Consider the following 57671-nt stretch of genomic DNA (forward strand, 5'->3'; position numbering starts at 1 on the left):
TCGTATTTTGTATGTCGAAACACAAATTTACGATTCATTTAAAGAAGCCATCTTTTTGGCTTCTTTTTTTATTTAATTATATCGGACAACAATGATTATAAAATATAAGTGTTAAAAATAGAAAGTTTTTTAGCGTTACAAAAAAACTAAAATAAAAAATTCTTTCTTATTGAAAATGTGTACTTTAGATTCATGAAAGTACTAAAATTCCCATTATCTAAAATAACAATTGCATTTGTTTTAGGATTGCTTTTTGCTACTTACATTCACGTTCCTAATCCTTATGTTTTACTAGCACTTATTTTATCGAATGCTATTTTTTTACTACTCTATTTCTTTTCTTCGAATAAAACCTCATTGTACTTTGGTTTAGCGACGTACTTTTTTTCCTTTATAGTTGGCGTTTCAAATCAAATAGTTCATACTGATCACTTTCAAAAAAAGAATTACACCCATAATAGCAAAGCATTTGACGAATCTCATTCGATAGATCTAACAATAAGAGAAAAGTTAAAAAAATCTGCCTTTAGCGACCGATATATAGCGGTAATTAACTGCATTGGAGAAAAAGAACAAACAGGAAAAATAATTTTAAATATTCAAAAAGATGATAAAACACCTGCACTGCAAGTTGGAGCATCTTTAAGAGTTGAGGGAACACTAACTAAAAACAAAACTCCTCAAAACCCAAATCAATTTAATTACAGTAGATATCTCGAGAATAAACAAATCTACGCACAGCTATACGCTGATGTTAACCAAATTAAAATAGGATCATACACAGATAAAAACATCTGGTATTATTCGTCAAAATTACGTTCCCGAATCATCAGTAATCTTGAAAAAAATAATTTTAATAAAACAGAGCTAAATGTAGCAGTTGCACTAATAATGGGTCAGCAACAAGAAATTGCGCCAGAGATAATTCGGGATTATCAGTACGCAGGAGCGGTTCATATTCTATCCGTTTCGGGTTTGCATATTGGATTTATTCTACTTTTTATAACCTTCTTACTAAAGCCCATTCCTAATACACGAAAAGGGTCTTTTATTAAACTAATCATTATTCTTGTCTCTTTATCTACTTTTGGAATAATTGCAGGTTTAGCACCTTCAGTTCTTCGTTCTGTGACAATGTTTTCATTTGTTGCGATAGGAACTCACTTAAGGCGAAGTGTAAATATTTATCATACTTTACTCGTTTCTATATTACTGATTTTACTTTTTGAACCTTCTTTTCTATTTGATGTTGGATTCCAACTCAGTTACACTGCTTTGTTTTTCATAATTTGGTTACAACCTTTACTAAAAACGCTTTGCAATCCTAAAACAAAGATATTTAAATACGTTTGGGATATACTAACCGTTTCCTTTGCGGCACAAATAGGAACTTTACCATTAAGCATTTACTATTTCCATCAGTTTCCAGGTCTTTTCTTTGTCACTAATCTAATCATAATTCCATTTTTAAGTATAATTATGGTCTTAGGCGTATTAGTTATGATTTTGGCCGCCGTGAACATGATTCCCTTGTTTCTATCACAGTTATTAGAATGGAGTATTTATTATTTAAATAAAATAATAAATACGATAGCTTCTTTGGAACAATTTATCATTCAAGATATTCCACTTCACTTTTATTTATTAATCACCGGATACTTAGTTGTTTTTACTATTATTATCTGGTTTAAAAAACCAACATTTACAAAACTAGCTTTGGCGACAGCTTCATTATTAATGATGCAAATCTCGTACTTTACCATTTATTACAATGCCATACACGAAGAGGAGCTGATAGTTTTCAATAGTAAGAAAAGCACTCTCATCGCAGAGAGAAGAAGCAATGCTATTACAATTTATGCCACTGACAGTATTTTAAAAATGTCGGATAAAAACACTATTCTAAAATCTTATGCAATTGAAAACTTAAGTTGCGTAACTCGTAAAATCAAACTTGAAAACTACATTTATTTCAATGGAAAAAGAGTTTATATTATAGATAGTTCTGCTATTTATCCTAGAAATGTAAACTCAGATATTCTTATACTTACACAGTCTAGTAAGGTAAATTTAGATCGTGTATTACAAAATATGAAACCAAGTTTAGTAATTGCTGACGCTTCAAACTTTAAAACAATACAGAAAAACTGGAAAGCTAGTTGTATAAAATATAAAATCCCTTTTCACGCCACTGCTGAAAAGGGATTTTATAAACTAAACTAAAATTATTTACTTCTTAAAAAAACCGTTGGCAACTTCTAACCAAGCGGCTGGACCACCTGCAACATAGCCGGTGCTTCCTAAACCTTCGAAATTTACCTTGCCATCTTTTGTGGTTGCATTCGCCACAACTATTGTTGGAAAGCCTTGAATTCCAAAAGCTTGCTGCAATTCGTTATTTTGTTTTTTAATATCAGCGGTTTGTGGAGCTCTTCTTGGATAATCTAGCTCAACAAGAACTACATTTTCTTTTGCCCAATTTGCAAATTCTCGCGTTTTTAAAACCTCTTTCTGCAAACGTATACACCAGCCGCACCAGTCACTTCCTGTAAAAAACAGCAATAATGGTTTCTTTGTTTTGCTAGAAATCTCCATTGCTTTAGTGACATTGGTTTCCCAAACTAATTCTTGTGCTTCTGCAGCAAATGAGCCGGCGAACAATAATAATGCAATTATGATTTTTTTCATTTTATAATTTTATTTTTAAACTTTTCAAATATAGTGCCGAAATGAATATTTACTTCACTTCTTGCATTAATTTTTTAATAAGTGGAGAAATAGCGATCAATACTACTCCAGCTACTAACGAATAAATAGCTAATTGATAATAGCCATCAGTATACGATTGTAATTTTGACATTAGAGTCGTTCCGTTATTGGATTGTGAAATTGCGGCTCCCAACTTTCCAGCAGCTAATTGTCCAAAAGCACTAGCTAAAAACCAAAGCCCCATCATCATACCAAATAATTTTTTCGGTGATAATTTGGTTATGATTGACATTCCGATAGGACCCAAACACAGCTCTCCTATAGTAGTTACAAAATAAGCGAAAGCGAAAAGATTTAAAGATGTAATTCCTTCTGCATTTGCAAAAAACTTAGTATAGTAAAATAAATAAAAAGACGCAGAAAGAAATAAAAATCCGATACCAAATTTTATTAATGTATTCGGTTCTATTTTCTTTTTGGCTAACCAAAGCCAAAGTAAACCAATAAGCGGGCTTAATAAAACAACAAATAAAGTGTTCGAACTATTGTTCACAACATTTGGATCTATAGTGAATCCTAATAAATTACTGTTTAAATTATCCTTGGCAAAAAGCGATAATGAACCTCCGCTTTGCTCGTAAATAGCATTAAACAGAAAGTAAAAAAAGATGAAAAGAAACGCTGCAAATAATTTTTTCTGTAATTTAACTTCACCAAGTCTAAACAGCTCGTAAGTAAAATAAGAAATTGCGATAACTCCAATAGTATACATGAAATAATCCGTGTAATCTGTATTTTTTACCATTATAAAAATGAATGGTATACTTAACAATGAACCTATATAAACTGCTATTTCACGTGTTTTTCTTTTCGACGCTGTTAGATTTAATAAAGGAGAATTGCCTATAGGTCCTAAATGTTTTTTGGTAAAAAGGAAAGTAACTAGTCCAAAAATCATCACGATGGCTGCAGCAAGAAAACAAAGTGTCCAAGAATGATATTTACCTAAATAAATACATAAAGCACCACCAAACAATCCGCCAATATTAATTCCTGCATAAAACATTCCATAACCCGCATCACGTCTACCATCTTTTTCATGATACAACTCACCTACCATAGACGAAATATTAGGCTTGAAAAATCCAGTTCCTATAATTGAAAATGCAATACCATAATAAAATAAGGTTTGCGGTGAAAACGCAATTAATAAATTACCTACTATCATTACGATTCCTCCAAAAAATAATGATTTTTTAAATCCTAAAATCTTGTCGGCAAAAATTCCTCCAATAAATGTAAAAGCATAAACAAAAGCTTGAATTGCACCATATTGTAAGTTGGCAGCTGCATCTTTCAATAGCAATTGGTCCACCATAAAAAAGGTTAAAACGCCACGCATTCCGTAAAAGCAAAAGCGCTCCCACATTTCAACTATAAACAGATACCAAAGTTGTTTAGGATACTTTCCCTCAAAGTTTTGTATCTGTTCTATTGTTATGTTATTTTCCATTTAATTGCACCTGTGACTGCTATCACTTTATTTTTGAGATCAAAGAATTTGATAAAAATTTTAAACCTTATCGAACACCGTGCATTAATCTTTTCAATAACGGATTAAGAGCGATAACTAAAACGCCGGCAATTACTGGAACTATAGCAAAAATTAAGAAAAATGTTGACAAACTGTACTGTTGAGTAATATTGTCAATTTGTCCTCCCAATACTGCCGCTAGTTTATTTCCAATTGCTATTGCCAAATACCACATCCCAAACATGAAAGCAATCATACGCGCTGGAACTAATTTGCTAACGTAAGACAATCCAACCGGTGATAAGAATAATTCTCCCAGAGTGTGAAATAAGTAGGCTAATACTAACCAAATCATCGATACTTTAATTCCTTCTTTGATTCCGTATGCTCCGTAAGCTAACAGTCCAAAACCAATCGCCATAATTATTAAACCCAAACCGTATTTATAAGCTGCAGATGGATTGTATTTACTATCCCATAGTTTAGAAACTGTAGATGCAAATGCAATTATAAAAAATGAATTTAAAATACTAAACCAAGAAACTGTAATCTCTGAAGATGTAGCGGTAAACTCCTTATACAACATCCATATTGCCACTGACCAGACCCCTAAGAAACAAATTGCCAAAACTACATTAGATCCTGGAATTTTTTTCCAAGTTTGTTTCCCTAATAATATTAGAACCCACGATACGATTAGTAATGGGACAATAGTTAATAGCGTATTAACTACGTTAAAAATCGTTAAAGCAGTTCCTTCTAAAGTTCGATCAACGCTATCTCTAGCAAAAATAACTAATGAAGATGCACCTTGTTCAAAAGACATCCAAAAGAAAACAGTGAAAAAAGCAAAGATAATTACTGCAATCATTCTGTGTCTAATTACAGTAGTATATCGCATTAATCTAGAAATAACTAAAATTAAAAAGAATACAAGTGCAGCAATAATCATTACATTCTGACCATCTAAAGCACCTAACTTAAAAGGAAATAAATTAATATCTGCAATTTTAGATAAAGGATCATTAAAGGCATATAGCAAACCAATAACTGTCGTAATAACGATTAAAACCTTATCTACTAAAGTAAATGGATTTCTTCTATCTTCATCAAGATTACTTTGTTTTGCTAGTTCTTCTGCTTTTTTAACTTCTGCTCGGTTTGGAACTTCTCCAATTGCACCAAATAATGGTTTTGCCAACCAAAATTGTAACGTTCCCAAAAGCATGAAAACACCAGCTAAACCAAAGCCCCAATGCCAACCTACTTTTTCAGCTAAATAACCGCAAAGCATCATACCAAAAAAGGCACCAGCGTTTACACCCATATAGAAGATAGTATAAGCACCATCCTTCTTTTCTGGATTGTTTTTGTACATCTCAGAAAGTATAGAAGTAATATTTGGCTTAAAGAATCCTGTTCCAATAACTAATAATCCAAGACCAACATAAAGCATAGTAGGAGAATCGACAGCCATTGAGGCATGTCCTAATGTCATTATTAAAGCACCAACGACCACTGCCCATCGGTAACCAATGTATTTATCAGCTATAATTCCACCAAAAATAGGTGTAATATAAAGTAGCATTGCATAAGTTCCATAAAGTGCACCAGCATTTTCAGAGGACCAACCCCATCCTGCGTTGTCACCAATGATTGCCATGGTTAGGAAGTTGATCAATAAAACGCGCATTCCATAGAATGAAAATCGCTCCCACATTTCTGTGAAAAATAAAACGAATAATCCTGATGGATGACCTAAAACTGTACTCTTAAAAAATTGATCTGTGGTATTTTGATTCATGTTGTATTTAATTGTGCTTATTTAATGCCGTGCATCATTTTAACTAACTTTCTATTGAAAAGCAATAGCATCAAGGCTGCAAATAACGGAACGCCCGCAATGATGATAAAAAACGTAGATATAGAATACATTTCTGAAATCTTGTCAATGTAAGCTCCAGTCCAGCTTCCAATAAAGTTTGCAATTGCAGAAGCAGTGAACCAAAGTCCGAAAAGAAGACCGACAAATTTTTTGGGAGATAATTTACTTACGTATGATAATCCAACAGGTGATAAACATAACTCACCAACGGTATGGAAGAAATAAGCTAAAATCAACCAAATCATACTTACTGATGCCGTTTTTGCTCCATCAGGAATACTTAAACTACCGTAAGACAATGCAAAGAAACCTACAGCTACAAAGATTAATCCCATAGCAAATTTCACAGGTCCAGATGGATTCCATACTTTATCCCATAACTTACTAAATGATGAAGCAAGTGTAATAATAAAAAATGAGTTTAAAATTTGAAACCAAGAAACAGTAACTTCTGTTGTTTCTAATGAAAATTCACGGTTTACTTTCCAAATTCCTAATCCCCAAATAATTACAAACGATATTGTGGTAAAAATAATAGTTAAAGGATACTTCGCGTAAATTTTCTTGGCTAACCCAGCTAAAACGTAAGTTACAATAGCGATAGGGAAAATTGTTAAAATAGCATCAACCCATTTAAAGAATGTTGCTGAATCTCCGGTTAAAGCTCTTTGTGTATAATCTTTTGCAAATAAAGTCATAGAACCTCCAGCTTGTTCGAAAGCAAAAAAGAAAAAGATACTAGCAACCATGAAAACACCTACAACAACTAATCTATCTCTAACGATGTGAGGAGCTATCTCTACTTCAGAATTCTCTTCAGCTGATAGTTCCGATTTTTTTGCAATATTAACATCTTGTCCAATTACACCAAATATTTTTTGTGCAAAAAAGAATTGTAGCATTCCAAAAAACATAAAAACACCCGCTAAACCAAATCCGTAATGCCACCCAATTTTTTCACCTATATAACCACACAATAACATTCCTAAGAACGCTCCTGCATTAATACCCATGTAAAAAATTGTGTAACCAGCATCTTTTTTACTACTTGTATCAGGATATAACTGACCCACCATTGAAGAAATATTTGGCTTAAACATTCCATTACCTAAAATCATCAATAGTAAACCTATGTAAAAGAAATTTTGACTAACACCTTCAAGCGCCATAGACGCATGTCCAAGTGTCATCACCAATGCACCTATTAAAATAGCTTTTCTATAACCAGTAAATCTATCAGCAATCATTCCTCCTAAAAGCGGAGTCAAATAAACCAAACCGGTATAAATTCCATACAATTTAAGAGCTTCCTCATTCGTCCATGCCCATCCTCCATTTACTAATTCACTTACTAAAAACACAGTTAGTAAAGCGCGCATTCCATAATAAGAAAAACGCTCCCACATTTCTGTAAAAAATAAAACAAATAGTGAAGCTGGATGATCCATAACCATTGCTTGGTCAATCCCTCTGTTACTTAAGTGCTTTAATAATAAATCATCCTGCTTTGATACCATTGTGATATTGTTTTTAGTTATAAGTTCTCTTTAATAAAATTAGTCATCTTCGTGTACAACTGAATTCTGGTATTGCCACCATAAATTCCGTGGTTATTGTCTGGATAAATTTGGGAGTCAAATTGTTTATTAGCTTGAATCAGCGCCTCCATCATTTGCATTGAGTTTTGAACATGTACATTATCATCCCCTGAACCATGTATTAAAAGGAATTTACCTTTCAATTTTGCAACATGATTTATAGGTGAGTTGTCATCATATCCACTTGGATTCTCTTGCGGAGTTTTCATGTAACGCTCTGTGTAAACGCTATCATAGAAACGCCAGTTTGTAACTGGAGCTACTGCAATCGCCATTTTAAAAACATCATTTCCTTTTAAAAGACTATTAGAAGACATAAATCCACCATAAGACCAGCCAAATATACCTATTCTAGCTTTATCTACAAATGAATAGTTACCTATTACTTTAGCAGCGTCAATTTGATCCTCTACCTCGTATTTACCTAATTGAAGCTGAGTTACTTTTTTAAATTCCGCTCCTTTATAACCCGTTCCTCTTCCATCGACACATGCTACGATGTAACCTTGCTGAGATAACATCATAAACCAATAATCGTTAGAGTTGATCCAGCTATTAGCTACTTGCTGAGATCCTGGACCTGAATATTGGAACATGAAAACTGGATATTTTTTTGAAGCATCAAAATCTTTTGGTTTGATCATCCATGCATTCAACTCGTTACCTTTTTTTGTTTTAAGAACAAAAAACTCTTTGGATGGTAAATTATATCCTTTTAATTTTTCAGATAAAGCTTCATTGCTTTGAATAACCTTGATTTCTTTCCCCGCCTTAGCATCGTTCAAAGTATATTTTGTTGGCATTGATGCGCTTGAAAAAGTATTGATGTAATATTGAAAATTCGGACTGAAAGTTGCACTGTTCGTTCCTGTTTGAGTTGACAATCTCATTTTATTTTTCCCATCAAGCGCTACTCTATAGATATCTCTATTAATTGATCCATTTTCAACAGATTGATAAAATACAGTATTCGACTTTTCATCTAAACCGTAATAAGAGGTTACATCCCACTTTCCTTTAGTTACTTGATTTTTTAATTTCCCATTTTTATCATATAAATAAATATGATTGTAACCATCTTTTTCTGAAGTCCAAATGAAACTATTGTCTTTCAAAAAAGTTAAATCATCAGTAACGTCAACGTAAGCCTTATCTTTTTCGTTCAAAACTACTTTCGCAGTTCCTGAATCTCCATTAATGAAAAGTAAATCTAAATTATTTTGATGACGGTTTAAAACCTGTGCAGATAATGTGTTAGCATCATTTGTCCATTTCATTCTCGCGATATAAAAATCATTGTAGTTACCTAAATTAATATTTTTAACGGCATTTGAATCTACATTGTAAATATGCAATGAAACGACAGCGTTGTTTTCGCCCGCCTTTGGATATTTAAAAGTCTGCATAGTAGGATATAAATCTTTACCAAAAATAGACATTGAAAACTCAGGAACTTTGGTTTCGTCAAAACGAATATAAGCTACTTTTTTACTATCTGCACTCCAGTCAAATGCTTTTACAAAAGCAAATTCTTCTTCATAAACCCAGTCAGTAATACCATTAATGATGCTGTTTTTCGCTCCGTCTGTCGTAATTGCAGTTGACTTCTTAGAGGATACATCGTATACGTACAGATTATTTTCTTTTGCGTAAGCGATTTTCTTACCGTCTGGTGAAAAGGTTGGTTCCTGAACTTGGAAGTCAAATGGTTTAGAGAGTTCTTTTGTCGCGATATTGTATAAAAAATAATCAGCTGTGAAGGAATGACGAAAAATTTGTTTCGTATTACAGGCTAGCAAAATCATTTTTTCGGAAGCATCGAATGTATAGCTGTTTATTCCACTACTTAACTCTGGGAAAGACTTTGTATCGATTAAAGTAGTTACTTTCTTTAAAGTAGCAAAGTCATATAAATCAATGCTCATGCTTCTTGACTGCCTATCAAAGTTAAGAACTGTATATTGATTTGTGTTCTTTAACGACTGAAGTTCATCCATTCCTTTTGTTCGAAATGTGCCGTTATAAATCTCATCTATTGTTATTTTTTGCTGACCTACAACTGAAAAACAGATGAATAAAAATAATGTTATAATTTGTTTTGAGTTCATGCTATTTATTTAAAGATAAAAACCGTCAATTTTAGTGAAAAAATTACAATTAACGTCTCTTTTTTATGTTAAATGTAAAAATTAATATTAAAAGTAAATCATTAGTGAATATCATTTGGTTACAAACAAAACCTCTAAAAACGTATATTTGCAGTTAATTATACCATAATCAATTGAGAATGAATAAGGCTATTAGCGGATTTTCAAAATTATCCAAAGAAGAAAAAATAGAATGGATTGCCAATCAATATTTTTCAACACCTACAGAAGCTGTTTTATTACTGAAAAACTACTGGAATTCTGACGAAAAAATACAGAAATTACACGATGAATTCATTGAAAATACGATTACAAACTTTTATATCCCGTTAGGAGTTGCTCCTAATTTCCTAATTAATGGAAAATACAGCACGATTCCCATGGCAATCGAGGAAAGTTCAGTAGTAGCTGCTGCCTCAAAAGCTGCAAAATTCTGGTCTACACGTGGTGGTTTTAAAGCAACCGTTATCAATACCGAAAAAATAGGTCAAGTCCATTTTATATATAAGGGAGATATTTCAAAACTGAATTTGTTTTTTGCTCAAATAAAAAATAAACTTTTTTTAGAAACAGAATCTATCACTGTAAATATGCAAAAAAGAGGTGGAGGAATTTTAGATATCGTTCTTAATGATAAAACTGATTTACTACCTAATTACTTTCAATTACATGCTACTTTTGAAACTATAGATAGCATGGGCGCTAATTTCATCAACTCTTGTCTCGAACAATTTGCAAAAACATTAAAAGATGAGGCTCACGACTACGAATTATTCACAGAAACAGAAAAGGATATAGAAGTTATTATGAGCATTCTCTCTAATTATGTTCCTAATTGTGTCGTAAGAGCTGAAGTTTCTTGTACAGTTGCAGAACTAGAAGAAAAACACATTCCTAATGGTGAAGAATTTGCCAATAAATTTATACAAGCAGTCCAAATTGCTGAAGTAGAACCATTCCGAGCTGTCACGCATAATAAAGGAATAATGAACGGTGTAGATGCCGTTGTTCTTGCAACTGGAAATGATTTTCGTGCTGTAGAAGCTGGAATTCACGCTTACGCTGCTAGAAACGGTAAATATTCTAGTTTATCTCATGCCCAAATTGAAAATGGAATTTTTACTTTTTGGCTCGAAATCCCTTTAGCCTTGGGAACTGTAGGAGGTTTAACGTCCTTGCACCCTTTAGTCAAATTATCTCTCGAGATGTTAGAAAACCCTTCTGCAAAGGAGTTAATGCAGTTTGTTGCAGTCGCAGGTCTTGCTCAGAACTTTGGCGCATTGCGCTCTTTGACTACCACCGGAATTCAAGAAGGTCATATGAAAATGCACTTAAACAATATCATCAATCAGTACGAAGCGACAGAAAGCGAACGCCTTTTAATTCAGAAACATTTCAAAAAAAATACCGTTTCTCACAGCGCTGTAGTAACTTTTATTGAAGAAATTAGAAAATAATCGATAACATTAAAGGAATTTGAAAAGGAAATCAATTAGAATTACTGCTATAAATTCAGTTTAAATGACACAAACATATTACAGCAACGGGAAGCTATTAATAACCGGAGAATACCTCGTTTTAGATGGTGCTAAAGCATTTGCTTTACCTACAAAATTCGGTCAGAATTTAATTGTAGAACAAACCACTTCTAAACATATTCAATGGATAAGCTATGATGCTGACGGAAGCACTTGGTTCGAAGACATAATTTTATTTTCAGATATTGTAAATGAAAGTGATTCAGAGAACGAATCTGTAAAAGACACTTTAACTACAATCATAAAAGAAGCACTTCTATTAAATCCAAATGCATTAAATCAAAATCAAGGTTTAAAAATTACCACTGAACTTAGCTTTCCTAAAAGTTGGGGACTAGGAACATCGTCTACACTCATAAACAATATAGCTCAGTGGCTAGAAGTTGATGCTTTTACGCTACTTAAAAACAGCTTTGGAGGAAGCGGCTATGATATTGCTTGCGCGCAAAACGACAGCCCAATTTTATATCATTTGAATGATGGCAATCCAATTGTAGAGCAAGTCTGCTTTTCTCCAAAATTTACAGAAAATATATTTTTCGTTTATCTTAATAAGAAGCAGAGCAGTAAAACCGCTATCGCTTCATACAATATGAATAAAAAATACAATTTAGAAAAAACAATTGCTTCAAATGATCAAACCACGACCGAAGTTTTAGAAGCCCGCACTCTTCAATCCTTTGCGGAAGCATTACAAAAACACGAGATTGAAATGAGTTCTATTCTCGAAATGCAAACAATCAAAGAAGCTACATTTCCTGACTTCGAAGGAACGATAAAAAGTCTTGGAGCTTGGGGAGGCGATTTTGTCATGGCAATAAGTACTGAAAATCCATCGGAATATTTTATTTCAAAAGGATATTCGACAATTATTACATACGATGAAATGATATTGACTTAGGGTTTAATTTATGTTATCCATTTGACTGTAATGATAGCCTTATCTTATTGCTACGCTAGGAACGTAGCAACGCAAACTTGCAACTTTATTGAGACGCTTCCAGCGTGACAAAGTGATGGTGAAATAGATGTTGCATTTAATTTTCAACGCAAAATAATTGAGACACTTCAGCGTTACAAAGTAACAGCGAAATACATGTTACATTTAGTCGTCAGAGCAACTTTATTGAGACGCTTTTAGGGTGACAAAGTAATAGTGAAATATTGTTACCGCAAGGCCAAGAAAAAATCATAAAAAAATCCTTTTCCTTAAATATTATATTGTTCTAATTTTATTAGATTGACTTTGAGTTTTCTACAACCATTACTATAATGTTCCTTTCCAGTTGTCACCCTGGAAGCGTCTCACCGCAAACGAGCAACTTTATTGAGACGCTTCCAGCGTGACAAAGTGATGGTGAAATAGATGTTGCATTTAATTGTCAGCGCAACTTTATTGAGGCACCTTCAGCTTCACAAATTGTAAGCGAAATATTATTACCGCAAGTCCACGACAACATCATTAAAAAATCCTCTACCTTAAATATTATATTGTTCTAATTTTATTAGATTGACTTTGAGTTATCTACAATCATTACTAAAATGTTCCTTTCCAATTGTCACGCTGGAAGCGTCTCACCTTAATCTAGCAACTTAATTGAGACGATTCCAGCGTGACAAAGTGATAGTGAAATAAATGTTGCATTAAGCCGTCAACGCAACTTTATTGAGGAACCTTTAGCTTCACAAATTGTAAGCGAAGTATTATTACCGCAAGTCCACGACAACATCATTAAAAAATCCTCTACCTTAAATATTATATTGTTCTAAATTTATTAGATTGACTTTGAGTTTTCTACAACCATTACTAAAATGTTCCTTTCCAATTGTCACGCTGGAAGCGTCTCACCGCAAACGAGCAACCTTATTGAGACGCTTACAAAGTTTCAAATTATTAGTGAAATATTTGTTACATTTAATTGTCAGCGCAACTTTACTGAGACGCTTCCAGCATGACAAAGTGATAGTGAAATGGATGTTGCACTTAATTATTAACGCAACTTTATTCAAACGCTTCCAGCGTGACAAAGTATTAGTGAACTATCTCTTGCATTTATTGGTCAACGCAACTTTGTTAAGACGCTTCCAGCGTGAAAAAGTATTAGTGAACTATCTCTTGCATTTATTGGTCAACACCACTTTATTAAGACGCTTCCAGCGTGACAAATTGACGGTGAAATAGGTGTTGCATTTATTGTCAGCGCAACTTTATTGAGACGCTTCCAGCGTGACAAAGTGATGATGAAATAGATGTTGAATTTAATTGTCAGCGCAACTTTTTGAATAAGCTTGCAGCATATCAAAACACCACTAATTTCGCAAAAATCAGTGCAAAAAAAATCCCGATACATTTTAAAATGTATCGGGATTTTATATTTTGAGTTATTACTTTGATTAGTAATTGAACTGCTGTCTGTTATCTTTAATTTTAGCGTTCCCTTTTAATGCTGGAATTACTCTATTCACTTCTGAAGCATTTTGAGACTCTATTTTTGCAACGTAAGTAGCATAATCTTTCATTGCTGGAGCTTTTACAGTGCTTATGTTTTTAACAACATAAACTCCAGTATTCCCCTCGATAGGTGCAGATAATTTATTTGCTGCTAAAGCAAATGCATTTCCTACAACTCTTGGCTCAGGACCAACATTTGGTAACATTGCGTTTTCCATAGTAAGATCAGTAGCTTGTTGTACTGTTCCTCCTACTGCTTTAGCAATAGCTTCAAGAGAAGAACCACTCATTTTAGCTTTTATCAATTCTGCTTTTTTCTTATTTTTAAGTATATTCTCAACATAAGGTCTTGCAACAGAAACTGCAACTAAACCAGTTTTATCAATACTTTTTACTTTTGCAATTACGTGACCAACATTAGCTACTTCAAATCTTTTTACAGATCCTTTTTTAACGCCGTCTTCAAATGCCCATCTTACAATATTTCTTTGATTACCTAATGATCCAAAACTCTCATCCATTCCTTTAACAGAAACTGCAGGCGCTACGGTAAGTCCCATATCTTTTGCCGCTTTGTTAAAATCTTTGTCTGCAACATCCATTTCAAATTTAGTTGCTTGTGTAAACATCTTATCAGATGTAGCTTCAGAAGCTTCAATTTTTTGAGCAACAGTTGCTAAACGGATGCCGTCTTGCTTATCTGTAACTTTAATAATATGAAAACCGAAATCACTTTCAACTAAACCAACTTTTCCAATTCCGTTATTGAATACAAAATCATTAAAAGGTTTTACCATTTGGTTTGGACCAAAATAACCTAAATCTCCTCCTTGTTGTGCAGAAGAATCATCAGATGATGTAAAAGCTAACATTAAAAAGCTATCTGGATTAGCATTAACTTGAGCAAGAATGCTTTCTGCTTTAGCTTTAGCTTCTTCCTTAGTTCTTACTTCCTTTTTATTTGGAACTTGTGTTCCTTCATAACTGATTAAGATATGACTTGCTTTTGCATTAACTCCAGCTTTCATTCCCATTGATTTAGAAATACAGTAGTAATTTCCAAACATATAAGGTCCGTAAATAGCACCAGGAGCAAGATTGAATAATTTGTCAGCATCAACTGCTGGTAAATCTTTCTTAGCGATATAAGTTGAATCATAAGGAACATCAGAATTTGAGTTCACAAAATCAGCTATGTTTTTTGTTGTTCTAAAACCAGCAACTGTATCATTTTTACCAGTAGCTTGATTATAAACAACGCTTCCATTCAACAATGCATTTACTTTAGTCTTAATTTCAGCTTCATCAGCAGGCGATGCTTTGTCTTCGATTAAAACATATTCTATTTCGCGAGATTCATCTGCTTTAAATTTCTTCTCATTTTTCTTCATGTAATCAACAATCTCCGAATCAGTAACTTTCACATCACTGTCTTTAATTGTAGAATATAAACCTGCAACGTAAGCAAAGTTAACTTTGTTTGCTTCCATTTCATATTTCATTTTACCTTCACTTGCAGTTGTAAAAACCGCCGCTTTAATCATAGTGTTATACATTTGATATTTAGCGTTTAACTCAGCGTCTTTCTCTCTGTCTTTTAAAAACTGAGCTTGCTCTGGATTAGCCTTGAAGTACTCTTTAAATTTAGCAACATCAAATCCACCTGCTGCATTCATAAACAATGGATTCCCACCAATATTTTGATCAGCTTTTAAAACTTCCAATAAGTGTTTTTCACCTACTCTTAATCCTAACTTATCAAATTCAGTAGTTAACAATGCAACAGAAACTTCTTGCTCCCAAACTCTGTTTGCTGCTTCAGTTGAAGTAATCCCTTGTCCACTTTTTTCAACATTACTAACTTTAACTCTAAAGTCTTCAAATGAAATATCTTTTCCATCGATGCTTCCTACATCTTTCGACGTACTGTTGAAACCACCACTATTGAATATATCACCTATGATAAATGCTAATAAACAAAATCCAATAACTAGTATCAGAAGAAGTGAACGTTGTCTAATTTTTTGTAAAACTGCCATTTTATTGTTGTTAATTTTTATATTCAGTTTGCGAAAATACAATTATCTAGTTAATAATAATACTAGTAGCGTTTTATTTTGCAAGAATTTTTACTTTCACAATAGAAATCACTCTTGCACCGTCATTTTAACCAATTCTATTTTCTTGTTTGTCGCCTCTTCGATTACAAAATGATAGATTCCTATAGAAATTTTGTCTCCTTTTTGCGGAATTTCCTTAGTGTGATCTACTATAAAACCTCCTAAAGTTCCATAAGAATCTTCTTCAGGAATATCGAGTTTGTAGGTTTCATTTAAATATTCAACATCAAGTCGTGCTGAAAACAAGAACTCACCTTGTCCCAGTTCTTTCTCTACTAATTCTTCATCTGAATCATGCTCATCTTGAATTTCGCCAAAAAGCTCTTCAATAATATCTTCGATAGTGATTATCCCTGAAGTTCCACCATATTCATCTAAAACAACCGCAACACTTTTTCTCTTTTTAGTCAAGAAATTCATGGCATCCTTAATAAATATAGTTTCAGGCAGAAATTCTACTTTAATTACAATTTCTTCGATGCTGTTTGGCTTTTTGAACAAATCAAAAGAATGAACATAACCGATAATATCATCAAAGGAATTTTGATAAACTACGATTTTCGAATAACCGGTTTCAATAAATAATTGTCTTAAATTATCAATCGAATCTAATAGATCAACAGCACTAATTTCAATCCTTGGAGTCATTACATCTCGAGCTTTAACTCCTGAAAACTCCAATGCATTTTGAAACATCAAAATTTCTGAATCTACCAACTCATTATCTTCAACGGTACTCATTTGCTCAGTGATATAATCTCCAAGTTCGATCTTACTAAAAAACAAAGGAGTAATGTCGCCTTCAGTTTTGAAGAATCGCTTTAAGATAAAATCAGAAATACCAATAAAAAACAAAGCTACGTAATAGAAAATCTTGTAGAAAAAATACGCTGGTACTGCAAAAATCTTAATTAATGAGTTAGCATATATTTGAAAAAACACTTTAGGAAGAAACTCGGCAGTAATTAAAATAACGACCGTAGAAATAAGAATTCGGATTAATAGACTCCATCCTTCCGATAGAGAGTTTCCAGAGTTGAAAAACCATTCAGTCAACAAATCGCCCATAAAAAAACCATAAATAACCATAGCTGCGGTATTACCTATCAGCATGGAAACAATGAAATTTGTTGGTTTCTCAGTAAGTTTAGTCAGTATTTTTGAAAGAAAGTTGTCTTGCTTTTTCTCGATTTCGAGATAAATTTTATTAGATGAGACAAACGCTATCTCCATTCCTGAAAAAAAAGCACTTAGTATTAGACATAATATAATAATACTAATTTCCATGGACTAGGAGTTTTTGTTTCTGTCATCAAATTTTTTAGAAAATTTTCTTCTAAAAAAGAACATAAATATAGCCACAGCAGTGATAATAAAACTCAACCATGGACTTCCTAAAGCAGGATTCATAAGTTTTGTAACACCATCATAAAGAAAGAAAGCTGCAAAAAGAAGATAAACGTATTGTGTAAATTTTAAGTAATTCATAGTGTAAATAATTATTCGTTTGTTTCAACTTCGCCTGTTATTTTTTGCGAATTAATGACTTTGAAATCTCTGCTAAAATCAATTCCTTGTCCATTTGAGACTCCTTTAGGATCCGTAAATTTGAATCTTCTCTCCGTAAAAAACCACTCGTTTTTTTGATCAAAGTAAAGCTGTTCTGTCTCTAGAGTTTGACCTTGTTCGGTGTAAATTTTTACTTTGCCTTGTAAATCAATAATACTACTTCCTTTGTACGAAATTGCATAATTTGATCTAATAAAGGTTTTTTTTGCGTTTTTATCGTAGAGTGTGACATCAATTCCTTTTGGAAATTCAGTAAAAGGATAACTTACCGTAGCGTAATCTAACATTTTTGAACTTACTAGAATCGCGGTAATCCTGCCAGAATCAGTATATTTCAAATTAACCATGTCAGCATCGCTACTTGGAAAAAATTCAGAAATATTACTTTTTTGTATTTCCTTAAAATTACTTTCGCACCCAAAAAAGAGTGTCACAGCAAAAACTGTGACAATCCATTTAATAGTGTTTGTTTTATTTAAAGTCATACGCTGAACTTACAAAGAAGTTTAAGTGACAAGCTGTTTTTAGTTGAATTTTCGTTTAACAAACCATTGTTCATTAAGAGAGAAACCCACACTAACATTAGCATAATTCTCTTCAACTAAGCCAGCTGAAGTAGTTCCTTTTTTACCAAATTCAAGTCCGATGTTTACATTTGAAAAAGTTCCCGTTAAAGGCAAACCAAATCCTAATGAAACCGCCATGTCTTTGATAGGCTCTGAATTGATTATCAAACCAGTTTTTTCATATCTGAATCCACCTCTGTAGGTTACTCTTTTTGCATAACTTGAAAATGCATTATAGTTAGGAATGTAGTATCCACCTATATTATATTTTTGATGCTTTTCATAACTCACATTATCAAGAGCATTATAACTATTACTTAAAGATCCTGCACCTTGAAAGGTATAACCAATTCCAACTAACCATTTTTTAGCTTCGCCAATACCAGCAGACATTGCATATTTACTTGGCACTTTTAAGTTTTCCTCCGTTTTTACATCTTCTAAAATATCTACAATCGCTAAATCAAAGTTAGAATTATATAAAGCTGTAGCTATATTTCTAGTATTTTTAGATTTCAAAGTACTTTCTAGCGAATAGTTTAAACTACTGAATAACGATACTTTTTTATAAATTTTTGTTTGGTACATCATACCAATATTAAAATTCACACCAGATAAATCTACTTCGTTTAATTCTCGAGTACCAATAGCGATATCAGTAATATATTCGAAATTATTCGTTTCAATTTTTCCAAAATTATAATTGACATCTGCTCCAAGACTTAAATCTGAAGTTATTTTATAACCGACACCAAGAAATGCTTTGTTCAACCCACCTGTTCCATTAAAACTTTGGTTATTTTCTGTACCTGTACTCAAACTTCTAATTTTGTAACCAACAGATGAATACGGAATCAATCCAAAACCCACACCAAATTTACCTAAAGGCAAACCAACTGCTAGATAATCTAAAGTTGTTCTTGAAGCTTTGGCTGATTTTGTCTCTGTTTTTAAATTTGTACTTGAATTAGTACCTCCTAAAGAAAAAGTTGTTAGTTTTAAACTTGCAAAACTTGCAGGATTTTGTAGGTTCATGTGAATACTATCTTGCTCGACAGCAATCCCTCCCATAGCGCGAGTTTCATGAGTTCCTTTGAATCTTACATCACCAATACCGTAAAAAGAATATGGAGAAGCTGTTCCTTCTTGAGCGAAAGTAACTAATGATAAAAGCAAACAAGCGCTTACTATAATTTTTTTAATCATTTTTGATTTTATATTGAAAAGTTTGGTTCAAACTCTCCAAGAGAAAATTTGAATTGGCAAATATGGTATTTTTTAATCGTTTGGCCAAAAAATCTGTGTCTCCCCCCGTTAAAATTATTATAAAATTTGAGTATCGAGCGCTATAATCTGCTATGAATCCGTCAATCTCGTTTACTAGTCCATTCACAACACCGGAATGAATAGATGTCGAAGTTGAGTTTCCTATTAAATCGCTAGGATTTTCTAATGATAGCAAAGGCAGCTTTGCAGTATAATTATTTAATGACTCATATCTCAAGCGGAAACCTGGAGAGATTGCTCCTCCTAGATACTCATTATCTTGAGTGATAAAATCGTAGGTAACACAAGTCCCGGCATCAATAACTAATCTATTTTGATTTGGAAAACTTAAAACTGCTCCAGAAGCAAGAACCATTCTATCGATTCCTAATGTTTGAGGCGTACTATATTTATTTTGAAAAGGAAAAAGATCGGTGTGCGATATAAAATTCACTTTAACTAAATTATTGAACGCTAAAAATGACTCTTTTTCCACATCTCCTACCGAAGAAACAACCAAATCAGTTGTTTTTTGAAATTTTTTTAAAATATTTTCAATTTTTTTTTCGAGCTCAATTTTTGTAAAAATAAAAATTTCTAAAAGTATATTATCCTCAAATACAGCAGCTTTAATTCGGGAATTACCTACATCAATCACTAAAATCATAATTCATTTTTTGATGTTGCGAAGGTACGAATTGATTTTTTTAAAAAAATGGTTTGGATATATTAAAAATCATCCTATCTTTGCACCCGCAATAGCACGGTACCTTAGCTCAGATGGTAGAGCAATGGACTGAAAATCCATGTGTCCCTGGTTCGATCCCTGGAGGTACCACAAAACCCGAATAGAAATATTCGGGTTTTTTGTTTTTAAAAAATTTTATATTTAAGAACTTCTACAGAAATTACAAGTTCGCATTAATGCAGAAATTTTTAAACACTATCTCCTCCACTTGTTTTTAAGTTGTAAATAAATAAAAGCAGTGATATAAGCATCACCAATCGCGGTATGCCTGTCAATTTTTTCAATTTTAAAAATCTTACATAGTTCATCTAAACTAGAATGATGCTCTTCCGGTAGTCTTTTAAATTTTTGATACATTAAATCAGTATCGATACTTTTATTTTTTAGCTTACTTAATCCCATTCTTTTTAAAACCTCATTTATCATTTTTACATCAAAACTAACGTGATGACCAACAAGAACAGCATCTTTTATAAAATCTAAAAATTTAATTACAGCTTCAGACTCTGGAATTTTTTCCTCTTGACCCGTTTTTAATATTCCATGAATAGGCACAGTTTCTTTTTTAAAAACATCTTGAATCAAAAACAAATTCAAACAATCGTTAACAACAATTGAATTTCCGCTAATCCCAATTGCACCAATAGAAAGAATTACATCTGTTCGAAAATCTAAACCCGTTGTTTCTGTATCAAAAGCCACTATTCTTTTTTCAGCAGAAGCATTCGATTTAAAATCAAAGTATGCCAAATAACTTTTCCAAAATTCAGGATATACTTTTTCGGTTCTTCTAAACCAGTTAACTAGCTTCATCTAAGTAAAGTATGTGAGTTGAAATCGTGTTCTAATAATTTCTTGAACATCATTGATAGGATTAAAAGCATTCTTTAGCTTTAGCTTATCTAATTTAGACAACTTACTTAAATCTAAATAACTTCCACCTGAATTACTCGCAAAACCTTCTTTAGTTCGAAATTTCTGCAATATGGAAAATGCTTCCGCACAAGCATCATAAATAGCAGCATTTTGAGGTTCTAGCGCAGAAAGTTCTTTATATCTCAGTATTGTATTATTAGCTCCCGTAATTTTATTGCTTAAACACAAGAGTCTCGCTGCATCAATCAAAGGCATTAATCCTCGTCCTTTAACATCAAAATTATCTTTATGCTCGCCATCCTTTTCGATTATAAAATTCTTAAAAAAACCGAGAGGAGGTAGGTTTTTTAAAGCGTCAGCACCTAAATAAGCGAAGAAAACTTGGTTGTTCTCTATATTTTTCAATATAGTTGTTGTTATATCATCAACTAATTCTTTAGTTCCATACACAAAATCGTAATCAAAGAAAATCGAACACATTAAAATTCCTTCTACCCCAGGATTATTGATCCAACTAACATATTGTCGCTTCCACTCCGTTACAGACTTACACCATAACGTATTACATGCCATCATTTCTGCTGGACACAATTCGTAACCAACTGTATTCAACATTTCAGTAACGTAGAAAGCCAGTTGAAGAAAATAGTTTTTAACGCCATCATAATTATCAGGCGAAACATCCGCGAATAACAGAGCATTATCTTGATCTGTCATAAGTAATTGCTCCTTTCTGCCTTGGCTTCCTATATTTATCCATGCAAAGTCCGCCGGAGGTTTTTGATCCATTTTTATAATAGCTAGATCAATAGCTCTTTTAGTAATAACCGTATTTATCTCAGCAACAATTTTTGAAATATGAGCAATGGGAATATTTTCATTTAACGCATTCTGGATTAACTGAGTAAGATTTTTTCTTATACTTTTGAGTTCCTCAGCATTTTTTGCTCTTTTAGTTTGTTTTAAAAGCACTCCGGGATTATTAGCTTGTGACGTAAAAACGTCGTGTTCTGAAATGATACCTATAATTTTTGATTGCGGAGTACCATCTGAAGTAACACATAAATGACCTATGCCTAATTGCATCATCTGCAATTGCACCTCAGCAACCGAATTATTTGCACCCACGGTAATTACAGGTGTAGACATTATACAATTAGCAGTGTCGTCGATAGAAAAAATTCCTGTAGCGATTTTATAACGTAAATCTTTGTCTGTAATAATTCCTATAGGCAGCTGATTCTCCTCAATAATGATGCTGCCAATTTTATATTTGACCATTACTTCAGCTATTTCCTTAACTGTAGCGTTTTTTGTGGCTGTAATTGGATTTTCTGTATGTTTTATGGGTTTAAAATATTGAAATACATTTTCATCATTGTGATACCTTATATTCTCTGTAGCCAACTTTCCTTTATGTTCGTCATCGTATGGATTACGCGTGTTGGATGCAAAACTTTCTAATAAGAATTTAGACACTGCTGCATTTGCAAAAACATACTTTTCAAAAAAATCTATTGGAATTGCATAAAGCAAACTTTCCTCTTGAGCTACAGCATTCATCAAGTAATTATCCTTTGCAAAAAAAGGACGGATTCCAATAATATCTCCTTCATCACATTCATCAATGAGTAATTCCTTTTCGTCAGCTGTAATCGACAAACCGACTGCTCCATCTTTAACAACATAAAAAAAGGAATGTGGCTGATCATCGAACTTAAAAAGAACTTGATTTTTTTCCAAATAAACGACTTGAGAATGATTTGAAATGATAATTAATTCCTCTAACCCCAAACTCATGAAAGGAGGATGATTCTTTAAAAAATCGGCAATCCGCTCTGCTATCGGGTTTTTCATACTGTAGATTATTGCTATTGACATTTAAAGTTACAACAAATACAAGTTCATTTTACTAATCTAAAAATCTCAGACCAATGTCAAAAGATATAATAGATCAAAAACTGACAATTTCACAAAGATTTAGTGAAGAAAACAATTTATATATAATTAAACTATTTTTTATTTACAGAATGTGTTTACTATAATTGCTAAATTACTATATTTATGCAAAATTTATATATATGGAGATTTTAAGCTGTCCAAAATGCCAAAGCGATCATATCATTAAAAGTGGCATAATCAACAGTAAACAAAGGTACCTATGTAAAAAATGCAATTATTTTTTTACCGTTAATAAAATTGGTAAAAAGATAGATGATTACTACGTGACTAAAGCTTTACAACTGTACCTCGAAGGACTAAGCTTCAGAGAAATAGAGCGAATTATAGGAGTTTCACATGTCACGGTAAGCAACTGGGTAAAGTCCTATAATATTAAAAAGCCTTCGCATGGAAATTACCATCCCACATACAAGATTTTCAACCACTTAGAATTAGTTGAATATATAAAAAACAAAGGTTTATTATCAGGAGCAGGAATGATTATCACCGAACTTGGTGACAAATTTATGCTTATTAAATGGGAACGTTTTAAAGATTAACTATAGCTATTAACAGCTATATATACATGAATTTTTTTTCTTAACAAAAAATTAGAATTTGGCAGTCTAGAAACTAACCATTTCAACTAACCAAATTAATAATTATGAAGAAAACTTATTTGATTGCAGCACTACTGCTTTTATCCTTAAAAGCTTTTTCGCAAGGTTCCCCTGACTACGGAGCCGGAATGAAGTTTAACCTGAATGAAGATGGATCAAAATACCTTAGGGTAATATCTTGGGCCCAAATCTGGGGACAGTATAATTCAGACCGTCCTTTAGACGGCAACGGCAATGAGCAAGCCGATTTAGATTTCAGCGTAAGAAGAGCACGTGTATTAATGTATGCACAAATCAACAAAGACTTTTTAATCTTAACTCATTTTGGACTTAACAGTTTAAATGCTGATTCTATGAGCCCAACCGGAAAAGGAGATGGCTCACAATTATTTCTACATGATGTTTGGGCACAATACAGCCTTGGAAAAGATCATGCGCTTGGAGGTGGACTACATTACTGGAACGGAATTTCTCGTTTAAATAATCAGAGTACGCTCAACATAATGACTTTAGACAATCAAAGACAAGCGTGGGCAACTTTAGGATTATCAGATCAATTTGCTAGACACATTGGAATTTATGCAAAAGGAGCTTTTGGAAAATTCCAATATCGTGTTGCTATAAATAGTGCTTCCACTTCTAATTTACAAGCGATATCCGTTCCTGTAAATGGTGGTGCAGCTACTTATACAGGTACTCGCTTACTAGGATCTAAAGAAGCTGGAAAAACATATTCTGGATACTTTGAGTACGGTTTTTTAGATGCTGAAAGTAACTTTTTACCATATAAAGTTGGCACATACTTAGGAACTAAAAAAGTATTTAATGTGGGTGCTGGTTTCTTTTTACATCCAAGTGGAGCTGTTACAGCAAACGGTTCTGGAGTATTAAGTGGAGAAGATGTTTCTGTTTTTGGTGTAGATGCATTTTATGATGTTCCAGTAGGTACGCAAGGTGCTGCACTTACAGCATACGCTCTTTATCAAAATTCTGATTACGGAAAAAATTATAGACTTGGAACTACTTATGAAACGGGATCAATGATTCATGGACATGTAGGATATGTTATTCCTGGAAAATCAAAGACTCGTTTCCAACCTTATATTTCTTATGATGATCGAAAAATAGACGCTTTAAATGATAATGCAACTCAATTAGGTATTGGAGCAAATGCATTTTTTAGCGGACATCATTCTAAACTTACCTTAGAATATCAGACATTAAAATACGCTACAAATAAAGCCGTAAATACCATTACGCTTCAAGCAATGATCTATCTATAATCCACTAATTTTTAATAACGCAATATTATGAGCGATAAACAAGATAACGCAACAGCTTATTGGAAGGAAAATTTAAAATACCTTTTAATTTTATTAAGCATTTGGTTTGCTGTTTCCTACGGAGCAGGAATTCTTTTTAAAGAAGCATTAGACACAATTAAAATAGGTGGATTTCCACTTGGTTTTTGGTTCGCACAACAAGGTTCAATTTATGTATTTGTCATACTTATATTTATTTATGTTCGATTAATGAACAAATTAGATAAAAAGTACGGATACGACGAATAACTATAAACTATAAAAAAATAAAAAATCATGGATTTACAAACTTGGACCTATATAATCGTTGGAGTAACCTTTGCTCTCTATATTGGAATTGCAATCTGGTCGCGCGCTGGATCTACTAAAGAATTTTACGTTGCTGGAGGTGAAATTTCTCCTTTGGCTAACGGTATGGCAACCGCAGCTGACTGGATGAGTGCCGCCTCTTTTATATCAATGGCGGGAATCATTTCCTTTGATGGTTATGATGGAGCTGTATATTTAATGGGATGGACCGGAGGATACGTTTTATTGGCACTGCTTTTAGCGCCTTATTTAAGGAAATTCGGGAAATTTACTGTTCCTGATTTTATTGGGGAACGTTATTACTCTAATAGTGCTAGAACCGTTGCAATTATTTGTGCGCTAGTAGTTTCATTTACATACGTAGCAGGACAGATGCGCGGAGTGGGATTAGTATTTTCTAAATTTTTAGAAGTCGATATTAACACAGGAGTAATTATAGGAATGGTAATTGTTTTATTTTATGCCACTTTAGGAGGTATGAAAGGAATCACCTATACACAAGTAGCGCAATATTGTGTACTGATATTTGCTTTTATGGTTCCTGCAATCTTTATTTCTATCCAAATGACAGGTAACCCAATTCCACAATTAGGAATGGGAGGGAAAATTACCGGAACAGACACTTATTTAATTGATAAATTAAACGGACTTTCTACAGAACTTGGTTTCTCGGTTTACACCAATGGAACAAAATCAATGGTCGATGTTTTTGCTATAACGCTTGCACTAATGGTTGGAACAGCAGGATTACCGCACGTAATTGTTCGCTTCTTTACTGTTAAGAGAGTAAAAGATGCTAGAAAATCAGCTGGATATGCATTAATTTTAATTGCTATACTATATACTACAGCTCCTGCAATTGCGGTTTTTGCCAAAACAAATTTAATTGAAACTGTAAATGGAAAAGATTATACTTCAATGCCAGCTTGGTTTACAAAATGGGAAACTACTGGTTTATTAGCATTCGAAGATAAAAACGGAGATGGTAAAATTCAATATTATAATGATGCTTCAAAAGATCCTAAATTTTTAGCGGAGCAGGAAGCAAAAGGAAACAAAGGTAGCGAGTTGACTATTGATAAAGATATTATGGTTCTTGCTAATCCAGAAATTGCAAACTTACCAAACTGGGTAATTGCCCTAGTTGCTGCTGGAGCATTGGCCGCTGCATTATCTACTGCTGCAGGTTTATTACTAGTAATTTCAGCTTCTGTATCGCATGATATTATCAAAAAAATGATTAATCCAAATATTTCTGAAAAAGGAGAGCTTTGGGCTGCTCGAGCAGCTGCAGCAGTTGCAGTTATTATTGCGGGTTATTTTGGAATCAATCCTCCAGGCTTTGTCGCCGCGGTAGTCGCTTTAGCATTTGGACTAGCTGCTGCATCATTATTCCCAGCGATTATTCTTGGAATCTTTGACAAAAAGATGAATAAAGAAGGCGCTGTAGCCGGAATGATCGTTGGATTATTACTGATGCTTTTCTATATGTTGAAATTCAAATTTGGTATTTTTGATGGAGGAAAAGAGGCTGTCGCTGGATTGAAAGACGGCTGGTGGTTCGGAATTTCTCCCGAAGGTTTTGGTACTATTGCAATGATTGTGAATTTTGCTGTAGCATTAATAGTAAAAAGATTTACACCAGAACCACCATTTGATGTTCAAGAAATTGTTGAAAACATCAGAATTCCATCTGGTGCGGGCGAAGCAACTCACTAGTACTTTAAGAAAAATAAATAAATTTCAAACTATACAATCTCTACATTTGCTTGTAGGGATTGTATATTTTTTAATACCATGAAAAAAAGACACGAACAAAAGTTAGTTATTCTTTCAATGCTATTATTACTAGCGTTGAACATACCTCTTTTGCTTTTATTTGACAGTTCAAAATCACTTTTTGGCTTTCCTATAATATACATCTATATTTTTTCGGCGTGGTTGTTTTCGATTGCTACTTCATACTTGATAATAAAGAGATATTATGAATAGCTTCGCGCTCCTTTTAATTTTAGCGCTTTACTTAGCAATTCTTTTTTTCATTGCACATTGGTCTGAAAAAAGAAGCCATTCTAAGTGGACAAATAACGCTTATGTTTATTCTTTTTCATTAGCTGTATATTGCACCGCTTGGACTTATTACGGTAGTATAGGCGTAGCGGCAGAATCAGGTTTGAACTATTTAACGATTTATTTAGGTCCTGTATTAATTATTCCAACATGGATGATTATCCTCAAGAAAATTATTAGAATTTCGAGAGTAAATAAAATCTCTAGCATTGCAGATTTTATTTCTCTACGTTATGGAAATAGTAGATTTCTTGGCGCTTTAGTGACTCTAGTTTGCGTTTTTGGTATTGTTCCTTACATCGCTTTACAATTAAAATCAATCTCAGATACTTTTCATATAGTCACTCGTACAGAAGCGAGCGACAATCTTTTTACAGACACAACAACTTACGTTTGCTTAGCCTTAGCACTTTTTGCGTCTTATTACGGAACTAAATATGTTGACGCTTCAGAAAAAAGACGCGGAATTGTAACCGCAGTTGCAATGGAATCTATTTTAAAATTAGTCTTTTTTTTAATTATTGGAATATACGTTACCTATTTTGTTTTTGATGGATTTGATGACATTTATCAAAAAGCATCATTACTAAAAGATTTCGAAAAGAAGAACACTATCGGCGGGCTCAAAAACGGAATCAATTGGTTCTTTCTGTGCATATTATCAATGTTTGCTATATTCCTATTACCAAGACAATTTCATACAGCAATTGTTGAAAATAATAAAGAAAGTCACATTCGCACTGCGATCTGGTTGTTCCCACTATACTTATTACTTTTTAACATTTTTGTATTTCCTATTGCTTGGGGAGGAAATATACTTTTTGACGGAAAAGGGCATAATTCAGATACGTATTCCTTATTAATACCTCAACTTTTCGATAACACAACTTTGACAGTTTTAGTTTTCTTAGGTGGTTTTTCAGCAGCAATTTCGATGATTATTGTATCGTGCATTTCGCTTTCTACCATGGTTAGTAACAATTTATTGATTCCATATGGTTTCATTGGATCACTAGAAAATTCCTCTCAAGAAAAAAATAATAAACGAATTGTAAATAGTAGAAAAATTGGAATCTTTTCTTTAATTATTTTATCATACGCCATCTATCGCATATTTATTCTAGACTATTCTTTGTTCTCTGTTGGATTAGTTGCATTTGTAATAATTGCTCAATTAGCTCCCTCATTTTTTGGAGCATTATTTTGGAGAAGAGGTTCAAAAAAAGGAACAATCACTGGAATTATTCTTGGGTTTGCAACTTGCTTTTATACACTATTAATTCCTTACGCTATTGGATTAACAAAGTCTACAAGTCTTTTTATTCAAGAAGGACCTTGGGGAATTGCACTTTTAAAGCCGTTTCAACTTTTTGGATTAGATTACTTAGAACCCATTCCACACGCTTTTTTCTGGAGTATCCTTATTAACTCATTAAGTTATTTAGCTATTTCAGTGAGTTTTAGCGGTAATTATCGCGAGCGAAATTACGCTGAGATGTTTGTCGATATTGATAAATATATTACAAATCATGAAAACGCTTTTATTTGGAAAGGAACCGCATATATCACTGATATTCAAAAAGTGTTGCAGCGGTTTTTAGGTGAGGATCGAACAAAAAGAGCGTTAACAATATTCAATTTAAAATATAATGTCGACAAAAATATTACCACAGCTGATGCTCGATTTATAAAGTTTGCTGAAAATTTGCTGACTGGACACATTGGTACGGCTTCCGCCAAAATTTTGATATCAAGTGTTATTAAAGAAGATAAAATTAGCTTGCCTGAAGTACTACGGATTTTAGAGGAATCGAAAGAAAACCTAATCATCAATAAGAAGTTAACGGATACTTCTAATGAATTAAAAAAAATATCAGAACAGCTAAAAAATGCCAACTTAGAACTTGTCAATAAAGACATTCAAAAAGATGAATTTCTCGATACCGTTACTCATGAATTACGAACACCAATTACGGCCATTAGAGCAGCGAGCGAAATACTTCATGACGACGACGATATTCCAGAAGAATTACGCAAGCAGTTTCTACAAAATATCATATCGGAATCAGATCGATTAAACCGATTAATTGATAAGATTTTAGATTTAGAGAAATTTGAAACAGGAAAGCAAAAAATTTATTTGTCTAAAAACGACATTTCGAGAACTATAAAAAATACTCTTGATTCGTTACAGCAGTTAATAAGGAATAAGAAAATAATTGTAGAATTTCATGAATCTTCACAAGAGATTAAGGCATTTTATGACGAAGAAAGAATTATTCAAGTGGTCAATAATTTACTATCAAATGCTATTAAGTTCAGTTCAAATACTGACGGTAAAATAGCAATTTCAATTAGCGAAAACAACGATAACGTTGTCGTTTCAATTCATAATAATGGCAAAGGAATAAACGGTGAAGATTTTGAAGCAATTTTTGATAAATTTTACCAAGCTAGAAATCAAAACGTAAAAAAACCTATCGGTAGTGGACTAGGACTAGCGATTTGTAAAAAAATTATCGAGCACCATAAAGGCAGAATTTGGGCCGAAGAAAATGTAGCTGAAGGCGCTACTTTTATTTTCACCTTACCCAATTATAACACAGCAGAAAAAGTTGATAAATGAAAAAGATTTTAATTGTAGATGACGAACCTAATATTGTGATGTCACTGGAATATACCTTCAAGAAAAATAATTTTGAGGTTTTTATCGCTCGTGATGGTCATGAAGCTCTGGAGATTTTAAAAAATCAACTTCCAGACGTAATCATTTTGGATGTAATGATGCCTATGGTTGATGGATTTGCAACACTAGAACATATTAAAAAAGACGAACGCCTGCGGCATTGCAAAGTCATATTTCTTTCGGCAAAGAACAAAGAAAAAGACATTGAATCAGGACTTGCCTTGGGAGCAAATTTATATGTAACCAAACCTTTTTCAGTAAAAAAACTAGTAGAACAAGTTCATGAATTAATGCACTAAATAAAAAGCTATGACGTACAAGGAAATTTATACAGAAAGCATAGAAAAACCAGCAAAATTCTGGAAGGAACAAGCGGATGCAATTGAGTGGTACAACAAACCAGAGGTAATTTTATCTCTGGATGAAAATGGATATCCTTTGTGGTATAAAGATGGAGAGCTGAATATTTGCTATTTAGCGTTAGACAAACACATTCAAGATGGCCGTGGAGATCAAATAGCTTTTATTTACGATTCACCGGTTACACAAAATATTAAAAAATATACTTTTTCAGAAGTAAAAACGGAAGTAGCAAAACTCGCTGGCGGAATGCTTTCGTTAGGATTAAAGAAGGGTGATACTGCAGTTATTTATATGCCAATGATTCCTCAAGCAGCTTTTGCTATGCTTGCATGCGCAAGAATTGGTGTTACGCACTCTGTCGTTTTTGGTGGTTTTGCACCTCATGAATTAGCAATCAGAATCGATGATTGTAAACCACGTTTAATTATTACAACTTCATCAGGAATCGAGATTGATCGTGTAATTGCTTATAAACCGTTAGTTGATGAAGCTATCGAACTCGCATCACACCGACCAAAAAAGGTTATTGTTTTCAATAGAAAATTAGGCGCACGAGTTCCCTTTAAAAAATACGATGTCGACTACGACGCATTAGTTTATGGTTCAGAGGAAGCGGCTTGTGTTCCAGTAAACACAACGCATCCTTTATATATTTTATACACTTCAGGAACAACAGGTAAACCTAAAGGCGTTGTAAGAGACACGGGAGGTTATGCCGTTGCGCTAAAGTTTTCAATGACACATATTTACAATGTGCAGCAAGATGATGTTTTCTGGGCCGCTTCAGATGTAGGTTGGGTTGTAGGCCATAGCTTTATAGTTTACGGTCCATTAATTAATAGAAACACTTCCTTAATCTTTGAAGGCAAACCAATAAGAACGCCAGACTCTAGCACTTTTTGGAGAATTATAGCGGAACACAAAGTCAATGCAATGTTTACAGCGCCTACCGCCATTCGAGCAATTAAAAAAGAAGACCCTGATGGCGAATTCATCAAGCAATATGATTTAAGTTCGCTAAAAACACAATTTCTTGCAGGCGAACGTTGCGATATTGCGACATTAGAATGGTATCAAAAGCACATTTCTGCTCCCGCAATTGATCATTGGTGGCAAACAGAATCAGGATGGCCAATGATTGCAAATATGATGGGAGTAGAACAATTACCTATCAAGCCAGGTTCAGTTGGGAAAGCTGTTTGCGGTTATGATATCAGAATTTTTAGCGAAGATGGTACCGAAGTAGAGCCTAACAAGGAAGGTTACGTAGTCGTTAAATTACCTTTACCTCCAGGAACTCTTTTAGATTTATGGAAAGATAATCCTAGATTTAAAGCCGGTTATTTAGAGCAATTTCCAGGCTACTATTTTTCTGGAGATGGCGGATATAAAGATGATGAAGATTACATTTTTATCACAGGCAGAGTAGATGACGTAATAAATGTTGCAGGACATCGTCTCTCAACTGCTGAAATGGAAGAGGTTGTTTCATCACATGCTTCGGTTGCTGAGTGTGCCGTTATTGGAATAAATGATTCTTTGAAAGGACAGATTCCTTTAGCTTTGGTTGTAACCAAATTAAATGACGAAATTGAACATTATCAATTAGAACAAGAAACAATTAAATTAGTGCGGCAACAAATAGGTGCTGTGGCTTCACTACAAAATGTGGTTATCGTTGAACGACTGCCTAAAACACGTTCTGGCAAAATTCTACGAAAATTAATGCGAAGTATTGCTGACGGAGAAAGTTTCCAAATCCCATCAACCATAGACGATGAAAGTATAGTAGAAGAAATTGATACTGTACTGAAAAAATATAAAATTGGAGTTTACAATATAAAATAACAACAACTAAATCGAGTAAGAAAATATGAGCCGTTATAAAATAAATAATTTAGAAGAGTATTTTAAAGAATATAAAAAATCAATACGCGAGCCAAGAAAGTTTTGGGACAAGATTGCTGCAGAGAATTTTACTTGGTACCAACAATGGGATAAAGTTGTTGATTTTAATTTGGCTGAAGCCGAAATAAAATGGTTTACAGAAGCCAAAGTAAATATTACAAAAAATTGCATCGACAGACACCTTGCTAAAAAAGGCGAAAAAACAGCTATAATTTTCGAACCAAATGATCCAAGTGAAGAGGCTATACATATTTCTTATAATGAGTTGCATCAAAAAGTATGTAAAATGGCTAATGTGTTATTAGAGCAAGGCATAAAAAAAGGAGATCGCGTTTGTATTTATTTACCCATGATTCCAGAACTTGCGATAACTACTTTGGCATGTGCTAGAATTGGAGCAATACATTCTGTTGTTTTTGCTGGATTTTCTGCATCGGCAGTAACGGCAAGAATTAACGATAGCGAATGTAAAATGGTTATCACATCTGACGGTGGTTACCGCGGAAACAAAACAATAGATTTAAAAAGTATTGTTGACGAAGCGTTACAAAAAACCCCATGCGTGGAAAATGTTTTAGTTGTAAAAAGAATTAATACTGAAATTAATATGAAAGAGGGCCGTGACCAATGGTTACAGCCACTGCTAGATCAAGCATCTGACAATAACGCCGCTGAAATTATGGATGCTGAAGATCCATTATTTATTCTATATACTTCTGGTTCTACTGGAAAGCCAAAAGGGATGGTTCACACCACTGCAGGTTATATGGTTTATGCCGCATATACTTTTAAAAACGTTTTCAATTATGAGGACAACGATATTTTCTGGTGTACTGCTGATATTGGTTGGATCACTGGACACTCTTATATTTTATACGGTCCATTATTAAACGGTGCAACTACAGTTATTTTCGAAGGTGTTCCTTCTTACCCTGATTTTAGTCGTTTTTGGGAAACTATAGAAAAACATAAAGTAACTCAGTTTTATACAGCGCCAACTGCAATTAGAGCATTAGCAAAAGAAAATTTATCGTACGTACAAAAGTATGAATTAGCATCATTAAAAGTTATTGGTTCTGTTGGAGAACCAATTAATGAGGAAGCTTGGCATTGGTACAATGACCATGTAGGCGGAAAAAGATGTCCACTGGTTGATACGTGGTGGCAAACAGAAACGGGAGGAATCTTGATTTCTCCTTTAGCATTTGTTACTCCTACAAAACCAACTTACGCTTCATTACCATTACCGGGAATTCAACCCGTATTAATGGATGAAAAACGAAATGAAATTGAAGGAAACCAAGTCACTGGAAGTTTGTGTATCAAATTCCCTTGGCCAGGAATTGCACGCACTATTTGGGGTGATCACGAACGCTACAAAGAGACTTATTTTTCAGCATTTCCAGGAAAATACTTTACGGGTGACGGAGCACTTCGTGATGAGGTGGGATATTATAGAATTACGGGTCGTGTAGACGATGTCGTAATTGTTTCAGGCCATAATCTAGGAACTGCACCTATCGAAGATGCAATTAACGAGCATCCCGCTGTAGCAGAATCTGCGATTGTAGGTTTCCCTCACGACGTGAAAGGAAATGCATTGTACGGCTTTGTTATTCTAAAAGAAACTGGAGAATATCGTGACAGAGAAAATTTAAGCAAAGAAATCAATCAGCAGATTTCAAACCAAATAGGACCAATTGCTAAACTAGATAAAATTCAATTTGTTTCTGGATTACCTAAAACACGATCTGGAAAAATTATGCGTAGAATTTTACGTAAAATTGCCGAAGGAGATTATTCAAATTTTGGAGACACATCCACATTATTGAATCCTGAAATTGTGGACGAAATTAAAGATGGCAAAATTTAATCCCTGATTTCAATTGTTAATTGAAAGCTGCTTCCTCAACGAAGCAGCTTTTTTTGTTAGATGTTAATTAATTTTATTCCAATAAAAAAAGAGCGAAAAACATGGTCTTTCGCTCTTTAATTTTAGTGTTTTAAAAACCTAATATATTTTAGAAGTAAATGAATTTTCACAAAAAATGAAAAACTAGTATTTACTTCTTTTTGCTTGTTCCATAAACTCCTCTGCTTTTACAACCATGTTGTAACTTCCACAAAAGAAAGGTACACGTTGATGTAATTCAGTTGGAATTATTTCCATAATGCTTCCAAAACCATCAGAAGCCTTTCCTCCTGCTTGTTCTGCAATAAAAGCCATTGGATTACATTCATACAATAATCTCAATTTACCTTTTTGAGCTTTAGAACTGGTAGGATAAATATAAATTCCTCCTTTAATCATATTTCTATGAATATCTGAAACTAAACTGCCAATATATCTAGATGTGTACGGTCTATCTTCTTCTTCCGTTTGGCAATATTTTATATAATCCTTTACTCCTTGTGGGAAATGAACATAGTTACCTTCATTAATAGAATAAATATTTCCATCTCTAGAAAACTTCATATCAGGATGTGATAAATAAAATGTTCCAATTGCAGGATTTAAAGTAAAACCATTTACGCCGTGTCCAGTAGTATAAACGATCATTGTCGATGTTCCGTAGATCACATATCCAGCTGCAACTTGGTTAATTCCTGGTTGTAAAAAATCTTCCAAAGTAACTGGAGATCCTATTGGAGTTACTCTTCTGTAAACAGAAAATATAGTTCCTACTGACACATTCACATCAATATTTGATGAGCCGTCAAGAGGATCCATTAAAACTACATATTTATTATTGTGGCTTTTATCGCTTCCTGCCACAGTGATGAAATCATCGTTTTCTTCTGAAGCAATTCCACAAACAATTTCTCTGTTAATTAAAGTTTGAATAAAAACTTCATTAGCATACACATCTAGTTTCTGTTGATCTTCACCTTGAATATTTTGCTCTCCAGCTGCTCCAGTAATATCAACTAATCCAGCTTTATTCACCTTGTAATTAACAACTTTAGCAGCTAATCTGATAGAGTTGATAATGCGAGAAAGTTCTCCCGACGAATACTGAAAAGCATTTTGGTTTTCGATGATAAACTCACCTAGTGTTTTGTTGCGTTCTTCCATTGCGAAATCGTTGTAGTTATTTTGAAGTCACAAATATCGGTTTTTTTGTGAAAATGAATTGAATAATATTTACTTAGTTTACGAGTATTGTATATTTGCTTTGAAAAACACTAATTTTTTAAGCCACAACTACTTCTTAATTCAATTAACAAGAATATAATTAACAATTTATGAATATCAGAAAAGGAAATCGTAATGACATGCAAGCTGTTTTAGATTTAATTCAAGAATTAGCTGAATTCGAAAATGAGCCAGATGCTGTTCTTGTAACTGTTGATGATTTAGTTCGCGACGGTTTTGGACCAACACCTTTATTTCAAGTTTTAGTAGCAGAAATTGATGATGATGCTAATACGACTTCTGAAGGAAAACAAATTGTGGGAATGGCTTTGTATTATCATCGCTTTTCAACTTGGAAAGGAAAAACAATTCACTTAGAAGATTTGGTAGTGAAGGAAAAGATGCGAGGAACAGGTTTGGGTTATGCGTTATATTCTGAAATTTTGAAACAAGGGAAAAAAGATGGCGTAAGAAGAGTTGAATGGAATGTTTTAGACTGGAATACGCCCGCAATTGAATTTTACAAAAAATCAGGAGCTAAAATAATGGACGGATGGCTCGTCGTACAAATGGATGAGCAAGGAATAAACGAATTTGTTGATAATAAATTGAAGTAATAGGATTTCAACGATCTTATAATTCTAACTATTATAAGATGCATGTTAAACAGGTTCAGAATTTTAAAATAGTGGAATTAGTAGTGTTATGAGAGTATTTAAATTTGGTGGAGCATCAGTTAAAGATGCCGATGGAATAAAAAACGTGTACGACGTTTTACAAAAAGTAGGATATGAGGATGTTTTATTAATCGTTTCTGCGATGGGTAAAACAACTAATGCATTAGAAGTTGTTATTAAAAACTATTTTAACAAATCTTCTGAGTTGAAATCTTCTGTTCAGGAAGTTAAAAAATACCACAATCAAATCGTAATGGATTTATTTGAGGACGAAAAGAATCCAGTTTTTACAGCTGTAAATTCGCAGTTTTCAGATTTAGAATATTTTTTATCTCACAATAAATCACCCAATTATAATTTTGTTTATGACCAAATTGTAAGTTATGGCGAGTTAATTTCTACAACAATATTAAGTCATTTTATGAACCATATGGGAATTAAAACACAATGGCTTGATGTGCGCAATTTTATAAAAACAGATGCAAATTATAGAGATGCTGAGGTTGACTGGGAACTGACGCAAAAAAATATTTCGAAGAATGTCAAAAGAAAAATTCTAAATATTACGCAAGGATTTTTAGGCTCTGATGAAAACAATTTCACAACCACTCTTGGTCGTGAAGGTTCTGATTATACAGCTGCTATTTTTGCTTATTGCTTGAATGCAGAAAGCGTGACTATATGGAAAGATGTTCCAGGAGTTATGAATGCTGATCCAAGATATTTTGAAAATGCGAGTCTGTTGAACCAAATATCCTATCGTGAAGCAATAGAATTAGCATTTTACGGTGCCTCTGTAATTCACCCTAAAACTTTACAACCGTTACAGAAAAAAGAAATCCCATTGTATGTGAAATCTTTTATCAATCCTTTGTTAAAAGGAACTAGCGTGTCAAAAGGAGTGGATTTAGAACCGCAACTTTCTTGTTTTATCGTGAAAAGAAACCAACTTTTAATTTCTCTTTCATCAATCGACTTCTCCTTTATAATGGAAGAACACATAAGTGAAATTTTTGCTCTGTTTCACCAATTCAAACTAAAAGTGAATCTTATTCAGAATTCAGCTATTAGCTTTTCAGTATGTGTTGAAGATAAATTTGATAATTTTAAAGAGCTAAACGCAATCTTGTCTAAAAAATTCAAAGTTGATTTTGAAGAAAATGTTACTTTATATACGATAAGACATTTTAACGATAATGCAGCACAAACCGTTGAAGACAATAAAGTGGTTTTATTAAAACAAGTTAGCCGCGAAACCATGCAAGTGGTCACTAAAGAAGTTTAAAATTGTTATATATTTCAAGTAGTGGGAATCAAAATCTAATTTTGGTTCCCTTTTTTTATTTAAAAGTTCGTCATTTTACTCCGTAATTAGTAGATTTTACTCCATATACATTTTTACTATTATCGAATTATAAATACTACTTTTGATACTTTTGAGTTATTGTATTTATGTTGAAAAAACTAGTTTTTTGGATTACAATAAGTTTTTTTTCTGGGCTTCAAGCTCAGGAGATTAATTCGTTGTACATCACCAAGAAAATTCTACCTTCAAATGATACCATTTACGTAGAAAAACAAAGCATCAACTCTAGCTTTTTTAAGTTGCTTGACGCCAAAGGTCAGCCTATCGATAGTTCTTTATTTACTGTTAACTTCAAGAAAGGAACCTTAGTCTTTAAACATAAAGAAATTATAAGTACTGATTCAATCACAGTACAGTATTTGAAATTTCCAAAATTACTAACTCAAGAATATCGGGTTTATGATTCTAGCAGACTAGTTGATAATCCTGCAGGCTTAGGAAACTTGTACTCTGTTACAGAGCAAAAAAAGCAGAAAAATATTCCATTTGACGGTTTAAATACTGCCGGCAGTATTACGCGTGGGATTACAATAGGAAATAATCAAAATGCAGTTTTAAATTCTAATCTAGACTTACAAATTACAGGAAAAATATCTGAAAAAGTAAGTTTACGAGCTTCAATTCAAGATAGTAATATTCCTCTTCAGGATGGAGGATATTCGCAGAAACTAGATCAATTTGATAATATTTTCATGGAACTTTTTAGTAACGATTGGAATATTCGCGCCGGCGATATATCGCTTGAAAATAAAAAAACTCAATTTCTCAATTTTAATAAAAAGGTTCAAGGTTTGTCCACTAATTTTAATTTTGGAACAGAAACTAATAAAACCAATGTATTTGCATCGGCAGCTTTAGTACGTGGACAATATGCTAAAAGCAATATTGTGGGCCAAGAAGGAAATCAGGGTCCTTATAAATTAAAAGGACAAAATGGCGAGTTGTACGTTCTCGTTATTTCTGGTTCTGAACGAGTTTACGTGAATGGTAGACTTTTAAAACGGGGAGAAAACAATGATTATATCATAGATTACAACGCAGGAGAAATCATATTTACACCACTTTTTACCATTACTTCTGAGATGCGAATTGCAATAGAGTATCAGTACTCAGATCGAAATTATACGCGCTTTGTAACTTATGCTGGAGCTACTCATGAAAATAAATCGTGGACTTTTGGCGGTTATCTTTATTCTGAAAACGATCAGAAAAACCAACCGTTACAACAAAATCTTTCAGCGGAACAAGCACAAATATTAGTAACATCAGGAGATGATCAGAGTCTAATGGTGTCACCTTCAGCCTACGCTGACGCTTACTCAGAAAATAAAGTTTTATATCGAAAAACGATTAGTGGTGTTAGCGAGATTTTTGAATATTCTAATGATAAACAGGAAGAATTATTCAACGTTAGGTTTACTTTAGTTGGGAACAACAATGGAAATTACATTTATACAAACACCTCAAGTATAACAAGAGTTTATGAATATGTAGCGCCTGTTAACGGAATACCACAAGGGAATTACGAACCAACTATACCGTTAATTGCACCGACAAAAATTCAAGTAGCCACATTTCTAGGTAAGTACAATCCTAGCGATAAAACCTTTGTGAATTTTGAATTTGGCGTCAGCAATAATGACAAGAATTTATTTAGCACTATTGATGATAACGATAATAAAGGATTAGCGGGGACAATAGATGTTAAGCAGCGAGTTTTGTCGAAGAGATGGAATTTAGATGCCTTTACAAATTATCAATTTGTGCAGAAGGATTTTAAGTCAGTTGAGCGACTTTACAATATAGAATTTGATCGAGATTGGAACTTAGGAACAGCAGGAATTGGAAATCAAAGCTTATTAGTCTCCGGTTTAGAATTGAATTTACAACCAAAATTAAATAATAGTAATAGAGGGAAAATAATTTATCAATTTGAAAAACTTGATTTTTCAGATACCTTTTCAGGAAACAGACACATATTAAATGGAATAATCCAAATTAAGAACTGGAGCTTTCAAAACTATGGAAGTTTATTAAATAGCGAAGGCAATACATTTAACTCCCAATTCCTACGAAATCAGTCGCAACTTCGATTCCATTTCAATAAGAATTGGACTGGATCTAGCGTACGTGTAGAAGATAACGAAGAGAAAAATATTATAACGAATCAGCTTTCGGCTTTAAGCCAAAAATTTAAAGAGTACGGAATATATGTGGGACGAGGCGACAGTACAAAAGTCTTTGTTGAACTTGGTTATTTAAGAAGAACGAATGATAGTTTGCAAAACGGCATCATTCAAAGAGTAAATTCATCGCAAAATTTTCAGATGAAATCTAAATTAATACAAACAGCAAAAAGTGATTTGTCTATTTATGCTAATTATCGAATATTAGATTATGTGGACAACAGTAGAAAAAAAGAATCCTCACTAAATTCAAGAATTGCTTACACCGACCGATTTTTCAATCAATTAGTACAAACTACGACCGTTTATGAAACAAATTCTGGCAGCATTCCCCAACAAGAATTTACTTACCTTGAAGTTCCTATAGGACAAGGAGTTTACACTTGGAATGACTACAATAATAACGGAATTCAAGAATTACAGGAGTTTGAAGTTGCTCCATTTATTGACCAGGCGAAATTTATTCGCGTTTTCTTACCGAATAGGATTTACTTAAAAACGCACCAAAATAAGTTTTCACAATCAATTACATTAAATCCAAATCAATGGCAAAACGAATTAGGGCTTAAAAAGTTACTTTCCTATTTTTATAATCAAACTGCTTTTATAATTGATAGAAAAAATAGGAATGACGGAGATAATTTTGAATTAAATCCTTTTAGTAATGCCAATGAGAATGTTCTAGGACTCAATTCTAGTTTAAGAAACAGTTTGTTTTATAATCGCGGTAAACAAAATCACTCCACTACTTATACTTATTTAGAAAACAAAACTAAAAATTTGCTTTCGATAGGATCACAGCAAGCAACTAATAGTTCGCACCAATTACAGTATTCTCATTTACTTAGAAAAAGCTGGCTTTTTGGATTTTTTACAAAAACTATTCGCACAGCAATAGAGTCTGAGAATTTTGTAGAAAAAAACTATGAAATTACGGGATATCAATTAGCTCCAAAAATTAGCTATTTATTTTCTAAGAATACAAGCTGGGATGTTTTCTACGAATTGCAAAATAAAAAAAATCAGATTGGCAGCTATGAACAGTTAGTTCAAAACCGCTTTGGAACTTCATTTTCGTATTCCAGCGATAAAAAGTTTACTATGAACGGCGAAGTGTCTTTCTACCAAAATAAATTTGATGGAAATGAATTCTCGTCTGTTGGATTTCAAATGCTAGAAGGATTACAAACAGGGCAAAATCTAACATGGAAACTGTTGTTACAAAAGAATATTACACAATTTTTAGATATTAACTTTAATTATCAAGGTAGAAAAAGCGAAATCAACCAAGCAATTCACACAGGAAATATACAATTAAGAGCTTATTTTTAATTTTTTAACATTATAGTAAATAAAATAGTTATTAATTTTATAAACCGCAAATAATACGGCAAAAAATTAAAAAAAATAGTATGAAAAAATTATTGTTATTATGTTTTGTATTTCTATTATCTGGAAACTTTTATGCGCAAGAGACTGCGGCTCAAAAGAAAAAAGCAGCACAACAAACTGAAAAATTAGCTAAAGCCAAAGCTGATGCTAAAACGGCTGCAGTTAAAGAAAAGGAAGCGAAAGCTGCAGATTTGGAAAGCGAAAGCTAAAATAGCAGACGCAAAAGCTAAAGAAACGGCTAATAAAGTCAAAGAAACCAATGCTAAAGCAAAAGAAAAAGCACTTCAAACTAAGAAAGAAGTAAAAGCTAAAGCAATTAAAGTCGAACCCAAAATAATTAAGGTTGAAAAAAAGACAGAAGCAATTAAAAAATAAACGGTTTCTACTAAAAACACTGTAAAAAAAGAAGCAGCAAAGCTTAAAGAAACTAACGAGAAAGCTCCAAAAATTGCAGATAAAATTTCTGGTGAATACAATGGTAGAAAAGTTTATACCGGTCCTAGAGGAGGGAAATATTATATCAATAAAAACGGTAACAAAACTTATATCCAAAATTAATTCAGCGATAAGAAAAGAAATAAAAGTGGACTTTTTTCATAAAGACCCCCTTTTTACATGAAATATAATTAGTGATTAAAATAAGAAATGGAATTAAATAGCAGTAAAAAAAACATACTAATCACGCCTCTCAATTGGGGATTAGGACATGCTACGCGATGTATTCCAATAATTATTGCATTACTGCATAATAACTACACTCCAATAATTGCCTCTGACGGTCACGCTTTAGTTTTATTAAAAAAAGAATTTCCAACTCTACTTGCATTAGAACTTCCGTCATACCAAATAGAATACTCAAAAAAAGGAAGGAACCTAAAGTGGAATTTACTTCGAAATGTTTTTAAAACAATTAAAGCAATAAAGAAAGAGAAGAAAATAATTGATAAATGGATCAAGCAGTACAATATTAATGCTCTTATTTCTGATAATCGGTTAGGTGTTTATAGTAACGAGATTCCATCTGTTTACATCACACATCAACTAAATGTTTTATCTGGAAATAGCACTTGGTTTACAAGTAAAATTCATCAAAAAATAATTAGAAAGCACACCGAATGTTGGATTCCAGATTTTGAAGAAAATCCAAACCTTACCGGAAAGTTAGGACATCTTAGTAGGACAGATTTAAAACTAAATTACATAGGACCTTTAAGCCGTTTACAAAAGAGAAATGTCGAGATTAAATATGATTTAATGATTGTTCTTTCGGGACCTGAACCTCAACGCGGACTTTTAGAAGAGAAATTAAAGACGGAGGCACAAAATTATAGTGGTCAAGTAGTATTCGTGAAGGGAATTGTACAAAAGGATCAGATTACTGAACAAGTAGAAAATCTTACTTATTATAATTTTATGAACTCTAGCCAATTAGAACAAGCCTTTAATGAAAGTGAAATTATTCTTAGTCGCTCCGGTTATACTACAATAATGGACGTTGCTAAATTAGAGAAAAAGGTTTTTTTTATTCCCACACCTGGACAGTGCGAACAAGAGTACTTGGCTAAAAAACTAAACGAAGATTATAATATTCCGTTTTCAACCCAAAAAGATTTCAACATCGAAAACATTCAAAAAGCAGCTCGAATTACTGGGTACTTAAAAAATAATTATAATCTTGATTGGCCCAAATTATTTGAAGTTTTCGAAAAATAATTTAAATTTAAGACTCAATTTACTTAGATTTTTGCTTTTTTGTTTTGACTTTTTGAAGTGTAAAAGAAAACTCAGAGCCGACACCAAATGTGCTATCTACAAATATTTTTTCGTCGTGTGCCTCAATAATATGCTTAACGATAGCCAGTCCTAATCCTGAACCACCCTCAGTTCTTGCTCCGCTTTTATCTACTCTATAAAAACGTTCGAATAATCTTGAAATATTCTTTTTAACGATTCCATCACCGTTATCAGTCACTCTAACAATTACTTTTTCGGCGGTTAAATCTTCAATACTCACTTCTGTAGAGCCTTGAACTTTTCCATATTTAATTGAGTTTACGACTAAATTCATAACTGCTTGCTCAATTTTTTCATGATCGCCCACCACCATTATAGGGGTATTGTATTTCATATCAAACATTAGTAAAATATCTTTTTTAGATGCTTTCATTTCTAAAAGATCAAATACATTTTCTATGAGTTTGACAATATCAAATTCAGTTATTTCTAAATTTAACTCGCCTATTTCCAGTTTAGAAATCATATCTAAATCTTGGACGATGTATATAAGGCGCTCGACTCCTTTTTCAGCACGTTCTAAGTATTTTTTTCGAATCGTTTTATCACTCATCGCTCCATCAAGCAATGTTGATAAATAACCTTGAACCATAAAAAGAGGTGTTTTTAATTCGTGAGAAACATTGCCTAGAAACTCTCTTCTATATTCTTCCCTAACTTTCAAGGTTTCTATTTCTAACTTTTTGTCAGTCGCAAACTTTTTAACCTCACGTGTTAAAGTCGCCATATCAGTGGTAATGGGTTGGTTCATGAAAGTGCTAGACTCTAATAAAGCAACATCATCATATATTTTCTTTACCTTTTTATAGATAAAGCGCTCCACTCGGTATTGAATTACTATAAAAGAGAAAACAGCAATTGAAAAAGCAAAAATCAAACAAAACTGATAGGAGAACTTAAAAAACAAATAAGTCAAAAAGCCCACTAATCCAGTGGAAAATAAAGTAATATAAAACGCGGACTTTACAGCAAAGCGATATGTTTTTTTAAAATTGATATTCATTTATACCTCAAACTTATAGCCAACTCCTTTAATTGTTTTGAATAATTCTTCCCCTATTTTTTCACGCAACTTTCTGATGTGTACGTCAATTGTTCTGCCTCCCACAATCACTTCGTTACCCCAAACTCTATCGAGAATTTCATCTCTTTTAAAAACCTTTCCAGGCTTTGAAGCTAGAAGATAGAACAATTCAAATTCCTTTCGAGGTAAAACAATTTCGATATTATCCTTAACAATTTTATATTCTTCACGATTAATTTCTATACCACCTACATTCAATGTCTCGCTATTCTGCTCTTTATCTTTCAAACGACGCAATAAAGCTTTCACTTTGCTAACTAATAATTTTGGTTTGATAGGTTTTGTAATGTAATCATCAGCACCAGCATCAAATCCAGCTACTTGAGAATAGTCTTCACTCCTCGCGGTCAAGAAAGTAATAAGAACATTACTTAACTCTGGTATTTTACGAATGCTTTCACAAGCTTCCATACCATCCATTTCTGGCATCATCACGTCCATTATAATTAGGTCTGGAATTACCTTTTTTGCTGTAGCGATAGCTTCTTTACCATTTGACGCAGTGAATATTTGATACTCTTCCTGAGCGAGATTATATCCGATGATTTCTAAGATATCCGGCTCATCATCAACTAGTAGAATTTTGGTGTTTTTTTTCTTCATAAAGCGTCAAAAATTGTTTTTTGAATGGTAAATGTAGTCAATAATAGGAGACTGAAAAGCTATTAACGGTAATTTAATATTAGAGCTATTTACTGTCAAAAACAAAACATAACCGTAACAACACAGTAACTTATATTTTACATTTCGCTCCTTACTTTGCAAAAAAAACAACACAAATGAAATTCAAAATTCTTTTTATATCGTTATTTATAACTGCAATTTCTTTCTCACAGAACAATGGAACGATTACTGGAGTCTTAACAGATAAAGATTCAAACAACCAATCTTTACCTTTTGCAAACGTTGTTATTGCAGGAACAAGCATTGGAACCAATACAGATATGGATGGAAAATTCTCTGTAAGTACAACTCCAGGAAATTACACATTACAATTTAGTTTTGTAGGTTACGAATCAGTAGAGATACCAGTAAAAATTATCGCTAATGAAACAGTTACTATCAATCAGGCTTTAGGCTCTGCGGGATATAAACTAGAAGATGTGGTAATAAGAGCTACAGTAAATAGAGAAAAAGAAACTGCTTTGTTGTTAGATCAAAAACAAGCAGTGGTTATCAAACAAAGTATAGGCGCTCAAGAGATGTCTCGCAAAGGTGTTAGCGACGTAGAAGAAGGTTTGACTAAAATTACAGGAATTACAAAGGTTGATGGTCGTGGATTATTTATAAGAGGATTAGAAGATCGCTACAATAATTTATTAATAAATGACTTGCAGTCTCCTTCTAACAGTCCTTTTAAGAAAATTATCCCTTTAGATTTATTCCCAACAGATGTTGTGGGAGTTCTAAATATTTATAAAACTTTTAATCCTAATATTTCTGGAGATTTTGCTGGAGCGACGGTTAATATTGAAACACCTCAACCAAAAAATATAACAAAATTGAATATTGGTTTTGGGTACACGACAAGTAATAATGGGGTTGACTTTCTACTTTCGGAAGATGCCAATTCAGCAAAAGGAACGCTTGGATTAATAGGAAACGACAGAGCACTTCCAGGGGTCTTTGGAACAATTCCCAATGGAAAAAATCTTTCTCCTGCTGAATATGAAAATGCATATGGTAGTAAATCTTGGGATGTTAGCAAAACAAAAAGTCCGTTGAATTCAAGTGTAGGTTTTTTACATGCACAAAAATTCAGTCTAAAAAATGAAAGAAATATTAGTTATATCATGTCATTTAATTTCGACAATAAATATTCTTTTAGAGAAGGAGTTGATAGAACATTTAATTTAGGTCAAGGAAATTACGACAATAATTTATTCACCACACAATATAGTTACCAAACTACTTTTTCTGGATTAGCTGGTTTGAAATTTAAAACAAATCGCTATAACTTAAATTTTAATACTTTTCTAATTAAGGCGACTGAAAGTAAAATTCAAGATCAACTAGGATATACAAACAGTTTAGCAAACAAGACCAATAACTTAATACGAATGAATCAATTTGAGGAATCGTACTATTGGAATACACAATTATACGGTGATTATAAAATAAGTGAAGACGGAAAACATAGTTTAAAAGCAGGAGGTTCTTACGTAAAAACTTCTTTTGGTCAACCCGATAGAAAATTTATTACTGGAGTTAAAGAAAGTGATAATACAATCAACATGTCATACGGCGGGAATAACTTAAACCGACAATATCTTGATGTTAAGGGGAACTTTTATTATTCTTCACTGTTAGAGTACAGTTTGAAATTTGGCGAAAGCCAAAAACCTAATATCTTATCCATAGGTTATAATGGTTCGTTGAATGATATGGCTTCTACTTATCGTTTCTTCTCAGGAAGAAAAAATATAGAGAAAAACTACACTGCAAATTTAAACACGATTAGCACAACAATAAATGATGACATTAAAAACGGAATTTTATACGTACAAGAAGAATCAAACGGTGATTACAAAGTGAAATTAAATCAATTTGTTAATGCTGGATATTTTAATTTGTTCATGACTTTCAACGATAAATGGGATTTAAATGCTGGGATAAGAGCTGAAAGTTCGATGCGCGAAATTAAATATAGAGAACAAGGAGATCCTTTTGGAAATGCATATCGCATAAAAAAAGAGGATAAATTAGACATATTGCCTTCTGTTAATTTAAAAAGAATTGTAAACGAAAATAGTAATTTAAGAGTTTCGTTAGCGAAAACAATTACGCGTCCAGTTGCGATGGAACTATTACCAATAAATTACATCAATGCTGATGGAACTTCAGAAAGTGGTAATCCAGACTTAAAAAATAGCGAAAACTACAATGCCGATTTTAAATATGAATTGTTCCCGAATAATAAAGAATTGTTTGCTGTAGGAGTATTTGGTAAAGTTATCAATAATCCTATTGAAAGAGTTTTTAAACCAACAGCAAATAGTGGTGGACAGATTACAACATTTAAAAATTCAGAACAAGCTATTATTTTTGGAGCTGAAATCGAAATGCTTTTACAACTGAGTAGAGTGAGCGAATCTTTATCAAACTTCTCTCTCGGATTTAACACTTCATTAATGAATACTGATGTAAAGATTGATCCTAGAAAACAAGGAAATGAGTTAGAGAACAGTAAAAGCCGCAAATTGCAAGGTGCTTCTAGCTGGTTGATAAATTCGGATTTAAAATATGATTTTATCTTTAGAAAAGATTGGAAAAACTCAATGACAGTCGTGTATAATGTTTACGGAGATAGAATTTTTGCAGTAGGTTCGTCAGGAATGGATCATATCTATGAAAAGTCGTTTAGCAAACTTGATTTTATATGGACGACTGCAGTTTCAAAAAACATCGATATTAAGTTTGCAGTAGATAATATTTTGAATCCAAGTTACCGAAAAGAGCTAGGAACTAATAACAACATAAAAATCACCGAAGATTCGCTAATAGTAAAAGAATTTAAAAAGGGAGTTGGATTCTCAGTAAATGTAGGATACACTTTTTAACAACAAAATAAATTGTAAAAGAAGAGCCGGATAGGCTCTTTTTTTGTTTACATAGTAACCTAAAATTTACATCATATTCATTGTTTTATAATACTTTGATAACAATTAGCTAACTAATTTCCAAAAGAGCAAGAGTACTTTTGACTTAATAATTAACAACAAAATTATAATTTTAAAAAGATCAAAAAATGAAAAAATTAGTATTTAGTCTAGCTTTATTGAGCTTAGTTTTCACAAGTTGCACATCAAGTGATAGCGACGTAATAACTACCCCTCCATCAGCAACTGGAGAAATAACCGGCGATTTTACTGTATCAAAAACATATACCAAAGGGACATATTCATTGAGTGGAACGGTTAGAGTTAAAACAGGTGTCACTTTGACTTTTGAAGCGGGTTCAATTATAACTGCTGATGTATCAAATGGTACTGATGCACTGTTAATTGAAAACGGAGGAAAACTAAATATTTCAGGTACAGCTGCCGAACCAGTTGTATTTACTGAAAAATCTAAAACTGCAGGTTCTTGGGGTGGAATAATAATGTTTGGTGATGCTCCTATAGTAGCTGGAAAAATGGCTGATGGAACACCTATCACAACTGCGACTTCTGAAGATGGAACAAACATTGTTTACGGCGGAAAAAACCCAGCACACAATGGTGGATCATTAAAATATGTAAGAGTTGAATATGCTGGTAAAAAAATTCTTGATGGAAACTCTGAGATGAATGGATTCTCCTTCTATTCAGTAGGTTCTGGAACAATTTTAGAAAACTTAGTTTCTTATAAAGGTGCTGATGATGGATTTGAATTTTACGGAGGAACCGTAAGTGCTAAGAACCTTATCTCTTATGGAAATACGGATGATTCATTTGACTGGCAAGATGGATGGCAAGGTCAAGCGAACACAAACTGGTACGCGTATCAAACTGGAGCTGGAAATTTTGGAATGGAAATCGAAGCGAAAAGTGTGAATAATGCATTTTTTCCAAAAGTATCTAATATCACTTTGCGAAGAGCAGCTGGAACAGTTACAGAAGCTGGAAATCCTTTAGAAATTGATGCTATCCAATTTAAAAAAGAAGGAAATGGAGAATACTCCAATATAGTAATCTCAGGTTATACATCAACTAATGCAACTGCAGTACGAATTCAAGATGCTGCTACTCAAACAAATCAAGTTGCAACTGGTAAAATAAAAATGCTTAATGTAAAAATTGCAGATGCTACTCCATTATGGGGAGCAGGAGCAACAACTTTTACTGCTACTTTTTTACCTGCAAACTTCACTACAAGCACATCAGCAAACGGAGCAATATTGACTCCTGGAGCGTGGGCAATCGTAGATGGTGTAAATTTGCTATCGAATTTGTAAAGAATAGTTAGCCAAAAATCATTATAAACATCCTGAAAATTCAGGATGTTTTTTTTGGTATAGTATTTGAATATTTTTTGTACATTTACTAAACAAAATTATCTGATGGCAAAAAACTACTTTTATACTATTACTTTATTGGTTTTTTTATTTTCCTTCAGCGTTAACGCTCAGGAATCTAAGCAGCAACCAAAAACTCAAGAATCACCTACAATTGAAGGTTTAAACTTGTACCCAAACCCCGTGAGCAACGGAAAAGTATACATTTCGACTAAAAACGATTTTGATAAAGAAATAATTATCTTTGACGTTTTAGGTAAAAAAGTACTTCAAACACAGTTAAGCTCAAGAGAGTTAAATGTCTCCACTTTATCTTCTGGTATTTACATCATAAAGATTAATGAAAAAGAAGCATCGGCTACAAGAAAATTAATTATTCGATAAAAAAATTAAAATAAACAGAAAGCTCCAATTAAATTTGGAGCTTTTTTTTGCAGAAAACAATAGATCCAAAGCGTGAATTAAAAACACACCAAATTTTTTGATTACTTTTGCAAAAAAAATATTTTGATTTCAGCTTCCGATATATTTGCTATTTCTAATCAAAAACAATTTGAGAAGATGGCCTTAAAAGTTTTTCGTCATCAGTACGAAAACAACATTGTATATCGTGAATTTTGTGAGCTTTTAAAAACTGATTCACACAAAGTAAAGTCATTAGAGCAAATTCCATTTCTGCCTATTCAGTTTTTTAAAAGTCACAATGTTGTTTCAAATACTAACGCAATTGAAGAAGTTTTTACAAGCAGCGGAACTACTGGTGCGATAACAAGTAGGCATCTTGTCACTGATGCTTCCATCTACGAAGAAAGTTATCGAAAAGGATTTTCTGAATTTTATGGAAATATTGAAGATTACGTAGTGCTAGCATTACTTCCTTCTTATCTTGAAAGAGAAGGATCTTCATTAATATATATGGTTGAAGACCTAATAAAACTTTCTAATCAGACTGAAAGTGGTTTTTACTTGCATAATCATGATGAGCTAATCAAAAAATTAATTGAGTTGGATCAATCAGGACAAAATGTTATTTTGATTGGAGTTACTTTTGCTTTATTAGACCTTATCGAGAAACAGCAATTTAAATTGCAAAATACGATTATAATGGAAACTGGCGGGATGAAAGGAAAGCGAAAAGAAATGATTCGTGAAGAACTGCATCAGCAATTATGTGAAGGTTTTGGCGTATCGGCTATTCACTCTGAATACGGAATGACAGAACTACTTTCTCAAGCCTATTCGCTAGGTGAAGGCGTATTTGAATGCCCTTCTTGGATCCAAATCTTAATCCGCGATACCGAAGATGCTTTAACCTATATTCCAAAAGGAAAAACAGGCGGAATAAACGTAATTGACTTAGCTAATATTAACTCCTGCTCTTTTATAGCAACGCAAGATTTGGGTAAAAAAAATCCCAACAACTCTTTCGAGGTATTGGGACGTTTTGATAATTCTGATATTCGTGGATGTAATTTGATGGTGTTGTAAATCTTACTCATAAATATCTTTTCGATGACCTAAATCTACTACATCGATCAAAAGAATATCATCAATTATTTCATAAATCACTCTATAATCTCCAACACGTATTCTATATCCTTTTCTTCCTTTTAGCTTTTTATAACCTGAAGGTCTAGGATTTTTTGATAAACTTCCAATCGCAAATAATATTGGATTAGCTATCTCATCTGATAACTTATCTAACTTCTTCTGCGCTTTTTTGGAAAAACCAATGTTATACATTTGACTTTTTTGCCTCCCTTGTTTTCAAATAATCTTCAAATGAAATTCGATAACCATCATCGTCCTTTTTAGCTTCATCATAAAGACGAACGTCTTCTAAATCCTCCAATTTTTCAATCATTTTATTGTATTGCTTTATAGGCAAAACAACAGCCGTTCTATTTCCTTTTTTATCCGTTAAAAATTGTGTTTCCATAATTTTAAATATTTAAAGTAAAGTTATGAAATTAAACTACTCTAACTACAAAATAATTTTTCTTACCACTTTGTAACAACACAAATTGATTGTTGATCAAATCTTTAGTCGAAAGCACGAAATCTTCAGCTACTTTCTCTCTATTTACTGAAATAGAATTAGCAGTCAAAGCGCGTCTTGCTTCACCATTTGATTTAAAAAATCCTGTTTTTTCATTTAAAACAGCAATAATATCAATACCAGATTCCAGCTCAGATTTTGCTATTTCAGCTTGCGGAACCCCTTCAAAAACATCTAAAAAAGTAGCGTCATCTAATTGTTTCAAATCATCTGAAGTTGAATTTCCAAATAAAATAGCAGATGCTTTTATCGCATTTTCTAAATCTTCTTTTGAATGAACCATTACGGTAGTTTCTTCCGCCAAACGTTTTTGCAACAAACGTAAATGTGGTGTTTCTCTATGTTTTTCGGTTAAATCTCCAATTTCTCCTTTCGACAAGAAAGTGAAAATTTTAATGTATTTTTCTGCATCAACATCAGATGTATTTAACCAATATTGGTAGAACTTATACGGTGAAGTTCTTACAGAATCCAACCAAATATTTCCTCCTTCAGATTTTCCAAATTTAGTTCCATCTGCTTTAGTAATCAACGGACAAGTTAAAGCATACGCTTTCCCGCTAGCAATTCTACGAACTAATTCAGTTCCAGTAGTTATATTTCCCCATTGGTCGCTTCCACCCATTTGTAGCGTACAGCTTTTATCTCTGTAAAGATGTAAAAAGTCATAACCTTGAACTAATTGATATGTAAATTCAGTAAATGACATTCCTTCAGCAGCTTCAGAGGTCAATCGCTTTTTAACGGAATCCTTAGCCATCATGTAATTGACAGTAATATGTTTACCCACATCACGAATGAAATCCAGAAAAGAAAAGTTCTTCATCCAGTCGTAGTTGTTTACTAATTCAGCTGCATTAGGTGCATCAGAAGTAAAATCAAGAAAACGACTTAATTGCGCTCTAATTGCTTCCTGATTGTGGCGTAAAGTTGGTTCGTCTAATAAATTTCTTTCATTCGATTTTCCTGATGGATCACCTATCATTCCTGTTGCACCACCTACTAAAGCTAATGGTTTATGTCCAGAAAGTTGGAAATGTTTCAATAACATTACTCCAACTAAATGTCCTATATGCAATGAATCTGCAGTTGGGTCAATACCCACATATGCCACACGCATTTGCTCCATCAAATGTTCTTCTGTGCCTGGCATAACATCGTGAAGCATTCCTCTCCAAGTCACTTCTTCAATAAAATTTTTCATCTTTTTTAATCAATTTTCACAAAGATAATAATATCAATGGCAAAAATCAATTTAGACAGTACTTTCAAATATAAATAACCTTTATAAAGCCTATGCCGAAATGGCAAAGCAAACATCACTTAAAAAAAATTAGAAAAAATACATTTCTAGAATCCTAAATTAGCGTTGATTTCAATCATTGATATTGTCATTGACTTTGATTTTGTTACATTTACCAAATGATTTTAGTAACAGGAGGAACTGGTTTAGTTGGCGCGCATTTATTGCTTCATTTGATTGAGTCTCATAATATTGGGATAGGACAAATTCGTGCAATTTATCGAAGTAGTGGTAGCATCGAAAAAACTAAATCTCTTTTTAAACTGTACAGAAAATTTGACTTGTTTGAGTCCATACAATGGATGCAAGCTGACATCATTGATGTTCCAGCGCTAGAGCACGCGTTCGTAGGAATTACAACAGTGTATCATTGTGCAGCAATTATTTCATTTGATCCTAAGGATGAAGAGAAAATTCGAAAAATAAACATTGAAGGAACTGCTAATATTGTCAACTTTTGCCTTAGTTATAAAGTACAAAAATTGTGCTACATAAGCTCTATCGCTGCTTTAGGAGATATTGCAGCACATGAGTCAATAATAACAGAAGAAACCGACTGGAATCCAGAAAAGCCTCACAGTGACTATGCAATTTCTAAATATGGTGCTGAAATGGAAATGTGGCGTGGCCAACAAGAAGGTTTAAATATTCTAATTGTAAATCCTGGAGTCATACTTGGTCCTGGTTTTCAAGATCAAGGAAGTGGAGTTTTGTTTAAAAGAGTGGCTAATGGTTTGTCGTACTACACTTTAGGAACCACTGGTTTTATTGCCGTAACTGACGTAGTAAAAATCACTACTGAGCTGATGGATAGCGACACAAGTAACGAAAGATTTACATTGATTGCTGAAAATATTATTTATCGAGATTTATTTAATAGTATTGCCGATTCACTCAATGTTCAAAGACCTATGAAGCACGCAAAGCCTTTTTTTATGGAAATAGTGTGGAGAGTAGATTGGATTTTATCTGTAATTTTTGGACAAAAGAGAAAGTTTACAAAAGCTACAGCAAAGGCATCGTATTGTAAAAATTTATATTCAAATCAAAAAATAAAAGAAAGGCTGAATCCCAAATTCACAAATATCCTTGAGTACGTAAATACAATCGCAAACTTTAAACCTTAAATAGTTTACTGTAAAGCTTCCCTTTGTAAAACAGGCTGCTTGATTACATTTTTATCTATAAGTTGCTTTCTCCCTCTAACTAAAGTATCAACAGGAATCGATTTCTCAGAAATTTTTGTCTTTTTAACTTTTTTTAGTTTTTTACTTTCTAATTTTATTAGAGAATCGGTACTTGTTTGTTTCTGCTCTAATCTTTTAGCAACTTCGTCAAACATTAGCTTGTAATCCTCATAATCAGCAGAATAGTAAACATTGCTATTCGCAAATTGCAAACTATCCACTTTATATTTCTTTAAAATGAATTTTTGAGGGTTAATTTTGAAACTATCGATGTATTTAGGATTTTGATACTTTATAGCGTCTAGAAGTGAAATGTCATATATAATATCGACCATCACCTCTTTTTTTATTAGACCAGCAGGTTTTTTTACAACATCCTCCTTACAACTCAAAAAGATTGTAACTATAGCTAGAAATAATACCAATTTTTTCATCTCTCAATTTTATCTTTCGAACAATAAACGTTGACCTACGCGAATATCTTTTACTTTAAAAGCAGTATAAACCAGTTGACCGTTTACAAAAGTGTGCGTTATTCTTGATTTAAAAGTAAAACCTTCAAATGGAGACCAACCACATTTTGCTAATATGTTTTCTTTTTTAACGCTCCATGGCAAGCCAGAATTTACGATCACTAAATCAGCATAATATCCTACTTTAACGAAACCTCTCTTTTCTATTTTGAAAATTTTAGCAGGATTGTGACACATTTTCTCCACAATTTTCTCCACACTTATTTTTCCTTGATGGAACGCTTCAAACATTGCCACAACGGCGTGTTGAACTAATGGTCCACCAGAAGGAGCGCTCATATAAGGCTTGTTTTTTTCTTCTAAAGTATGTGGTGCATGATCAGTAGCAATTACATCGATTCTACCATCAATTAACGCTTCCCAAAGTACTTTTCTGTCATTTGCAGTTTTAACTGCAGGATTCCATTTAATTAAATTTCCTTTCGTAGCATAATCTTCATTAGTAAACCACAGATGGTGAACGCAAACTTCAGCTGTAATTTTTTTGTCTTCCAATGGAATTTTATTGGTGAACAAATCCATTTCTTTAGCGGTAGAAAGATGAAAAATATGCAAACGCGCACCAGTTTTTTTGGCTAACGCAACAGCTTTTGAAGAAGATATGTAACATGCTTCCTCACTGCGAATCAAGTGATGTACCGTAACTGGAATATCATCGCCGTATTCTTCTGTATATTTTTCTAAGTTCTTTTTAATGGTTGTTTCATCTTCGCAGTGCACCGCAATTAATAGGGGTGTACTTGAGAAAATTTTCTCTAATGTAGCTTCATTATCAACTAACATATTCCCGGTTGAAGAGCCTAAGAATATTTTAATTCCAGCAACATTTCTAGGATTAGTTTTTAAAACTTCGTCTAAATTATCATTTGTCGCACCCATCATAAAAGAATAATTCGCGTATGACTTTTGGGCTGCTAATTCATATTTCTGTTCTAATATTTCTTGCGTAACAGCATTCGGTACTGTATTAGGTTGTTCGATGAAAGAAGTTATTCCACCCGCAACCGCTGCTTTAGATTCTGATTCTATATCTCCTTTATACGTCAACCCTGGTTCCCTAAAGTGAACTTGATCATCGATTGCTCCTGGCATTAAATAATTACCCTCGGCATCAATAATTTTACAATCTGGTGACTTAGCACTTATGCTTTCTGAAATCTCAACAATTAAGTCATTTTCAATTAATACATCGCCTTCAAAAATTACTCCTTCATTTACTATTTTGGCATTCTTAATTAAAACCCTGTTCATCGTTTCTTTTTCTTATAATGTGTTAACTAATCTTTTTAATCTAAGCGCTATAACTCCAAATACAGCTTCTACAATAATAGAATTACTCATTTTAGACTGCCCTTTTGTTCTATCCGTAAAAATAATTGGAACCTCTACAATTTGAAAATCTTTACAATACGTTCTGTATTTCATTTCTATCTGGAAGGCGTAACCAACAAATTTTATTTTATCTAAATTTATTTCTTTTAAAACTCTTTTTTTGTAACAAACGAAACCAGCAGTGGCATCGTGAATTTTCATCCCAGTAATCATTCGAACATAAACTGAGGCGAAGTAAGACATTAAAACTCTGCTTAATGGCCAGTTTACAACATTTACACCAGTAACATATCGAGAACCAATTGACAAATCAGCGTCGCCTAAATGACAAGCGCTGTATAATTTTTCTAGATCATTAGGATTATGTGAAAAGTCAGCATCCATTTCGAAAATATATTCGTAATTGTGCTTTAACGCCCATCTAAATCCGTGAACATAAGCCGTTCCTAATCCTGATTTTTTTTCTCTTTTTTCCAAAAACAATCTTCCTTCAAATTCTGCTTGTAGTAAAATAACCTTATCAGCTGTATGATCTGGAGAATTATCGTCAATTATTAGAACATGGAAAGCCTTTCTTTGCGATAGCACAGATCGAATAATGCTTTCAATATTTTCAATTTCGTTATAGGTAGGAATTATAACAATACAATCATTCATATGTCGACTAATTTCAGGGCAAAAGTAAACTTTTTATGCCATTACAACCTTAATAATATTATAATAAAAAGAATGATATAAAAATTAGTATTTTTGCAGCGTTATGATTGAAACTATACTTCATCCTAGGATAATAGAGAGCAAAGACTGGGCAACAGTACTTTTTGTTCTGTCATTTGGTATTATCGCCATTACTAAATCCGTTTTTGAAAACAGATTTGCCGATTTTACCAATCTTATTTATTCGAACAAATACATTAAAGTTTATAAAGACAACACAAATTTAAAAAGCGGTTTTACTCTTTCCTTATTTTTTGTTCAAGTCATTTCTCTTGCCTTTTTTGTACAAATAACATTAAGCTATTTTGGTTACGCATCAAAAACAGATTGGTTGCTCTACATTCAAATTTTTACTTTTTTAGTTTTCTTTATTTTATCGAAGTATTTGATAGAAAAAATAATTGCTACATCCTTTAATATTGAGGATTTTATGGATCAATTTAACCTTCAAAAAGTGACATATAGAACGTACATTGGTCTATTCATACTTCCTTTCAATATAATTTTGTTCTATTACGACTCATTTTCACGAAATATCCCGTTAATTATTATCGCCATAATACTGATAACTAACGCGTTGACATATTTGATTTCAATAAAAAATTATCAAAATATAATATTCGGCAAGTTGTTTTACTTTATTTTATATCTTTGCGCTCTCGAAATAGCACCCTATTATTTTATGTATTATTGGTTTACAAAGGGAAATGCTTAGAAAAAGTGAAATTATGAAAGTGAAAACAATTTTGGTATCACAACCTGAACCTAAGGTCGAAAATTCACCTTACTTTGAACTTCAACAAAAGCATAAAGTAAAAATTGATTTCAGACCTTTCATTCATGTAGAAGGCGTAAATGCAAAAGAGATCAGACTTCAAAAAATTGATCTTAACAATTACACTGCAATTATATTAACAAGTAAAAATTCTGTTGATCACTTCTTTAGAGTAGCTGAGGAAATGCGCTTTAAAGTTCCAGAAAGTTTAAAATATTTTTGTCAATCAGAAGCTATTGCTTTTTACTTACAAAAATATGTCGTTTACAGAAAACGTAAAATCTATGTAGGACCTAAAGATTTTGCTGATTTATCTCCTCTAATTAAAAAATACAAGGACGAAAAATTCTTGTTACCTGCTTCAGACCAATTAAATGCTGACGCAACAGTTACCTTAAATGGTTTAAAAGTAGATTGGGCTCCAGCTGTTTTTTACAAGACAGTAATGAGCGACTTATCAGATCTTGCCGATGTTTATTATGACGTCTTGGCTTTCTTTAGTCCAACAGGGATAAAATCACTGTTTATGAACTTTCCAAAGTTCGAACAAAACAATACTCGCATTGCTGTTTTTGGAAGTACTACTCAAAAAGAAGCGCTGGATCATGGTTTAAGAGTTGACATTCTTGCTCCAACACCAGCAACTCCATCAATGACGATGGCTTTAGAAAAATACATAACAGAAGCGAATAAAGGAAAATAAAATAATATTTTTTGATAAAGATTTAAAAGCCATTCAAATATGAATGGCTTTTTTTATGCACAAAACAATCGAATTACATTTTCAGAGCAATGTTTATTTAAATTTGATTGAAAATTAGAACTAAAATCTCTATTTTAGTTTAAAATTATAACTCATGAAAATAAATTCCTTAATAGTAGAAATTGACGGTATTGATAAAGAAAT

Annotated in this window: 48 protein-coding genes and 1 tRNA gene (1 of these 49 running past the window's edge); 27 read left to right on the forward strand and 22 right to left on the reverse strand. The window is 32.9% G+C overall.

Annotated elements, in window-relative coordinates:
- Window positions 1-192 precede the first annotated feature (192 nt).
- Complete coding sequence (locus RCH19_RS11505; protein WP_343023349.1) at window positions 193-2223, forward strand: ComEC/Rec2 family competence protein; 2031 nt, start codon at window positions 193-195, stop codon at window positions 2221-2223.
- A gap of 6 nt (window positions 2224-2229) precedes the next feature.
- Here RCH19_RS11505 and RCH19_RS11510 read toward each other — a convergent pair whose 3' ends face one another.
- From RCH19_RS11510 to RCH19_RS11530, 5 genes are all read right to left on the reverse strand, one after another.
- Window positions 2230-2688, reverse strand: coding sequence for a thioredoxin family protein (locus RCH19_RS11510; protein ID WP_343023350.1), 459 nt, complete (start codon window positions 2686-2688; stop codon window positions 2230-2232).
- Between the two features lie 49 nt (window positions 2689-2737).
- Complete coding sequence (locus RCH19_RS11515) at window positions 2738-4222, reverse strand: peptide MFS transporter (RefSeq protein WP_343023351.1); 1485 nt, start codon at window positions 4220-4222, stop codon at window positions 2738-2740.
- A gap of 67 nt (window positions 4223-4289) precedes the next feature.
- The gene (locus RCH19_RS11520; RefSeq protein WP_121924997.1) at window positions 4290-6047 is read right to left on the reverse strand and encodes a peptide MFS transporter; all 1758 of its coding nucleotides are present in this window, start codon (window positions 6045-6047) and stop codon (window positions 4290-4292) included.
- 17 nt (window positions 6048-6064) lie between these two features.
- A complete protein-coding gene (locus tag RCH19_RS11525; RefSeq protein ID WP_343023352.1) occupies window positions 6065-7645 on the reverse strand; it encodes a peptide MFS transporter in 1581 nt (526 codons plus the stop codon).
- A gap of 17 nt (window positions 7646-7662) precedes the next feature.
- Window positions 7663-9834 carry a S9 family peptidase gene (locus tag RCH19_RS11530; RefSeq protein WP_343023353.1) on the reverse strand — a complete coding sequence of 724 codons (2172 nt, stop codon included), beginning with the start codon at window positions 9832-9834 and terminating at the stop codon, window positions 7663-7665.
- Between the two features lie 179 nt (window positions 9835-10013).
- Here RCH19_RS11530 and RCH19_RS11535 point away from each other — a divergent pair, with 179 nt between their 5' ends.
- Window positions 10014-11330, forward strand: a complete 1317-nt coding sequence (locus RCH19_RS11535) for a hydroxymethylglutaryl-CoA reductase, degradative (protein WP_343023354.1) — start codon at window positions 10014-10016, stop codon at window positions 11328-11330.
- A gap of 64 nt (window positions 11331-11394) precedes the next feature.
- Window positions 11395-12312: a GYDIA family GHMP kinase gene (locus RCH19_RS11540; protein ID WP_343023355.1), complete on the forward strand. Its 918-nt coding sequence runs from the start codon at window positions 11395-11397 to the stop codon at window positions 12310-12312.
- A gap of 1493 nt (window positions 12313-13805) precedes the next feature.
- Here the strand turns inward: RCH19_RS11540 and RCH19_RS11545 are convergent.
- The 6 genes from RCH19_RS11545 to RCH19_RS11570 all read right to left on the reverse strand — a co-directional run bounded on the left by RCH19_RS11545 (window position 13806) and on the right by RCH19_RS11570 (window position 20051).
- On the reverse strand, window positions 13806-15902 hold the full coding sequence (locus RCH19_RS11545; protein ID WP_343023356.1) for a peptidylprolyl isomerase: 2097 nt from the start codon (window positions 15900-15902) through the stop codon (window positions 13806-13808).
- A 108-nt stretch (window positions 15903-16010) separates the two neighbouring features.
- Window positions 16011-17270, reverse strand: coding sequence for a hemolysin family protein (locus RCH19_RS11550; protein ID WP_343023357.1), 1260 nt, complete (start codon window positions 17268-17270; stop codon window positions 16011-16013).
- Window positions 17271-17273: 3 nt separating this feature from the next.
- A complete protein-coding gene (locus RCH19_RS11555; protein ID WP_121924990.1) occupies window positions 17274-17471 on the reverse strand; it encodes a hypothetical protein in 198 nt (65 codons plus the stop codon).
- Between the two features lie 11 nt (window positions 17472-17482).
- A complete protein-coding gene (gene lptC / locus RCH19_RS11560) occupies window positions 17483-18037 on the reverse strand; it encodes an LPS export ABC transporter periplasmic protein LptC (RefSeq protein ID WP_121924989.1) in 555 nt (184 codons plus the stop codon).
- A 39-nt stretch (window positions 18038-18076) separates the two neighbouring features.
- Window positions 18077-19324, reverse strand: a complete 1248-nt coding sequence (locus tag RCH19_RS11565) for a hypothetical protein (protein WP_343023358.1) — start codon at window positions 19322-19324, stop codon at window positions 18077-18079.
- Window positions 19317-20051 carry a type III pantothenate kinase gene (locus RCH19_RS11570; RefSeq protein ID WP_343023359.1) on the reverse strand — a complete coding sequence of 245 codons (735 nt, stop codon included), beginning with the start codon at window positions 20049-20051 and terminating at the stop codon, window positions 19317-19319. The genes RCH19_RS11565 and RCH19_RS11570 overlap by 8 nt, the downstream gene beginning before the upstream one ends.
- A gap of 98 nt (window positions 20052-20149) precedes the next feature.
- Between RCH19_RS11570 and RCH19_RS11575 the strand changes: the two genes are divergently transcribed.
- Window positions 20150-20222, forward strand: a tRNA-Phe gene (locus tag RCH19_RS11575).
- A 105-nt stretch (window positions 20223-20327) separates the two neighbouring features.
- On the opposite strand, the gene RCH19_RS11580 is transcribed toward RCH19_RS11575, so the two are convergent.
- On the reverse strand, window positions 20328-20945 hold the full coding sequence (locus RCH19_RS11580) for an exonuclease domain-containing protein (protein ID WP_343023360.1): 618 nt from the start codon (window positions 20943-20945) through the stop codon (window positions 20328-20330).
- Window positions 20946-22865: a DUF294 nucleotidyltransferase-like domain-containing protein gene (locus RCH19_RS11585; protein ID WP_343023361.1), complete on the reverse strand. Its 1920-nt coding sequence runs from the start codon at window positions 22863-22865 to the stop codon at window positions 20946-20948.
- 224 nt (window positions 22866-23089) lie between these two features.
- On the opposite strand from RCH19_RS11585, the gene RCH19_RS11590 reads away from it, so the two are divergent.
- The 8 genes from RCH19_RS11590 to acs all read left to right on the forward strand — a co-directional run bounded on the left by RCH19_RS11590 (window position 23090) and on the right by acs (window position 34100).
- Entirely contained in the window at window positions 23090-23509 is a 420-nt protein-coding gene (locus RCH19_RS11590) for a helix-turn-helix domain-containing protein (RefSeq protein ID WP_121924984.1), read from the forward strand.
- A gap of 104 nt (window positions 23510-23613) precedes the next feature.
- Window positions 23614-24852: a hypothetical protein gene (locus RCH19_RS11595; protein ID WP_343023362.1), complete on the forward strand. Its 1239-nt coding sequence runs from the start codon at window positions 23614-23616 to the stop codon at window positions 24850-24852.
- A gap of 27 nt (window positions 24853-24879) precedes the next feature.
- On the forward strand, window positions 24880-25140 hold the full coding sequence (locus RCH19_RS11600) for a DUF4212 domain-containing protein (RefSeq protein WP_343023363.1): 261 nt from the start codon (window positions 24880-24882) through the stop codon (window positions 25138-25140).
- A gap of 27 nt (window positions 25141-25167) precedes the next feature.
- Window positions 25168-26919 carry a sodium:solute symporter family protein gene (locus RCH19_RS11605; protein ID WP_343023364.1) on the forward strand — a complete coding sequence of 584 codons (1752 nt, stop codon included), beginning with the start codon at window positions 25168-25170 and terminating at the stop codon, window positions 26917-26919.
- 265 nt (window positions 26920-27184) lie between these two features.
- The gene (locus RCH19_RS11610) at window positions 27185-29896 is read left to right on the forward strand and encodes a sensor histidine kinase (RefSeq protein ID WP_343023365.1); all 2712 of its coding nucleotides are present in this window, start codon (window positions 27185-27187) and stop codon (window positions 29894-29896) included.
- Window positions 29893-30255: a response regulator gene (locus tag RCH19_RS11615; RefSeq protein WP_121924978.1), complete on the forward strand. Its 363-nt coding sequence runs from the start codon at window positions 29893-29895 to the stop codon at window positions 30253-30255. Before RCH19_RS11610 ends, RCH19_RS11615 begins: the two co-directional genes overlap by 4 nt.
- 10 nt (window positions 30256-30265) lie before the next feature.
- The gene (locus RCH19_RS11620; RefSeq protein WP_343023366.1) at window positions 30266-32167 is read left to right on the forward strand and encodes an AMP-binding protein; all 1902 of its coding nucleotides are present in this window, start codon (window positions 30266-30268) and stop codon (window positions 32165-32167) included.
- 25 nt (window positions 32168-32192) lie between these two features.
- Window positions 32193-34100, forward strand: a complete 1908-nt coding sequence (acs, locus tag RCH19_RS11625; protein ID WP_121924976.1) for an acetate--CoA ligase — start codon at window positions 32193-32195, stop codon at window positions 34098-34100.
- Window positions 34101-34283: 183 nt separating this feature from the next.
- Here the strand turns inward: acs and fbp are convergent, their stop codons facing one another.
- Window positions 34284-35303, reverse strand: coding sequence for a class 1 fructose-bisphosphatase (gene fbp, locus RCH19_RS11630; protein ID WP_121924975.1), 1020 nt, complete (start codon window positions 35301-35303; stop codon window positions 34284-34286).
- A gap of 170 nt (window positions 35304-35473) precedes the next feature.
- On the opposite strand from fbp, the gene RCH19_RS11635 reads away from it, so the two are divergent.
- The 7 genes from RCH19_RS11635 to RCH19_RS11665 all read left to right on the forward strand — a co-directional run bounded on the left by RCH19_RS11635 (window position 35474) and on the right by RCH19_RS11665 (window position 42697).
- Entirely contained in the window at window positions 35474-35980 is a 507-nt protein-coding gene (locus tag RCH19_RS11635) for a GNAT family N-acetyltransferase (RefSeq protein ID WP_121924974.1), read from the forward strand.
- An 88-nt stretch (window positions 35981-36068) separates the two neighbouring features.
- Complete coding sequence (locus tag RCH19_RS11640; protein WP_343023367.1) at window positions 36069-37325, forward strand: aspartate kinase; 1257 nt, start codon at window positions 36069-36071, stop codon at window positions 37323-37325.
- A gap of 167 nt (window positions 37326-37492) precedes the next feature.
- Window positions 37493-40924 carry a hypothetical protein gene (locus tag RCH19_RS11645; protein ID WP_343023368.1) on the forward strand — a complete coding sequence of 1144 codons (3432 nt, stop codon included), beginning with the start codon at window positions 37493-37495 and terminating at the stop codon, window positions 40922-40924.
- Between the two features lie 80 nt (window positions 40925-41004).
- On the forward strand, window positions 41005-41193 hold the full coding sequence (locus RCH19_RS11650; protein WP_343023369.1) for a hypothetical protein: 189 nt from the start codon (window positions 41005-41007) through the stop codon (window positions 41191-41193).
- Window positions 41129-41359 carry a hypothetical protein gene (locus tag RCH19_RS11655; protein ID WP_343023370.1) on the forward strand — a complete coding sequence of 77 codons (231 nt, stop codon included), beginning with the start codon at window positions 41129-41131 and terminating at the stop codon, window positions 41357-41359. Before RCH19_RS11650 ends, RCH19_RS11655 begins: the two co-directional genes overlap by 65 nt.
- Before the next feature lie 84 nt (window positions 41360-41443).
- Complete coding sequence (locus RCH19_RS11660; protein ID WP_343023392.1) at window positions 41444-41542, forward strand: hypothetical protein; 99 nt, start codon at window positions 41444-41446, stop codon at window positions 41540-41542.
- A gap of 87 nt (window positions 41543-41629) precedes the next feature.
- Complete coding sequence (locus RCH19_RS11665; RefSeq protein ID WP_343023371.1) at window positions 41630-42697, forward strand: glycosyltransferase; 1068 nt, start codon at window positions 41630-41632, stop codon at window positions 42695-42697.
- A 19-nt stretch (window positions 42698-42716) separates the two neighbouring features.
- Here RCH19_RS11665 and RCH19_RS11670 read toward each other — a convergent pair whose 3' ends face one another.
- Both RCH19_RS11670 and RCH19_RS11675 read right to left on the reverse strand, forming a co-directional pair.
- Window positions 42717-43781 (reverse strand): ATP-binding protein, encoded by a 1065-nt coding sequence (locus tag RCH19_RS11670; protein ID WP_343023372.1) that lies wholly within the window; start codon window positions 43779-43781, stop codon window positions 42717-42719.
- Window positions 43782-44465 (reverse strand): response regulator transcription factor, encoded by a 684-nt coding sequence (locus RCH19_RS11675; RefSeq protein ID WP_121924969.1) that lies wholly within the window; start codon window positions 44463-44465, stop codon window positions 43782-43784.
- Window positions 44466-44641: 176 nt separating this feature from the next.
- Here RCH19_RS11675 and RCH19_RS11680 point away from each other — a divergent pair, with 176 nt between their 5' ends.
- From RCH19_RS11680 to RCH19_RS11695, 4 genes are all read left to right on the forward strand, one after another.
- Window positions 44642-47422, forward strand: coding sequence for an outer membrane beta-barrel protein (locus tag RCH19_RS11680; protein ID WP_343023373.1), 2781 nt, complete (start codon window positions 44642-44644; stop codon window positions 47420-47422).
- Between the two features lie 188 nt (window positions 47423-47610).
- Window positions 47611-48798 carry a hypothetical protein gene (locus RCH19_RS11685; protein WP_343023374.1) on the forward strand — a complete coding sequence of 396 codons (1188 nt, stop codon included), beginning with the start codon at window positions 47611-47613 and terminating at the stop codon, window positions 48796-48798.
- A gap of 105 nt (window positions 48799-48903) precedes the next feature.
- Window positions 48904-49242, forward strand: coding sequence for a T9SS type A sorting domain-containing protein (locus tag RCH19_RS11690; RefSeq protein WP_343023375.1), 339 nt, complete (start codon window positions 48904-48906; stop codon window positions 49240-49242).
- 123 nt (window positions 49243-49365) lie between these two features.
- Entirely contained in the window at window positions 49366-50346 is a 981-nt protein-coding gene (locus RCH19_RS11695; protein ID WP_121924965.1) for an acyl transferase, read from the forward strand.
- Window positions 50347-50349: 3 nt separating this feature from the next.
- Here RCH19_RS11695 and RCH19_RS11700 read toward each other — a convergent pair whose 3' ends face one another.
- The 3 genes from RCH19_RS11700 to tyrS are packed head-to-tail and all read right to left on the reverse strand — an operon-like array spanning window position 50350 to window position 52121.
- Window positions 50350-50601 (reverse strand): type II toxin-antitoxin system RelE/ParE family toxin, encoded by a 252-nt coding sequence (locus RCH19_RS11700; RefSeq protein WP_343023376.1) that lies wholly within the window; start codon window positions 50599-50601, stop codon window positions 50350-50352.
- Window positions 50594-50797 carry a hypothetical protein gene (locus RCH19_RS11705; RefSeq protein ID WP_121924963.1) on the reverse strand — a complete coding sequence of 68 codons (204 nt, stop codon included), beginning with the start codon at window positions 50795-50797 and terminating at the stop codon, window positions 50594-50596. The genes RCH19_RS11700 and RCH19_RS11705 overlap by 8 nt, the downstream gene beginning before the upstream one ends.
- A 31-nt stretch (window positions 50798-50828) precedes the next feature.
- Window positions 50829-52121, reverse strand: a complete 1293-nt coding sequence (gene tyrS / locus RCH19_RS11710; RefSeq protein ID WP_343023377.1) for a tyrosine--tRNA ligase — start codon at window positions 52119-52121, stop codon at window positions 50829-50831.
- Between the two features lie 218 nt (window positions 52122-52339).
- Between tyrS and RCH19_RS11715 the strand changes: the two genes are divergently transcribed.
- Window positions 52340-53347: an NAD-dependent epimerase/dehydratase family protein gene (locus RCH19_RS11715; protein ID WP_343023378.1), complete on the forward strand. Its 1008-nt coding sequence runs from the start codon at window positions 52340-52342 to the stop codon at window positions 53345-53347.
- 5 nt (window positions 53348-53352) lie between these two features.
- Here the strand turns inward: RCH19_RS11715 and RCH19_RS11720 are convergent, their stop codons facing one another.
- From RCH19_RS11720 to RCH19_RS11730, 3 genes are read right to left on the reverse strand one after another with little or no spacing between them, the layout of a single operon-like run.
- On the reverse strand, window positions 53353-53841 hold the full coding sequence (locus RCH19_RS11720; protein WP_343023379.1) for a DUF4296 domain-containing protein: 489 nt from the start codon (window positions 53839-53841) through the stop codon (window positions 53353-53355).
- 9 nt (window positions 53842-53850) lie between these two features.
- The gene (locus RCH19_RS11725; protein ID WP_343023380.1) at window positions 53851-55191 is read right to left on the reverse strand and encodes a dihydroorotase; all 1341 of its coding nucleotides are present in this window, start codon (window positions 55189-55191) and stop codon (window positions 53851-53853) included.
- A 12-nt stretch (window positions 55192-55203) separates the two neighbouring features.
- Window positions 55204-55929, reverse strand: coding sequence for a polyprenol monophosphomannose synthase (locus RCH19_RS11730; protein WP_343023381.1), 726 nt, complete (start codon window positions 55927-55929; stop codon window positions 55204-55206).
- Window positions 55930-56032: 103 nt separating this feature from the next.
- Here RCH19_RS11730 and RCH19_RS11735 point away from each other — a divergent pair, with 103 nt between their 5' ends.
- The 3 genes from RCH19_RS11735 to RCH19_RS11745 form a co-directional block, all read left to right on the forward strand.
- Entirely contained in the window at window positions 56033-56704 is a 672-nt protein-coding gene (locus RCH19_RS11735; protein WP_343023382.1) for a DUF4271 domain-containing protein, read from the forward strand.
- 13 nt (window positions 56705-56717) lie between these two features.
- Window positions 56718-57467, forward strand: coding sequence for a uroporphyrinogen-III synthase (locus RCH19_RS11740; protein WP_343023383.1), 750 nt, complete (start codon window positions 56718-56720; stop codon window positions 57465-57467).
- 154 nt (window positions 57468-57621) lie between these two features.
- On the forward strand, window positions 57622-57671 hold the beginning of the coding sequence (locus RCH19_RS11745) for an Lrp/AsnC ligand binding domain-containing protein (RefSeq protein WP_121924956.1). 421 nt of this gene lie beyond the right edge of the window; the window shows 50 of its 471 coding nt (coding positions 1-50); its start codon is at window positions 57622-57624; its stop codon lies beyond the right edge, outside the window.

It is taken from the genome of Flavobacterium sp. PL12 (genome assembly GCF_039123485.1).
In the GTDB taxonomy this organism is placed as follows: domain Bacteria; phylum Bacteroidota; class Bacteroidia; order Flavobacteriales; family Flavobacteriaceae; genus Flavobacterium; species Flavobacterium weaverense.

Excerpts from the sequence above, each read along its gene's own strand:
- RCH19_RS11520 (WP_121924997.1), bottom strand. The coding sequence starts at position 6,047 with ATGAATCAAAATACCACAGATCAATTTTTTAAGAGTACAGTTTTAGGT.
- RCH19_RS11725 (WP_343023380.1), bottom strand. The coding sequence starts at position 55,191 with ATGAACAGGGTTTTAATTAAGAATGCCAAAATAGTAAATGAAGGAGTA.
- RCH19_RS11740 (WP_343023383.1), top strand. The coding sequence starts at position 56,718 with ATGAAAGTGAAAACAATTTTGGTATCACAACCTGAACCTAAGGTCGAA.
- RCH19_RS11585 (WP_343023361.1), bottom strand. The coding sequence starts at position 22,865 with ATGAAAAACCCGATAGCAGAGCGGATTGCCGATTTTTTAAAGAATCAT.
- acs (WP_121924976.1), top strand. The coding sequence starts at position 32,193 with ATGAGCCGTTATAAAATAAATAATTTAGAAGAGTATTTTAAAGAATAT.
- RCH19_RS11525 (WP_343023352.1), bottom strand. The coding sequence starts at position 7,645 with ATGGTATCAAAGCAGGATGATTTATTATTAAAGCACTTAAGTAACAGA.
- RCH19_RS11735 (WP_343023382.1), top strand. The coding sequence starts at position 56,033 with ATGATTGAAACTATACTTCATCCTAGGATAATAGAGAGCAAAGACTGG.
- RCH19_RS11555 (WP_121924990.1), bottom strand. The coding sequence starts at position 17,471 with ATGAATTACTTAAAATTTACACAATACGTTTATCTTCTTTTTGCAGCT.
- RCH19_RS11540 (WP_343023355.1), top strand. The coding sequence starts at position 11,395 with ATGACACAAACATATTACAGCAACGGGAAGCTATTAATAACCGGAGAA.
- RCH19_RS11685 (WP_343023374.1), top strand. The coding sequence starts at position 47,611 with ATGAAAAAATTAGTATTTAGTCTAGCTTTATTGAGCTTAGTTTTCACA.
- RCH19_RS11705 (WP_121924963.1), bottom strand. The coding sequence starts at position 50,797 with ATGGAAACACAATTTTTAACGGATAAAAAAGGAAATAGAACGGCTGTT.
- fbp (WP_121924975.1), bottom strand. The coding sequence starts at position 35,303 with ATGGAAGAACGCAACAAAACACTAGGTGAGTTTATCATCGAAAACCAA.
- RCH19_RS11650 (WP_343023369.1), top strand. The coding sequence starts at position 41,005 with ATGAAAAAATTATTGTTATTATGTTTTGTATTTCTATTATCTGGAAAC.
- RCH19_RS11655 (WP_343023370.1), top strand. The coding sequence starts at position 41,129 with ATGCTAAAACGGCTGCAGTTAAAGAAAAGGAAGCGAAAGCTGCAGATT.
- RCH19_RS11565 (WP_343023358.1), bottom strand. The coding sequence starts at position 19,324 with ATGATTAAAAAAATTATAGTAAGCGCTTGTTTGCTTTTATCATTAGTT.
- RCH19_RS11640 (WP_343023367.1), top strand. The coding sequence starts at position 36,069 with ATGAGAGTATTTAAATTTGGTGGAGCATCAGTTAAAGATGCCGATGGA.
- RCH19_RS11570 (WP_343023359.1), bottom strand. The coding sequence starts at position 20,051 with ATGATTTTAGTGATTGATGTAGGTAATTCCCGAATTAAAGCTGCTGTA.
- RCH19_RS11510 (WP_343023350.1), bottom strand. The coding sequence starts at position 2,688 with ATGAAAAAAATCATAATTGCATTATTATTGTTCGCCGGCTCATTTGCT.
- RCH19_RS11645 (WP_343023368.1), top strand. The coding sequence starts at position 37,493 with ATGTTGAAAAAACTAGTTTTTTGGATTACAATAAGTTTTTTTTCTGGG.
- RCH19_RS11690 (WP_343023375.1), top strand. The coding sequence starts at position 48,904 with ATGGCAAAAAACTACTTTTATACTATTACTTTATTGGTTTTTTTATTT.
- RCH19_RS11730 (WP_343023381.1), bottom strand. The coding sequence starts at position 55,929 with ATGAATGATTGTATTGTTATAATTCCTACCTATAACGAAATTGAAAAT.
- lptC (WP_121924989.1), bottom strand. The coding sequence starts at position 18,037 with ATGACTTTAAATAAAACAAACACTATTAAATGGATTGTCACAGTTTTT.
- RCH19_RS11580 (WP_343023360.1), bottom strand. The coding sequence starts at position 20,945 with ATGAAGCTAGTTAACTGGTTTAGAAGAACCGAAAAAGTATATCCTGAA.
- RCH19_RS11535 (WP_343023354.1), top strand. The coding sequence starts at position 10,014 with ATGAATAAGGCTATTAGCGGATTTTCAAAATTATCCAAAGAAGAAAAA.
- RCH19_RS11605 (WP_343023364.1), top strand. The coding sequence starts at position 25,168 with ATGGATTTACAAACTTGGACCTATATAATCGTTGGAGTAACCTTTGCT.
- RCH19_RS11680 (WP_343023373.1), top strand. The coding sequence starts at position 44,642 with ATGAAATTCAAAATTCTTTTTATATCGTTATTTATAACTGCAATTTCT.
- RCH19_RS11530 (WP_343023353.1), bottom strand. The coding sequence starts at position 9,834 with ATGAACTCAAAACAAATTATAACATTATTTTTATTCATCTGTTTTTCA.
- RCH19_RS11675 (WP_121924969.1), bottom strand. The coding sequence starts at position 44,465 with ATGAAGAAAAAAAACACCAAAATTCTACTAGTTGATGATGAGCCGGAT.
- RCH19_RS11620 (WP_343023366.1), top strand. The coding sequence starts at position 30,266 with ATGACGTACAAGGAAATTTATACAGAAAGCATAGAAAAACCAGCAAAA.
- RCH19_RS11610 (WP_343023365.1), top strand. The coding sequence starts at position 27,185 with ATGAATAGCTTCGCGCTCCTTTTAATTTTAGCGCTTTACTTAGCAATT.
- RCH19_RS11515 (WP_343023351.1), bottom strand. The coding sequence starts at position 4,222 with ATGGAAAATAACATAACAATAGAACAGATACAAAACTTTGAGGGAAAG.
- RCH19_RS11550 (WP_343023357.1), bottom strand. The coding sequence starts at position 17,270 with ATGGAAATTAGTATTATTATATTATGTCTAATACTAAGTGCTTTTTTT.
- tyrS (WP_343023377.1), bottom strand. The coding sequence starts at position 52,121 with ATGAAAAATTTTATTGAAGAAGTGACTTGGAGAGGAATGCTTCACGAT.
- RCH19_RS11700 (WP_343023376.1), bottom strand. The coding sequence starts at position 50,601 with ATGTATAACATTGGTTTTTCCAAAAAAGCGCAGAAGAAGTTAGATAAG.
- RCH19_RS11715 (WP_343023378.1), top strand. The coding sequence starts at position 52,340 with ATGATTTTAGTAACAGGAGGAACTGGTTTAGTTGGCGCGCATTTATTG.
- RCH19_RS11670 (WP_343023372.1), bottom strand. The coding sequence starts at position 43,781 with ATGAATATCAATTTTAAAAAAACATATCGCTTTGCTGTAAAGTCCGCG.
- RCH19_RS11665 (WP_343023371.1), top strand. The coding sequence starts at position 41,630 with ATGGAATTAAATAGCAGTAAAAAAAACATACTAATCACGCCTCTCAAT.
- RCH19_RS11505 (WP_343023349.1), top strand. The coding sequence starts at position 193 with ATGAAAGTACTAAAATTCCCATTATCTAAAATAACAATTGCATTTGTT.
- RCH19_RS11595 (WP_343023362.1), top strand. The coding sequence starts at position 23,614 with ATGAAGAAAACTTATTTGATTGCAGCACTACTGCTTTTATCCTTAAAA.
- RCH19_RS11545 (WP_343023356.1), bottom strand. The coding sequence starts at position 15,902 with ATGGCAGTTTTACAAAAAATTAGACAACGTTCACTTCTTCTGATACTA.
- RCH19_RS11720 (WP_343023379.1), bottom strand. The coding sequence starts at position 53,841 with ATGAAAAAATTGGTATTATTTCTAGCTATAGTTACAATCTTTTTGAGT.
- RCH19_RS11590 (WP_121924984.1), top strand. The coding sequence starts at position 23,090 with ATGGAGATTTTAAGCTGTCCAAAATGCCAAAGCGATCATATCATTAAA.
- RCH19_RS11615 (WP_121924978.1), top strand. The coding sequence starts at position 29,893 with ATGAAAAAGATTTTAATTGTAGATGACGAACCTAATATTGTGATGTCA.
- RCH19_RS11635 (WP_121924974.1), top strand. The coding sequence starts at position 35,474 with ATGAATATCAGAAAAGGAAATCGTAATGACATGCAAGCTGTTTTAGAT.
- RCH19_RS11600 (WP_343023363.1), top strand. The coding sequence starts at position 24,880 with ATGAGCGATAAACAAGATAACGCAACAGCTTATTGGAAGGAAAATTTA.